The sequence below is a fragment of the Neobacillus novalis NBRC 102450 genome (assembly GCF_001591805.1).
Classification (GTDB): domain Bacteria; phylum Bacillota; class Bacilli; order Bacillales; family Cytobacillaceae; genus Neobacillus; species Neobacillus novalis.
The window spans coordinates 56,582-114,252 of record NZ_BCVP01000012.1; the positions used below are offsets into that span (position 1 = coordinate 56,582).

At 40.6% G+C, this 57,671-nt stretch carries 63 protein-coding genes (2 of these 63 running past the window's edge); 6 read left to right on the plus strand and 57 right to left on the minus strand.

Annotation, left to right across the window (positions count from 1 at the left end; genetic code table 11):
• The 7 genes from kamA to BANVL01_RS10565 form a co-directional block, all read right to left on the minus strand.
• On the minus strand, positions 1-138 hold the 5' end (the start) of the coding sequence (gene kamA / locus BANVL01_RS10535; RefSeq protein WP_066088912.1) for a lysine 2,3-aminomutase. Its footprint begins 1,302 nt before the window's first position; 138 of the gene's 1,440 nt are visible here — the first part of the coding sequence; its start codon is at positions 136-138; the stop codon falls past the left edge of the window.
• A 143-nt stretch (positions 139-281) separates the two neighbouring features.
• Positions 282-1,676 (minus strand): sigma-54 interaction domain-containing protein, encoded by a 1,395-nt coding sequence (locus BANVL01_RS10540; protein WP_066088915.1) that lies wholly within the window; start codon positions 1,674-1,676, stop codon positions 282-284.
• A gap of 67 nt (positions 1,677-1,743) precedes the next feature.
• Positions 1,744-2,598: a putative beta-lysine N-acetyltransferase gene (gene ablB / locus BANVL01_RS10545; protein ID WP_066088918.1), complete on the minus strand. Its 855-nt coding sequence runs from the start codon at positions 2,596-2,598 to the stop codon at positions 1,744-1,746.
• A gap of 42 nt (positions 2,599-2,640) precedes the next feature.
• Positions 2,641-3,927 (minus strand): peptidase, encoded by a 1,287-nt coding sequence (locus BANVL01_RS10550; RefSeq protein WP_066088921.1) that lies wholly within the window; start codon positions 3,925-3,927, stop codon positions 2,641-2,643.
• A gap of 30 nt (positions 3,928-3,957) precedes the next feature.
• Positions 3,958-4,623, minus strand: coding sequence for a 3-oxoacid CoA-transferase subunit B (locus BANVL01_RS10555; protein WP_066088924.1), 666 nt, complete (start codon positions 4,621-4,623; stop codon positions 3,958-3,960).
• Positions 4,608-5,300, minus strand: coding sequence for a CoA transferase subunit A (locus tag BANVL01_RS10560; protein WP_066088926.1), 693 nt, complete (start codon positions 5,298-5,300; stop codon positions 4,608-4,610). The genes BANVL01_RS10555 and BANVL01_RS10560 overlap by 16 nt, the downstream gene beginning before the upstream one ends.
• Complete coding sequence (locus tag BANVL01_RS10565) at positions 5,301-6,656, minus strand: aspartate aminotransferase family protein (protein WP_066088929.1); 1,356 nt, start codon at positions 6,654-6,656, stop codon at positions 5,301-5,303.
• Between the two features lie 193 nt (positions 6,657-6,849).
• Here BANVL01_RS10565 and BANVL01_RS10570 point away from each other — a divergent pair, with 193 nt between their 5' ends.
• Positions 6,850-8,202, plus strand: coding sequence for a TrkH family potassium uptake protein (locus BANVL01_RS10570; RefSeq protein ID WP_066096691.1), 1,353 nt, complete (start codon positions 6,850-6,852; stop codon positions 8,200-8,202).
• Between the two features lie 56 nt (positions 8,203-8,258).
• On the opposite strand, the gene BANVL01_RS28865 is transcribed toward BANVL01_RS10570, so the two are convergent.
• The 5 genes from BANVL01_RS28865 to rsgA form a co-directional block, all read right to left on the minus strand.
• The gene (locus tag BANVL01_RS28865) at positions 8,259-8,423 is read right to left on the minus strand and encodes a YjcZ family sporulation protein (protein WP_066088932.1); all 165 of its coding nucleotides are present in this window, start codon (positions 8,421-8,423) and stop codon (positions 8,259-8,261) included.
• A 141-nt stretch (positions 8,424-8,564) separates the two neighbouring features.
• Complete coding sequence (msrB, locus tag BANVL01_RS10580; protein WP_066088935.1) at positions 8,565-8,996, minus strand: peptide-methionine (R)-S-oxide reductase MsrB; 432 nt, start codon at positions 8,994-8,996, stop codon at positions 8,565-8,567.
• The gene (msrA, locus tag BANVL01_RS10585) at positions 8,986-9,528 is read right to left on the minus strand and encodes a peptide-methionine (S)-S-oxide reductase MsrA (protein ID WP_172800870.1); all 543 of its coding nucleotides are present in this window, start codon (positions 9,526-9,528) and stop codon (positions 8,986-8,988) included. The genes msrB and msrA overlap by 11 nt, the downstream gene beginning before the upstream one ends.
• Positions 9,529-10,051: 523 nt before the next feature.
• Entirely contained in the window at positions 10,052-11,029 is a 978-nt protein-coding gene (locus BANVL01_RS10595; RefSeq protein ID WP_066088941.1) for a nuclease-related domain-containing protein, read from the minus strand.
• Positions 11,030-11,464: 435 nt separating this feature from the next.
• A complete protein-coding gene (gene rsgA / locus BANVL01_RS10600) occupies positions 11,465-12,532 on the minus strand; it encodes a ribosome small subunit-dependent GTPase A (protein ID WP_066088942.1) in 1,068 nt (355 codons plus the stop codon).
• 336 nt (positions 12,533-12,868) lie between these two features.
• Between rsgA and BANVL01_RS10605 the strand changes: the two genes are divergently transcribed.
• The gene (locus BANVL01_RS10605; RefSeq protein ID WP_066088945.1) at positions 12,869-13,621 is read left to right on the plus strand and encodes a DUF4397 domain-containing protein; all 753 of its coding nucleotides are present in this window, start codon (positions 12,869-12,871) and stop codon (positions 13,619-13,621) included.
• Positions 13,622-13,681: 60 nt separating this feature from the next.
• Here BANVL01_RS10605 and BANVL01_RS10610 read toward each other — a convergent pair whose 3' ends face one another.
• The 12 genes from BANVL01_RS10610 to BANVL01_RS10665 form a co-directional block, all read right to left on the minus strand.
• Positions 13,682-14,260, minus strand: a complete 579-nt coding sequence (locus BANVL01_RS10610; protein ID WP_066088947.1) for a YpmS family protein — start codon at positions 14,258-14,260, stop codon at positions 13,682-13,684.
• Positions 14,261-14,265: 5 nt separating this feature from the next.
• Positions 14,266-15,090: an SGNH/GDSL hydrolase family protein gene (locus BANVL01_RS10615; protein ID WP_066088950.1), complete on the minus strand. Its 825-nt coding sequence runs from the start codon at positions 15,088-15,090 to the stop codon at positions 14,266-14,268.
• 112 nt (positions 15,091-15,202) lie between these two features.
• Entirely contained in the window at positions 15,203-15,781 is a 579-nt protein-coding gene (locus tag BANVL01_RS10620) for an SCO family protein (RefSeq protein ID WP_066096693.1), read from the minus strand.
• Positions 15,782-15,859: 78 nt separating this feature from the next.
• Positions 15,860-17,017 carry a Ger(x)C family spore germination protein gene (locus tag BANVL01_RS10625; RefSeq protein WP_066088953.1) on the minus strand — a complete coding sequence of 386 codons (1,158 nt, stop codon included), beginning with the start codon at positions 17,015-17,017 and terminating at the stop codon, positions 15,860-15,862.
• Positions 17,001-18,122, minus strand: a complete 1,122-nt coding sequence (locus BANVL01_RS10630; RefSeq protein WP_066088956.1) for a GerAB/ArcD/ProY family transporter — start codon at positions 18,120-18,122, stop codon at positions 17,001-17,003. The genes BANVL01_RS10625 and BANVL01_RS10630 overlap by 17 nt, the downstream gene beginning before the upstream one ends.
• Positions 18,123-18,133: 11 nt before the next feature.
• The gene (locus tag BANVL01_RS10635; RefSeq protein WP_082804951.1) at positions 18,134-19,648 is read right to left on the minus strand and encodes a spore germination protein; all 1,515 of its coding nucleotides are present in this window, start codon (positions 19,646-19,648) and stop codon (positions 18,134-18,136) included.
• A gap of 104 nt (positions 19,649-19,752) precedes the next feature.
• Entirely contained in the window at positions 19,753-20,595 is an 843-nt protein-coding gene (locus BANVL01_RS10640) for a DegV family protein (RefSeq protein ID WP_066088959.1), read from the minus strand.
• Between the two features lie 142 nt (positions 20,596-20,737).
• Positions 20,738-20,989: a DUF2535 family protein gene (locus BANVL01_RS10645; protein WP_066096699.1), complete on the minus strand. Its 252-nt coding sequence runs from the start codon at positions 20,987-20,989 to the stop codon at positions 20,738-20,740.
• Positions 20,990-21,471: 482 nt separating this feature from the next.
• Positions 21,472-22,086 carry an LPXTG cell wall anchor domain-containing protein gene (locus BANVL01_RS10650; RefSeq protein WP_066088962.1) on the minus strand — a complete coding sequence of 205 codons (615 nt, stop codon included), beginning with the start codon at positions 22,084-22,086 and terminating at the stop codon, positions 21,472-21,474.
• A gap of 227 nt (positions 22,087-22,313) precedes the next feature.
• Positions 22,314-22,901 (minus strand): TasA family protein, encoded by a 588-nt coding sequence (locus BANVL01_RS10655; protein WP_066088965.1) that lies wholly within the window; start codon positions 22,899-22,901, stop codon positions 22,314-22,316.
• 83 nt (positions 22,902-22,984) lie between these two features.
• Positions 22,985-23,551: a signal peptidase I SipW gene (gene sipW, locus BANVL01_RS10660; protein WP_066088968.1), complete on the minus strand. Its 567-nt coding sequence runs from the start codon at positions 23,549-23,551 to the stop codon at positions 22,985-22,987.
• A 20-nt stretch (positions 23,552-23,571) separates the two neighbouring features.
• Positions 23,572-24,360, minus strand: coding sequence for a fibronectin type III domain-containing protein (locus tag BANVL01_RS10665; RefSeq protein WP_066088971.1), 789 nt, complete (start codon positions 24,358-24,360; stop codon positions 23,572-23,574).
• 240 nt (positions 24,361-24,600) lie between these two features.
• Here BANVL01_RS10665 and BANVL01_RS10670 point away from each other — a divergent pair, with 240 nt between their 5' ends.
• Positions 24,601-24,936, plus strand: a complete 336-nt coding sequence (locus tag BANVL01_RS10670; RefSeq protein WP_066088974.1) for a helix-turn-helix domain-containing protein — start codon at positions 24,601-24,603, stop codon at positions 24,934-24,936.
• Between the two features lie 42 nt (positions 24,937-24,978).
• Here the strand turns inward: BANVL01_RS10670 and hypE are convergent, their stop codons facing one another.
• From hypE to tatA, 13 genes are all read right to left on the minus strand, one after another.
• A complete protein-coding gene (gene hypE, locus BANVL01_RS10675; RefSeq protein ID WP_066088977.1) occupies positions 24,979-25,980 on the minus strand; it encodes a hydrogenase expression/formation protein HypE in 1,002 nt (333 codons plus the stop codon).
• Positions 25,980-27,092, minus strand: a complete 1,113-nt coding sequence (gene hypD / locus BANVL01_RS10680; RefSeq protein WP_066088979.1) for a hydrogenase formation protein HypD — start codon at positions 27,090-27,092, stop codon at positions 25,980-25,982. Before hypD ends, hypE begins: the two co-directional genes overlap by 1 nt.
• Positions 27,064-27,300, minus strand: coding sequence for a HypC/HybG/HupF family hydrogenase formation chaperone (locus tag BANVL01_RS10685; protein WP_066088982.1), 237 nt, complete (start codon positions 27,298-27,300; stop codon positions 27,064-27,066). Before BANVL01_RS10685 ends, hypD begins: the two co-directional genes overlap by 29 nt.
• Positions 27,267-29,582, minus strand: coding sequence for a carbamoyltransferase HypF (gene hypF / locus BANVL01_RS10690; RefSeq protein WP_066088985.1), 2,316 nt, complete (start codon positions 29,580-29,582; stop codon positions 27,267-27,269). Before hypF ends, BANVL01_RS10685 begins: the two co-directional genes overlap by 34 nt.
• Positions 29,567-30,226: a hydrogenase nickel incorporation protein HypB gene (gene hypB, locus BANVL01_RS10695; protein ID WP_066088988.1), complete on the minus strand. Its 660-nt coding sequence runs from the start codon at positions 30,224-30,226 to the stop codon at positions 29,567-29,569. Before hypB ends, hypF begins: the two co-directional genes overlap by 16 nt.
• Positions 30,223-30,582: a hydrogenase maturation nickel metallochaperone HypA/HybF gene (locus BANVL01_RS10700; protein ID WP_066088991.1), complete on the minus strand. Its 360-nt coding sequence runs from the start codon at positions 30,580-30,582 to the stop codon at positions 30,223-30,225. Before BANVL01_RS10700 ends, hypB begins: the two co-directional genes overlap by 4 nt.
• Positions 30,575-31,018, minus strand: a complete 444-nt coding sequence (locus BANVL01_RS10705) for a hypothetical protein (protein ID WP_066088994.1) — start codon at positions 31,016-31,018, stop codon at positions 30,575-30,577. Before BANVL01_RS10705 ends, BANVL01_RS10700 begins: the two co-directional genes overlap by 8 nt.
• A complete protein-coding gene (locus tag BANVL01_RS10710; RefSeq protein WP_066088997.1) occupies positions 31,015-31,503 on the minus strand; it encodes a HyaD/HybD family hydrogenase maturation endopeptidase in 489 nt (162 codons plus the stop codon). Before BANVL01_RS10710 ends, BANVL01_RS10705 begins: the two co-directional genes overlap by 4 nt.
• Entirely contained in the window at positions 31,493-32,176 is a 684-nt protein-coding gene (gene cybH / locus BANVL01_RS10715; RefSeq protein ID WP_156482264.1) for a Ni/Fe-hydrogenase, b-type cytochrome subunit, read from the minus strand. The genes BANVL01_RS10710 and cybH overlap by 11 nt, the downstream gene beginning before the upstream one ends.
• Positions 32,177-32,295: 119 nt before the next feature.
• Positions 32,296-34,017 carry a nickel-dependent hydrogenase large subunit gene (locus tag BANVL01_RS10720; protein WP_066089002.1) on the minus strand — a complete coding sequence of 574 codons (1,722 nt, stop codon included), beginning with the start codon at positions 34,015-34,017 and terminating at the stop codon, positions 32,296-32,298.
• A complete protein-coding gene (locus tag BANVL01_RS10725; protein WP_066089005.1) occupies positions 34,010-35,089 on the minus strand; it encodes a hydrogenase small subunit in 1,080 nt (359 codons plus the stop codon). Before BANVL01_RS10725 ends, BANVL01_RS10720 begins: the two co-directional genes overlap by 8 nt.
• A gap of 210 nt (positions 35,090-35,299) precedes the next feature.
• Positions 35,300-36,037 (minus strand): twin-arginine translocase subunit TatC, encoded by a 738-nt coding sequence (tatC, locus tag BANVL01_RS10735; RefSeq protein ID WP_066089011.1) that lies wholly within the window; start codon positions 36,035-36,037, stop codon positions 35,300-35,302.
• Between the two features lie 103 nt (positions 36,038-36,140).
• Positions 36,141-36,335: a twin-arginine translocase TatA/TatE family subunit gene (tatA, locus tag BANVL01_RS10740; RefSeq protein ID WP_024028694.1), complete on the minus strand. Its 195-nt coding sequence runs from the start codon at positions 36,333-36,335 to the stop codon at positions 36,141-36,143.
• Positions 36,336-36,663: 328 nt separating this feature from the next.
• On the opposite strand from tatA, the gene BANVL01_RS10745 reads away from it, so the two are divergent.
• Positions 36,664-36,903, plus strand: coding sequence for a hypothetical protein (locus tag BANVL01_RS10745; protein WP_066089014.1), 240 nt, complete (start codon positions 36,664-36,666; stop codon positions 36,901-36,903).
• A gap of 46 nt (positions 36,904-36,949) precedes the next feature.
• On the opposite strand, the gene BANVL01_RS10750 is transcribed toward BANVL01_RS10745, so the two are convergent.
• The 6 genes from BANVL01_RS10750 to BANVL01_RS10775 all read right to left on the minus strand — a co-directional run bounded on the left by BANVL01_RS10750 (position 36,950) and on the right by BANVL01_RS10775 (position 42,364).
• A complete protein-coding gene (locus BANVL01_RS10750; protein WP_066089018.1) occupies positions 36,950-37,441 on the minus strand; it encodes a dihydrofolate reductase in 492 nt (163 codons plus the stop codon).
• Positions 37,438-38,232 (minus strand): thymidylate synthase, encoded by a 795-nt coding sequence (locus tag BANVL01_RS10755; RefSeq protein WP_066089021.1) that lies wholly within the window; start codon positions 38,230-38,232, stop codon positions 37,438-37,440. Before BANVL01_RS10755 ends, BANVL01_RS10750 begins: the two co-directional genes overlap by 4 nt.
• Before the next feature lie 124 nt (positions 38,233-38,356).
• Positions 38,357-38,935, minus strand: a complete 579-nt coding sequence (locus BANVL01_RS10760) for a TerD family protein (protein ID WP_066089024.1) — start codon at positions 38,933-38,935, stop codon at positions 38,357-38,359.
• Between the two features lie 33 nt (positions 38,936-38,968).
• Entirely contained in the window at positions 38,969-39,580 is a 612-nt protein-coding gene (locus tag BANVL01_RS10765; protein WP_066089027.1) for a TerD family protein, read from the minus strand.
• 33 nt (positions 39,581-39,613) lie between these two features.
• Positions 39,614-40,717 carry a toxic anion resistance protein gene (locus BANVL01_RS10770; RefSeq protein ID WP_066089030.1) on the minus strand — a complete coding sequence of 368 codons (1,104 nt, stop codon included), beginning with the start codon at positions 40,715-40,717 and terminating at the stop codon, positions 39,614-39,616.
• Positions 40,718-40,720: 3 nt separating this feature from the next.
• Complete coding sequence (locus BANVL01_RS10775; protein ID WP_066089033.1) at positions 40,721-42,364, minus strand: YceG family protein; 1,644 nt, start codon at positions 42,362-42,364, stop codon at positions 40,721-40,723.
• A gap of 221 nt (positions 42,365-42,585) precedes the next feature.
• Between BANVL01_RS10775 and BANVL01_RS10780 the strand changes: the two genes are divergently transcribed.
• Complete coding sequence (locus BANVL01_RS10780) at positions 42,586-42,831, plus strand: hypothetical protein (RefSeq protein ID WP_066089036.1); 246 nt, start codon at positions 42,586-42,588, stop codon at positions 42,829-42,831.
• Here the strand turns inward: BANVL01_RS10780 and BANVL01_RS10785 are convergent.
• The 14 genes from BANVL01_RS10785 to BANVL01_RS10850 all read right to left on the minus strand — a co-directional run bounded on the left by BANVL01_RS10785 (position 42,818) and on the right by BANVL01_RS10850 (position 57,172).
• Positions 42,818-43,630: a hypothetical protein gene (locus BANVL01_RS10785; protein WP_066089039.1), complete on the minus strand. Its 813-nt coding sequence runs from the start codon at positions 43,628-43,630 to the stop codon at positions 42,818-42,820. The genes BANVL01_RS10780 and BANVL01_RS10785 overlap by 14 nt on opposite strands.
• Positions 43,627-44,748: a cysteine protease StiP family protein gene (locus BANVL01_RS10790; RefSeq protein ID WP_066089042.1), complete on the minus strand. Its 1,122-nt coding sequence runs from the start codon at positions 44,746-44,748 to the stop codon at positions 43,627-43,629. Before BANVL01_RS10790 ends, BANVL01_RS10785 begins: the two co-directional genes overlap by 4 nt.
• Before the next feature lies 1 nt (position 44,749).
• Positions 44,750-46,105 carry a phosphoribosyltransferase family protein gene (locus BANVL01_RS10795; protein WP_066089045.1) on the minus strand — a complete coding sequence of 452 codons (1,356 nt, stop codon included), beginning with the start codon at positions 46,103-46,105 and terminating at the stop codon, positions 44,750-44,752.
• Entirely contained in the window at positions 46,056-47,243 is a 1,188-nt protein-coding gene (locus tag BANVL01_RS10800; protein ID WP_066089048.1) for an HpcH/HpaI aldolase/citrate lyase family protein, read from the minus strand. The genes BANVL01_RS10795 and BANVL01_RS10800 overlap by 50 nt, the downstream gene beginning before the upstream one ends.
• Positions 47,244-47,320: 77 nt before the next feature.
• Positions 47,321-48,106: a TerC family protein gene (locus BANVL01_RS10805; RefSeq protein WP_066089051.1), complete on the minus strand. Its 786-nt coding sequence runs from the start codon at positions 48,104-48,106 to the stop codon at positions 47,321-47,323.
• 81 nt (positions 48,107-48,187) lie between these two features.
• The gene (locus BANVL01_RS10810; RefSeq protein ID WP_066089054.1) at positions 48,188-48,769 is read right to left on the minus strand and encodes a TerD family protein; all 582 of its coding nucleotides are present in this window, start codon (positions 48,767-48,769) and stop codon (positions 48,188-48,190) included.
• A 102-nt stretch (positions 48,770-48,871) separates the two neighbouring features.
• Positions 48,872-49,465 carry a YpjP family protein gene (locus BANVL01_RS10815; protein WP_066089057.1) on the minus strand — a complete coding sequence of 198 codons (594 nt, stop codon included), beginning with the start codon at positions 49,463-49,465 and terminating at the stop codon, positions 48,872-48,874.
• A gap of 169 nt (positions 49,466-49,634) precedes the next feature.
• Positions 49,635-50,069, minus strand: a complete 435-nt coding sequence (locus tag BANVL01_RS10820) for a BrxA/BrxB family bacilliredoxin (RefSeq protein WP_066089060.1) — start codon at positions 50,067-50,069, stop codon at positions 49,635-49,637.
• Between the two features lie 57 nt (positions 50,070-50,126).
• Positions 50,127-51,263 carry a conserved virulence factor C family protein gene (locus BANVL01_RS10825; protein WP_066089063.1) on the minus strand — a complete coding sequence of 379 codons (1,137 nt, stop codon included), beginning with the start codon at positions 51,261-51,263 and terminating at the stop codon, positions 50,127-50,129.
• Positions 51,264-51,356: 93 nt separating this feature from the next.
• Positions 51,357-53,246 (minus strand): ABC-F family ATP-binding cassette domain-containing protein, encoded by a 1,890-nt coding sequence (locus tag BANVL01_RS10830; protein WP_066089065.1) that lies wholly within the window; start codon positions 53,244-53,246, stop codon positions 51,357-51,359.
• Complete coding sequence (locus BANVL01_RS10835; RefSeq protein ID WP_082804952.1) at positions 53,243-53,893, minus strand: HD domain-containing protein; 651 nt, start codon at positions 53,891-53,893, stop codon at positions 53,243-53,245. Before BANVL01_RS10835 ends, BANVL01_RS10830 begins: the two co-directional genes overlap by 4 nt.
• Before the next feature lie 90 nt (positions 53,894-53,983).
• The gene (locus BANVL01_RS10840) at positions 53,984-54,829 is read right to left on the minus strand and encodes a DegV family protein (RefSeq protein ID WP_066089072.1); all 846 of its coding nucleotides are present in this window, start codon (positions 54,827-54,829) and stop codon (positions 53,984-53,986) included.
• 118 nt (positions 54,830-54,947) lie between these two features.
• Positions 54,948-55,475, minus strand: a complete 528-nt coding sequence (locus tag BANVL01_RS10845) for a hypothetical protein (RefSeq protein ID WP_066089075.1) — start codon at positions 55,473-55,475, stop codon at positions 54,948-54,950.
• Between the two features lie 14 nt (positions 55,476-55,489).
• Positions 55,490-57,172: a formate--tetrahydrofolate ligase gene (locus BANVL01_RS10850; RefSeq protein WP_425311865.1), complete on the minus strand. Its 1,683-nt coding sequence runs from the start codon at positions 57,170-57,172 to the stop codon at positions 55,490-55,492.
• Positions 57,173-57,409: 237 nt separating this feature from the next.
• On the opposite strand from BANVL01_RS10850, the gene metA reads away from it, so the two are divergent.
• Positions 57,410-57,671, plus strand: partial view of a homoserine O-acetyltransferase MetA gene (gene metA, locus BANVL01_RS10855; RefSeq protein WP_066089081.1) — the 5' end (the start) only. Its footprint extends 653 nt past the window's final position; only the first 262 of its 915 coding nucleotides appear in the window; its start codon is at positions 57,410-57,412; its stop codon lies off the right edge, out of view.

The window sequence follows — 57,671 nt, forward strand, 5'->3', positions numbered from 1 at the left end:
CACCTTTTTTAAATCATCTAATGTCCGGATTGTATTCGTTAATTGCCAAAGCCAATCGTTCCACTGCTCTTCGGTAACATCTTTCCAAAGCTCGATATCTTGCCAATGCCTGTTTGGTTTAAATAAAAATTGCTTCATTATGAATTCCCCCTTAGCCTGCTTTACTTAATACTATGCAAGAAGCGTGCCAACTCCATGAAATGCTTTTGGATGTGCATTTGATTGAAAATTCGTATTCTTCAGCCTTTAATCAATGAAAAAACTGCCGAAAAATCGGCAGCTTAGGGGGTCATTTTTTTCATTTTATATTGCAAGGTTTGTCTGGGGATCTCTAAAAGCTTCGCCGCTTGATTAACATTCCCATCACATAAATCAAGGGCATTACGGATAAGACTTTTTTCTAATGCTTCAATATTTTTTCTTAATGATAGACTTTCAGCTGGAACGCTTTTACTTTTTGGAGGGTCGGGATGATGTTTTAACATGTGAGGCAAATCCTCAAACTTCAGGAACTTGTCCTCACATACGTTCATCATATATTCGATGGTGTGTTTTAATTCGCGCACATTCCCGGGCCAATGATAGCCGGTAAAGAATAACTCCAGCTTCTTCTCCATGCCATGAATGTCTTTCGCCAATTTCCGATTAAATTCCTTAATAAAGTAATCAGTTAAGAATAAGATGTCATCTTTGCGATCCCGTAACGGGAGCAGCGAAAAGGTAAACACATTTAAGCGGTAAAAAAGGTCGGAGCGGAGCACCTGATTTTGGAGGGCAATGCTTGGATGCACATTCATCGCTGCGATGACTCTCACATCGACCGATATGTTTTGCGAACCGCCAACCTTTCTAACCATCCCATCCTCTAAAACTCTTAATAGCTTTGCCTGCAGTTCAATCGGCATAGTATGTAGTTCATCAAGGAAAAGGGTTCCGCCATCAGCAAGTTCAAATAACCCTTTCCGATCAACAGCTCCTGTATAGCTGCCTTTTGCTGTTCCAAAAAGAATACTTTCTAACAACGTTTCAGGAATCGCCGCACAATTTTGCGCAATAAACGCACCACTCGAGCGGTGTGATTCGTGATGAATTCCTTGAACGAATAATTCTTTTCCCGTTCCCGATTCGCCGTAAACGAGAATGGGGGAATCTGATTTTGCGAGTTTCCTTGCCTCGTCCTTCATGCTAATAAAGGCGGGATTAACAGATACTAAATCACCGAAGGTATAATTCACTTGCTTTAATACCTTTTTCCGACTGCCTTTGTTTAAGCCCTTTTGTAAATCTAATAGACTTTCGGCAAGAAGCTTCATCCTTGAGTAGTCCTTAGCTATTTCAACAGCACCGATAATTTCTTCGCCAAGAAGGATAGGCAGGGTTGTATTAATCGTATCAATTCTCGTCCCATGGATATTTAAGTACACTTGTGTCTGATTGAAAATAGGCTTCCCCGTTTTAATCACCTTTAACAAGGTACTTGACTCTTTTGTCAGCGAGGGAAATGCGTCAATTAAGTACTTTCCCTGCACTTCCTTCACATCCATGCCATCATGCTTCGCCGCGACTTCATTATAAAAAATCGTCTTTCCATCTGTATTGACAACATGAATCCCTTCATCAATACTTTTTAGAATTGCACTAAGAACTTCTTGCGTCAATGCAGTTAATTGAACCATTTATGTCACCTGCCCTTCTGAACGAGCTGCAAAGGTGCCGAAAAGCTGTCACCTCTAAGCCCGATTTTTAGCAGTTTGCCAGATTTTTAACCCACATATTCATATTTTCAAGCTTGTCATAAATATAGCAATTATTCATCAACCTTCCACGGTACGAATATCCGAGCTGATATAACACGGCATTCATGCCAAAGGATAACGACCTAGCAATCGAATAAGCACAAAAGATTCCTTGGCCTTTCAACTCAGCTTCCAGTTCTTGAAGAATAATCTTCATTAGGCCGTATTTTCTGTGTTCCGTTAATGTTGCGCAATCTGTTAATTCAGCATTCTTATAAAAAGCATTTATTTCTGCAGAAGCAGCACTGACAATTTTTCCTTGATAGAAAAAGACATAATAGACCGTTCCCTCCTGCATCGCCTTTTTTACATATTCCGGATGATGCAACGGGGTTGGATAGATTTGAAATACTTGCCGGTACAGCGCCGCAAGCTCCGCCGCACAGCTTTCGTCAGCCTTCCTTAATTCATATTCCTTTGGCGGATACGCTTTTTGGATGGAGGTATCTAATTGATAAATACTGCGAATCATTCCATCCTCTGTTATCCAATGATCATTTCGCTTGCGCTCCTGTGTGTAAAACTTTGAATAGAAATGGGCATCCGAACCAAGAAAATAGCGATCGACAACCGCTTCAGGCTGAAGGCCATATTCAAAAAACAGCAGACAATCTTCGCTGCGGCCTTTGATAATTAACTTTTCAGCCTGATGTTGTTCAACGAGCTCTTCGGCTTTTTCTAACAGTAATTTTGTATTTCCACGATAATTATCGACACGGATACGTTTATTAAAAGGATCTAGATAAACCTCGAGGAAATAACTGCTTCCCTCCAGGTAAATGGTGGATGCCGTTTGGTTCATCCATTTCACCCCTGAATCTATAATAATCTACGAAAACCCCGCTTACTTATTATTTTCTGAAACGTCATTGACACCACACCAACGCAGTAATGTTAGGGCAATGATCTCACTTGCAGCGAACATATCTTCAAGGTCAATATGCTCATTGGCATCGTGAGCGGTTTCAGTTATCCCTGGTCCGAAGACGACCACTGGAGTATTGCCAACAGTAGATAGTATCCCTCCATCCGTACCCCAGGGACTTGCTTCGATGATAGGGCTGACCCCCTGGACTTCGCTAAAACTACTTGTAAGTGCATTCATTAATGGATGATCACTTTCAAGATTACCCGGAAGCCATCTCCCGCCAAACCACTCAATTTGCAGCGGATTTTCGCGGAACCATTCATCCTGTTGATTCCATTCCCGCAAAGCATTCTCCATTTCCATTTGTGCCGCTTCGATCGTTTCTTCCGGAGATACACCCATTCTCCCCTCGATAATAGCGGTGTCAGGCACTGAAGATGGCCATTCTCCGCTTGCTATTTTTCCAATATTAATTGGGATGGGAATGGGAATTTTATCAAAGAGAGGGTCTGTAATCCTGGCATTTCGATCTTTCTCTAATTGTTGTAATCCTTGAATGACTACCACTGATTTCTCAATTGCACTTACCCCTTCGTATCTCGTTCCGCCATGTGCTGCCCTGCCTCTTACCGTAATTCGGAACCACATCGAGCCCTGCTGTTTCGGGAAGATTTTCATATTGGTCGGCTCTGGAATAATCGCCCCATCAGCTTGATACCCACGCAGTACGGCAGCAAGTGTACCGGCTCCGCCGCTTTCTTCCTCAATCACACTTTGAAAGATGACATCCCCTTTAAGCTTTATTCCATTAGCAATTAACGCTTCAATCGCCATTAACAGAGATACATTCCCGCCCTTCATATCTGTTGCACCCCTGCCGTATAGCTTTCCACATTCAATCGTCCCGCTAAACGGGTCATGCCTCCAGCTAGACTCGTCTCCAACCGGAACGACATCGATATGCCCGTTTAGAATAACCGATTTGCCGCCGCCTGTGCCTTTTAATACGGCAACTAAGTTAGGGTTTCCGTCGAAGCTTTTGCGGTCACAGAAATAGGCAGGGTGGCCCTTAAGTTCATCACCGCCAAGTTCCCAAATATCAAGTGTTAAACCAAGCTGCCGGCATCTTTCAATGATAATCGCCTGTGTGCTGCTTTCCTTCCCCCTTGTGCTATTTTCCTGAACAAGTATTTGTAAAAGCCTTGCCCCTCTAGCTCGATTCTCCTTTAACCACTGTTTAATGCGGATTTCATGTTTCTTCAAATGATTCACTCCTCATCGCCAGTTTTATGCTTAGTACGGGATGCTGCGAACATTTTGACTTATTTTAAATTCACACCCTGTTTTATTGATCACATCCTCCACGTTAAAGGGGGCAAACAACTCTGTTAAAAGAAGGCCTTCTCCGGTTACTTGAAAAACAGCTAAATCTGTCACGATAAGATTGACACATGATGATGAGGTTAATGGCAGTGAGCAGGAGGTAACTATTTTTGGGTTTCCATGTTTGTCACAATGATTCATGACCACAATCACTTTTTTCGCTTTTTGAGCGAGTTCCATCGCTCCGCCCATGCCTGGAACCTTTTTCCCCGGCACAATCCAGTTGGCAAGGTCGCCATTCTGACTAACCTGAAGTGAACCCAGAATGGTAATATCGACTCTCCCTTTGCGAATCATCCCAAAAGCAATCGAACTGTCACAATAGGAACCGCCGCTATTCAGCGTGACGGGAAATCCGCCTGCATTGCATAAGTTTTCATCTTCTTCTCCTTTAGCTGGACTCGGTCCCATTCCGGTAATGCCGTTTTCGGCGTGAAACATTACCATTGTCTCTGCCGATAAATGATTGGGAACAAGAGAAGGGATGCCAATCCCAAGGTTAACAACCATTCCACTTTGAATTTCCTCAGCAGCCCTTTTGGCCATTTGGCTGCGGCTGTCTACTCCCATGCCCATTTCCAGTTCACCCCCTTCGATGGAATCAGATAATCAACAAACACACCCGGGGTAATGATTTCTTCCGGATTAAGACTTCCGAGTGGAACAATTTCTTCAACCTCTGCAATGGTAATTGCCCCTGCCATTGCAACAATAGGATTTGTATTACGGGCACTTTTATCGTAGATTAAATTTCCATACTCATCGGCCTTTTTCGCATACACAATCGCCACCTCTGCCGTTAAGGCGGTTTCAATCAAATAGTCTTTCCCATCAAGCTGGAAGCGGGGTTTATCCTTGGAGACCAGCTCGTTGTCCATCCCGATATCAGATAAAAAAGCAGCTAACCCCACACCCCCGGCACGAATTCTTTCGGCTAAAATACCCTGCGGCGAAAACTCGACCTCAAGCTTTCCGTCATGCATCAGCTGACCGGCAATTGGGTTTGAACCAATATGTGAGGCAATTACTTTTACAGCTCTTTCCCGGCTGACTAATTTACCGATGCCGATATCCGGAAAACCGGTATCATTTCCAATCAAGGTCAGCTCGCGAACACCTTTTTCAAGTATTCCATCGATGAGTGCCGGCGGCGACCCGACCCCGCCAAATCCGCCAAACATCAAGGTCATCCCCTCATGAAATAATTCTAAGACACGCTCCAAGGTTGTGATTTTTCCAAACGGATTCTCCATCTAATTGTCACCAGCCATTTTTAAGTTTATTTGGTTTGAAAAGGCTTCAAATGTTTCGGCTAATAATAATACAAGTTCTTCCATTTCCTTTATAGCGATTGTTAATGGCGGAGAAATAATGATCGAGTCCCCATTCACACCGTCAATTCCGGCACCGGCAGGATAGACGATGAGGCCTTTTTCTTTTGCGAGCGCTACCATCCGTTGTGTGACCAAAGCTTTTCTTGGGAACGGTGTTTTCGTAAAACGGTCCTCGACGAATTCGATCCCGAGTAACAACCCTTTGCCGCGGACATCGCCAACAAATGGGTATCGGCCTTTTAACTTTTCAAGCTCGTTTCTTAAGTACACTCCCTTATTTTCTACTTCTTTCATAATCTCGTTTTTTTCTAAGTATTCAAGAACAGCTAACGACACTGCACATGATTGCGGGTTGGCACTTAATGTATGGCCGCTCATTACTGACTTTGACCCGGCCAAAATGGGCTCCATGATCTTTTCACTGGCGACAGCTGCCGCAATTGGTGCATAGCCGGCCCCCAGCCCTTTCCCTAAGGCAACAATATCAGGAATAATGTCCCAATGTTCACAAGCAAGCATCGTTCCCGTCCTGCCAGAGCCTGTCATCACTTCATCAGCAATAAACAGGATGTCATGAGCCTCGCAAATCTCTTTGATTGTTTTAAAATAATCCTTCGGTGGTGCAATGGCTCCGCCTGCTGCCCCAATAACCGGTTCAGCGATGAAGGCAGCGATTTTCTCCGCCCCAATTCGCTCAATCGCTTGATTCAACTCTCTGGCACATAAATAATTGCACGCAGGTACCGTCAGATTATAGGGGCAGCGGTAGCAATATGGCGGATTGATTACCGGAAAATCCTCCAACAGCGGAACAAACCGCGCCCTTCTGCCCGTATGTCCCGACATTGAGAGCGCTCCCAATGTAATCCCATGATAACTCACCCATCTTGATAACACCTTCGTTTTCGTATGAATCCCCTTTTCCTGCCAATATTGAATCGCCATTTTCATCGCTGTCTCCGTTGCTTCCGATCCACTGTTCACAAAAAAACTCCAATTTAGCTCTCCCGGTAATAAGGCAGCGATTTTTTCGGCCAGCTTCTCAGCCGCTCCACTTGTAAATTGCGAACGATAGACAAACGAGACCTTTTTTGCCTGTTCCTGCATGGCTTCCATAATTTCGGCAACGCCATGACCAATATTAGCGGTAACAGCACCTGAAGCAGCATCTAAATATTTCTTGCCTTCCATATCAAATAAATAGACCCCTTTACCGTAATCAATAACAGGGTAGTCTTCATCAAGCATTGGTTTTATTAAAAAGGACTTTTCCACAAATGACACCACTTTTCTCAAGGTCTTATAGAAATTGTATGATTCATTTTTTTGTTTCTTTCATCAAATTTATTGAGGTTATCTGTCATAATTAAGCAGGAAGAAGCATGGGGATTTAACCTTTCTTTTACTTTTTATGTTGGTTATTATAGAATACTGATAGATTACTTAAGGAATGAAGCCTATGAATCCAATAAAACAAATCCAAAAAAAGTCCAAAGAGATATCAACGATACAATTAATTGTTATCTTTTACCTATCTGCTTTAATAGTTTCTACACTATTATTAAAAATCCCTTTCGCTCTTCGGCCAAATGTCCATTTAAGTTTTATTGATGCGCTGTTTACAGCTGCCAGTGCTGTCAGCGTAACCGGCTTGAGTGTGGTATCGCTAAAAGATACATTTAACAACCTGGGAATTTTTCTTCTTTGCTTAATACTCCAATTAGGCGGATTAGGGGTTATGTCTTTAAGTACTTTCCTATGGGTCATGTTAGGGAAAAAAGTAGGATTAAAAGAGCGGCAGCTGATCATGATTGACCAAAACCAATCGAACCTCTCCGGCTTGGTTCAGCTTGCTAAACGAATCTTCATTACGATTATTTCTTTTGAAATTATTGGCGGAATTATTTTAGGCATTCGATTTCTGTCGTATTACGACAGCCCGTTAACAGCTTTTAAACACGGATTTTTTGCCTCCATTAGTGCGATAACGAACGCAGGTTTTGATATTACCGGGGAGTCACTTATTCCGTTTAGCAGCGACTACTTTGTTCAATCCATTGTTATTTTATTAATTGTCATTGGGGCAATTGGTTTTCCCGTGATTGTCGAAACCATGGAATTCATTTTATCGTTTAAACGGAAAAAGAAGTTCCATTTCAGCTTATTTACAAAATTAACGACGATCACTTTCGTCATTCTTACCGCAGTCGGATCACTATTCCTGTTTTTATTAGAAAGCCGCAAATTTTTCGTCAATAAACCGTGGCATGAATCTTTTTATTTCTCATTATTCCATTCCGTTACAACCAAGAGTGCTGGTTTAGCGACGGTTGATTTAAATGAGTTTACTCCCAGCAGTCAGATGTTTATGTCGATATTAATGTTCATAGGCGGATCACCAAGCAGTGCGAGCGGCGGTATTCGGACAACTACGTTTGCAATCGTTTTTTTAGCGATTGTCTTTTATGCTCAAGGAAAAAGCTCGATAAAGATATTTAGAAGAGAACTGCAAAGCGAAGATATTTTAAAATCATTTATTGTTATCACTACCGGAGCATTTCTCTGTTTAGTTTCGATTTTAATTTTATCGATTACCGAACACGGGCCAGTAATGGAGGTAATTGTTGAAGTTTCATCTGCCTTTGGCACCAATGGCTTATCGCTCGGTTTAACCCCGAATTTATCAACATTTGGTAAATTCATGATTATCATGCTAATGTTTGTCGGAAGGCTTGGGATTGTTACTTGTTTGCTGATGCTTAGAGGAAAGGGAAGCAAGGAAAAATTCCATTATCCGAAAGAAAAAGTAATCATTGGATAAAAAATAGAAAAAGGCTGACTTTAGAATTCTTCTAAAGTCAGCCTTGGTATTCTTCATTAATAAACCCAGCTTGCTCCAATGATAATCAAGAGGATAAACAGGACGACAATTAACGCAAATCCTCCAAAACCGAATCCTGCGCCACCATAGCCATATCCTCCTGCGGGATATCCGCCGCCGCAGCAGCCATCAAAACCACCATATCCACCATATCCATACATTTAGCCTTCACTCCTCACAAAAATTGTGTCTTTTCATTCCTACATTATGAAGGAGATACTTGACCTGTATGTGCATTCGCCTATTTCGAGCAAGACAATGATAATTTTTCGGGTGATTCGCCTGAATATAGTTTTGGAGAATTATTTCACTTCAAACAGTTTCGTAAACTCCGGATACCCTTCTTCTTCTAGGTTTTCTTTCGCGATAAACCGTAAGGCAGCAGAATTGATGCAATAGCGCAAACCCGTTGGTTCAGGTCCATCATTAAACACATGACCTAAATGGGAATCTGCCGATTTACTTCTTACTTCTGTGCGAATCATAAAGTGGCTCGTATCGGTTTTTTCAAGCACTTCTTCCGTTTGAATTGGTTTAGTAAAGCTTGGCCAGCCACAGCCGGCATCAAATTTATCCAGTGAGCTAAATAACGGTTTTCCGGAAATAATGTCGACATAAATTCCTTCCTTTGTTTCATTCCAGTACTCATTTCGAAACGGCGGCTCCGTTCCGTTATTTTGCGTTACCTCATATTGGATTGGCGTTAATTCTTTTTTCAAATCTTTATTTTGCATTTTCTTCCCCCCAGTGCCTCTCTATAAAGCCCGCACGACCTGACCCAACGTGATAGGACTCATAATGGGCTTTATTTTTCTTATAGTAGCCTTGATGATAGTCTTCAGCAGGATAAAAGGTTTGAGCCGGAAGAATCGGTGTAACAATCGGCTTATTAAACCGCCCGCTTTCCTGTAATGCTTGTTTTGATTCTTCAGCAAGCCTTTTTTGTGTTTCATTATGGTAAAATATAGTCGTTCGATATGATTGACCACGGTCATAAAATTGTCCCCCAGGGTCGGTTGGATCAATCTGCTGCCAAAATAATTCCAACAGCTTTTCATAAGGAAAAAGTGCTGGATCATAATTTATTTGGACGGCTTCATAATGCCCGGTTGTATCTGAGCAAACCTGCTGGTATGTCGGGTTTTCAACCGTGCCCCCTGTATAGCCGGAAATAACACTGTTAATCCCCGGCTGTTCATCAAACGGCTTCACCATACACCAAAAACAGCCGCCGGCAAACGTTGCTACTTGATGATTCTTTTCCACGTTCCCACCCCTTTTCATCTTATCTAAGAGTATATCGAAAGTTTCTGCAAAAATAAAATCTGCTGTTTGAAACCAGAAAAGCGCTAGCGCCCTGGTCAGCGGCGTATGACCTGGAGTGCTCCAACTGAGATATAGGAAACACGGAGAGCGCATGCGTTCAGATGTATACGGCAGATCGCGAAGGCATCTCGCCGCTAGGGCGCTGGAGCTAGACATTTCTCAAAGCCAAAAATTTATGCCTTCATTTAAAATATCGCAAATTGCTTTAAATATAGTTACTTTAGGAAAAAAACAGCTGGTGTGGGGGAGATTATACAATTTAGACGTCGAATTGGCGTAAAAAAGCAATTAGAAGAGACTTGCCCGTCTGAAAAACATGTTTTTCCCACAAGAAAAGCAGTCAATTATACTCCCTCAATTTTTTATTAGCGAATTTCGAGAGTTTATTAGCGATTCTTACAAATTTATTAGCGAATCTGCCATGTTTATTAGCGGATTTAAGAATTTATTAGCGTATTGAAATTTACCATGGAAAAACCTTCGGAAAATATACCCTTCCCTTTTTTATACCCGAATAATTTACCTTTCCAGAAAGCATCAGCAGTCTTTTAGCAGTATGAATCGAATCCAAATGGCAAAACTCCCGAAACTGCCGATTAGTAATTTTCATATCGAACAATAGAAAGTAATCCATCAACGCAGCTATATGGGCATCAACAAAATATTTGTCACAGCGGGGACAATACCATTTTTGTTTTTTACGGATAAGGGGCAGATAATTGCAGCATGGGTCAAGAACACCCGTTAATAGATCAGACTGTTTTATTCCGAATTTTTCAAGAAGGAATTTTGTCGGTGGAGTATTCATTTTCACAAGAAGGCGACAAATTTTCCGAAGCTCTTTCGGATTGAGGAGTGAAGTAGAATACAGGTTTTCAAAAAATTGAATTTTTCTTAGAAAAGCGTCCCCCTTGCAAACACGTGGCTTTACATTGCGGGCGTTGGGGCCGGAAACCACATATGTAGTGTACGGGTTGCTGATGACAACCATGTAATCAATTGGGATCGGGGGAAAACCATTCGCAGCGAGCCATTTTCTAATAAAAGCTTTATGCCTTTCAGCCTGGGCAATCGGATCTGGATACCCTTTTTCTTTGTCATTATTTATTTGAATAAATTGCTCATTTTCAGTATCAAAAATTAACTTACCAGCCATATTTTTGACATCAATAATGATTCCAAATTCAGGTGTTAGAAGAAAAGTGTCGATTTGGCAGTTGTAACCGCCATCAGGGAGGTTTAAATCGTGAAGTATCAGATATTTTTCCTGTGGAAGAGAACGGAGATAGTAATCTAGTGATACCTCACCTTGATATCCGGCCTCTCGTCTTTTGAATTCCCCTAAAATGGCTTGATATTTTTGGTGACTTAACGGGAGTCGCCTTATTATTGCCGCCAAAATGAGAAGTTTTAATGGAATAGTCCTTGCTTTTACGATCAAACAAATCACTCCCTTACATTTTGATGATAAAATTCTACAAAGCGGGAGAAAACCCTTCCGAATATTAGCGAAAATTGTTAAGAATTTATGTCTGATTTCTTTATTAGCGAATTTCGGGGGTTTATTAGCGAATCTAGATGGTTTATTAGCGTATCTGGTACACTTATTAGCGAATATTTCAATTTATTAGCGAATCGGATTTTATTAGAAAGACGCAAGCGCCCTGATCAGCTCACGATAGGCCTGGAGTGCTCCAACTGAGATATAGGTAACACGGAGAGCGGAGCGCATCCGTGCTTGACTTACGTTGGGCGGAGCGCGAAGGCGTCTCGCCGCTAGGGCGCTGGAACTAGACAATTCTCAAAGTTCAATGAAAGAAATTTTGATATAATAAAAAGCCGAGACAGTTCTACACTGCCTCGGCATGAATAATCATTAACGGCTTTTCCGTTGTTTCATTTGTTTGTTAATGGTCTTCGATTGTTTTTTCACTTCTGCTTTGGCACGTTTATTGGCTTTCCTTTCGATAAATGCCAGCTCCTTTTGCAGCTTAATGTAACTGGCCAGCCTTTCAGCCGCAAGCTGTCCGTCATTAATGGCAGTCACCACGGCGCAGCCTGGCTCATCCGTATGCTGACAATCACGGAATCGGCAATTTTCCGCTAAGACCTCTATCTCAGAAAAGGTTTCCGCTAAACCGTCTGCACTTTCCCAAAGCTGCAATTCCCGCATCCCCGGTGTATCAATCAAGACGCATCCATTCGGCAGGAGAATAAGCTCCCGATGGGTGGTCGTGTGTCTTCCCTTATCATCTTCCTCACGAATCGCTTGGACCAATTGCTTCTCTGCCCCTAATAATCTGTTCGTTAAGGTTGATTTCCCGACACCAGAGGACCCGAGCAATGCGATTGTTTTTCCCGGCTGTAAAAATGGTTCAAGCGCTTCCAGACCGATAAGCGTTTCTACGCTAATCGGAATGACAGGAACTCCGCCAAATGTAATGGCCTCCACTGCTGCTATTTTCTCTTCAATATTTTGACAAAGGTCAGCTTTACTTAAGACAATAACAGGGTTTGCACCACTTTCCCATGTCAGTAATAAATAGCGCTCAATTCTTCGTAAATTTAAGTCTTCATTTAAAGAGTTAACAAGAAAAACAGTATCCACGTTAGCCGCAACAATTTGCTCTTCGGCCGTCGCCCCTGCTGATTTTCTTGAAAACTTACTTTTTCGCGGTAATACGGAAATAATCGTTCCCTTTCCTTCCTCAGGACGAGGCTTTACTGCGACCCAATCACCAACTGCCGGGAAATCCTCCCGGGATTTTGCCTGAAAGCTGAACTTCCCCGTTACTTCAGATAATAATTCTCCAACTTCCGTCCATACACGGTACATCCGCTTATGCTCTAGTGCCACCCTGCCAAGGATTAAATCCTCATCTCTGTTGATTTGAGCAAATTCTTTTGTTTCTATCTCAGTTAAACCGATTGATTGTAAATTCATTCTTATTCCTCCAGCGAAAATTTTTAAAAAAAATAAAAAACCATAGGCACACACAGCCCATGGTTTTATTCGCATACGGGAATAAGGGTAATTAATTCTCCCAAATAGAGAATTTATGGGCTGTGCAAACAATATTCAAATAATGAATTTTCTTCTTATTTTCAATTAACATTGCACGTCACCCACTTTCAGACTTATTTGTAATCATTATATGTGTAATTTATCCATTTGTAAATCATAAATGAATATTTTTCTAATTCGTGTAAGGAAAATAGACACCCACCTAATAAAACATGAATAACTTATGATGTAAACGATTTGATAGGAGTTGCTCGTATGTCTGAAAAAAGAAACCATGCGGATTATCTTCAAAAAGCAGCCATGTATGATTTATTAGCACAATTCTATAAATATTCCAACCCTGGCCTACACACGCATTTCTATTTAAAACACTATAAGAACATGAATAAAGCGATGAATATGATGCGTACTTATTCTCAAATCTACCAAGAAGAAGCAAAGGTTCGTTTCCTTCATACCTCTCATGATTCCCCCAATGTCGATATATATATCAATGGGAAACGGATGATAAGAGACCTGCCATTCAAAAATGTTAGTACGGATCTTTCATTACAAGCTGGTAAATACCATATCGATATTTACCCGGCAGGGAACATGGTGGATAGTGTTTTAAATAAAAAAATTACCGTGGAGCCAGGTAAATCCTTTACACTGGCAACCATTGACCATGTCAAAAAGATGCGCCTTTTGATGTTTCAAAATCTCCCTCAGGTGCCAGCGAATGAAGCAAAGGTCCGTTTCATCCACCTATCACCAGACACTCAGCTGCTTGATATCGCCGTAAAGGACAGGGACATCGTTTTTCCAAATCTTTCCTATAAACAAGCAACAGAATATTTAGCATTAACACCGATGACCGTAGACCTCGAAGTAAGGGAAGCGGGCACCAGGACCGTTATCCTGCCCATCCCTCAGCTTCATTTCAAGGCCAATGAAAGCTGTACAATCGTATTTTTAGGCTTAACGAAAGAAAAACCAGAATTTCAATTTATCAGCATTAGGGATTAATTTACGATTAAAGCTTCTTAAAGTAATTGAAAAAACAGGTGCCTCCAATGAACGAGGCACCTATTTAACAGGCACTAATAAGGTAAATGATATGTCATCTTTTTTCAGATCAAATTTGTTCGCTTTAATTTTAATATCACTCTTCACCTTTAATTGCTGCATGTTCACGTAGATAAGTTTTTCATTTGGTTTAATATGCACTCCTTTTGGGAGCTTATAATTGTCACTAATTATATTTAGAACGTACGAAATTGGCAGGTTTAGGCTGCCAATCGACATCGTTTTTTGCTTTAGGATCAAGTCGCCATTTTTTAAGGCTTCTGGTTCAAATGTTAATTTCATATTTAATTGTTCACTAAAAAACGGCAAGGTTCCGTATAATTCCACTTCGTCCCCCAATAATACCCGATAAGCAATAGGAGAATCGGCAGCTTCTTGTTTGAGATAATGATTAATAAGCTTATTTAAATCGGCTTTATTAGACTTCACATGAAAGGAAACATGATCGCCCACTGGAGCCTTCCATTTGCTTATTTCTTTATCTGCAGATGGATACATAATCAATGATATGATAATAATTGCGGATAAAAGGTTGATTGCCAACAAGACAAGAAATCCTATTTTCCATTTATTTTTCATAAAAACTAATTCTCCTCTGTCGTCACCAGATATGCTTTCTTCGCTAAATCAGGAATTACCCGTGCTTCCATTGTCTCGTTCAATCTCTCGGCAATCAGTTCATATCCTTTGTCATTCGGATGGAAATTATCAGTAAACAAAAGATTTTCATCTGTATTTAAAAACAAATCTTCAATCGGTACAAAATAGGCATTAGGATAATTAGCAATAACGGATTGACCGGCTTGATTCCAATCGGAAACAATCTCATCCATTTCTTTAACATTAGAAAACCATTTCGAAAACGGATTGTACAGCCCGACTAATACAATTGATGTGTGTGGGTTTTCCTGAACAATCGCCTCGAAAATTTGTATTAAATGTTGGCGGTAGGTTTCTTTTTCTTTTGTAAAAACAGGAAGCTGCAGATTGGAAAAGTTATCCTTTACTACCTTCATGATGTCATTTCCGCCAATTGTAATTATAACCATGTCCGCCTTTTGTAAAGCAGCCTTCATTTCAGGTGTCTTTAACCTTTTTAAGAGCTGTGTCGTCCGATTTCCGGTTACCCCATAATTATAGAAATCCACCTGCTGAATGCCTTTTTCTTTTTCAAGCATTGTTTTTAAATAGGGCAAGTAACCGCCTTGACCCGTACTATCACCCACACCCTGAGTTAAGGAGTCGCCAGCAGACAGCACGGTGAAATTCCGCGGAACGAAATCAGCAGGAATCGGGTTAAAAACTTGAGCTGCTGCCTTCTTCTCTTGATGTAGTGCCAATTGATCTGACTGACTGCAGGATGATAAGAATAATGTCGAGAGAATTAGAAGAGTGAAAAACCTTTTCATTTTTTATTCACCTGCCTTCTAAACTAATTTTATTATAACACGACACCAATCATTCAAAACAAAAATGTACTATATCATATTCCTGGCAAAAAAAATAGACCCTTTTATTGGTCTATTGTAATGCTTTAATATCATTCATTATTTCATCAAAAGGGACATTTTGGTAGCCGTTATATGTTTTTTTAATATTCCCATCCTTGTCGACTAAATAAAGATAGACTTGATGAATGACTTGATTGCCCTCTTCAGGTTTTTTGACAATCGTTTTGAAGTTTTTCCCCGCGTATTCTTCAATAAACTCTTGTGAATAGCCTGTTAAGAAAGTCCAATTCTTGAAATCGACCCCAAATTGCTTGCCATACTTGGTCAATACTTCAGGAGAATCGACAGTTGGGTCGACACTAAAGGAAACAAATTCCACATCCTTTAAGCCTTCCGCTTTCACTTTTTTTTGTATTTTTGCCATATTTGACGTCATCGGTGGGCAAACATCTGCACAGCTTGTAAAGATAAAAGCTGTAATCGATACTTTCCCCTTTAAATCTTTTAATCCATACGGCTTATTATCTTGTGTGGTCGCAGAAAAATCCTTAATCGGCCAAGTAACCTCATTTTCGATTTTCTTTTGCCCACATGCCGACACTAACAGGGTACAAATAAACAATATTAACAACAAAAACCGAATTTTCATCCTATCACCTGCATACTTTTCTTTTCTATTACGTGAATAGTCTAACAAACTTTTTGAAAAGAAGAAAGTATTCAAGCTTTAATCAATTACTCCTGATTTTACTATCGTGTTTTGGACATGAACATCAAATTTAACATCCTTGTATTTATCTCTCCATTCCTTTTTAGTAAGCATTTTTCCGCGATTATGTGCTATATATTCATTTCCGATCCCGATTGGATCGACTTTATTCTTTTGGAAATAGATGAGTAACTTTTTTATTTCCTTTTCCATTTCCTTACCTACCACTTTTTCTATATACTCAATATTCGCCGGTTTAGCTAAATCTAATGGCTCTGTAGCTTCTAACAACCTAGATTGGATTTTTATTGCTACCTTAAAACGGAGATTCTTTTTATCAACCAATTTGATTTTTGTATGACTGCGAATATTATCAATATTTAGATATAGTTTTTTGTAAACGGTCCTAAAGGCATTTCCTTCTTGATTCATGATAAGCTTTTTAAATTTGGACCGGTCAAAACCCATTTCATGTGTCCCAGATTTAAATTTATCTGATAGGATTTTCAAATAAAAAATATTGTCCCCTTTTAATTCTGCCACAGCACGATCATCCTGAAAAAGAGCGACTCCTGAAAGAATAACATTCCCGTTTTTAAGCTTAAGTATCGGTAAGACTGGATCCTTTCCATGGTCATTGTAGCGATGATTAAATTCAAATAGTGTCGGCAAAATAAGCTGCTCACTCTCGACATTTTGTTTAATTAAATTATATAGATAGGTCCCAAGATCAATTTTTTGATTCTCTTTGTCCATATTCATAATCGTAGAAGCCTTACCATCCGTCACTGTTAAATAAACGGTATTCCCTATAGTAGGATCACGATCTAGGGCATCAACCAGTTGGACAATTCCTCGTTCCGCTAATTCCTTACTGTAAATGACACAGCGAAGCTGGCCAGATACAAGCTTTTGGTCCGTTTCAAGATTTTGCTTTTGCCTTAGAGTCTTACTCGTATTGGCTTCAACAGTAATAATCTCGGTCAAATTTTTAGCCAAAGGATCGAACTTATGGATAACCACTGTACCTCTAATATGATTTTCTTTTTCCAAATCGTATCCCACTGCCGTACTTAATCCCAACTTTTCTAATTGTTTTTTCTCCACACACCCTGAAATCAACATGACACATGAAAAAAGCACTGAGAGCATTTTCCATTTAAGTCGATTTGACATGTGATTTTTTCCTCCTTAACAACCACTTCTTCAAGTAGACAATAATGGAAAGAACGACAGGGTAACAAAATGCGGCATAAAAGCCAGCTTTTGCAATTAGATCTGTCACAATATTCATTTGATATCTGGCCTTAATGAAGAAGGATGCTCCAAAAGCCACAATTGCAATAATCCAAATCCCCATTTTTTGCGTCCTTTTTATGATTCTAGAAAATCCCTTTGATGATGCCCATAAGTAGAGACACAAATTAGGTAAAATAACGAGCATCCAAAAGGAGACGGCTATAAATTCAAATCTTTCAAGATTGGGAAGACGGACAATTTTTAACATCGATATCACTGGCCAAATGACCTTCCTAAGTCCATCTTCTGCAAAAAAGACTATGGATATAAAAGTGACTAGTGTATAGGTAAACGTTGTGAAGAGATTCCCAATTTGGACATAAAGAAGAGTGCGGTGTTTCTCCTTAACAAATGGATAAACAAACATGATTAATTCAAAACCCATAATCGAAAGCGATGTCCTCTGAATACCTTTTAACATGTGTTTAATGTCCACATTCATAATTGGAAAAATATGCGTGAAGTCTGCATAACGCAACGGGACAAATAAAACCAGGATGATCCATAAAGTCCCCATAACGGAGAGAAAAGAAACACCAACAATGACTCGAATGCCACCATGAACAGCATAAACGGCTAACAAGATTAGGATGAATGCTAGCTGCCAGGTTGGTAAATTAGGAAAAATCCAAACCTGGACAATTTCGGTATAATTCATAAATATCACGAAGAAGCAAGCTGTCAAATAGATCATATAACCAAAACTAAGAAGATTTCCTAACCATTTTCCAAACACATCAACATGAATTCCATATAAATCAGCACTGTCATACTGCCTTAACATCATGATGATAAACCACAAGATAACAGAGGTGAGAACTCCCGCAAAGAACACGGCAATCCAGGCATCATGTTTCGCCTCTAAAAAGACAATTTTCGGCAGTCCCACAACCCCCACCCCTACTTGGACGGAGTGGATAATAAATATAAGTTGAAAAGCGTTAAAAAGTAAACTTTCCTTCGGATGTAAATTGACTTTCATGTTATTCGCTCCTAATCATCTACATCCTTTTTTTTCGCTTTTTGGGCTGAAAATCGTTGCACATCCATTGGGTGGTTCGTTATTGGTCGTTTCGAAAGATATTGCGTTGGCACCCGGAAGAAACTATAGCCTAAGTCCTTCCATCTTAACGGATAGACAGGTGAGAGATAAGACCCACCCATCGTGTCCAATTTTAAGAGGTGAATGATGAAAAAACAAAAAGCAATCATGATACCGATTCCACCCCAAATTCCTGCTAAAAGAATGATCGGAAAACGAACCATCCTTATTGCCGTACCCATTAAATAACTAGGAGTGGTAAAAGAGCCAAGCGCGCTAAGGGCAATAATAATAATTAAAATATTACTCGTGAACCCAGCGTCAACTGCCGCTTGTCCGATGACAATACCACCAACGATACCCATAGTTTGACCGACTTTGGTTGGAAGCCTAGCTCCTGCCTCTCGTAGGAGCTCAATAAAAAATTCAAGTAGAAGTGCCTCAAACACAGGTGGAAATGGTACATTTGCCCGAGAACGTCCCAATGAAACAAGTAATGCGGATGGAATCACCTCGTAATGGAAGGTCAAAACTGCTACATATGCTGGTGTGAGCAGTACAGATAAAAAAGCGGCCTGTAACCGTAAAAATCGTAGAGCAAGTCCCATATTCCAGCGCATATAAACATCTTCAGTGGACTCGAAAAAGGTAAAAAAAGGTGTTGGTCCATATAAGGCATCTGGACTCCTATCCATTAGAACAACTACTTTTCCTCTCATTAAGGCAATCGTGACCCTGTCGGGAAGTTCTGTTGTCACTAATTGCGGGAAAACGGTCCAACTATTATTTTCAATTAATTGCCCAAGGACTGTTGCGCCAGCAACATGGTCAATCTCAAGTTGATTAATTTTATCTCGAAATCCATTCACGTGTTCTTCGGCTGCGATGTCTTTAATATAAATTAGCTTCACCTTGGATTTCGATCTAGTTCCAACCGTCAAATCTTCCATGCATAGGTTAAGATCATTTAGGTTGTGTCTTATAATATTTATATTTCCAATAAGTGATTCTGTAAAAGCAATTTTAGGGCCATAAACAAGTGATTCCGTCTCAGCTTTTTCAATGCCCCTTTCAACCGTCTTACTTACATCAGCTTGTAATCCGTATGGATGTCCTTCAACATAAATGTAAACCTTACCTTCGATAATTCCTGTGACGACCTCATTTAATTGATTAACTGCTGACAAATCTGAAATAGGCAGTAATTGAGCAATTGCTTCGCAGGTCCATTCCATTTGTGTATTCTTTTGAATCGGAGCGATAATAAAATCATCTAGACTAGGTTTATTAACTAAGCTATCCATAAAACAAAAAACTAGCTCTTGTTTATCTTTTTTTAAGGTTCTAAAGGTAAGGTCAGAACCAGCCTTTAGTTCGCTTTTTATTTGTTCCTTAAGTTCATCAATAATGAAACTATGAGCTTTTGAAGGTTCTTGCGATTTTTTTCCTAGCAACCATTTAATCATTGGCAACACCTTTGAATATTGATTTCTTTTAGGATTACCAAAAATTTTATTTTTACCCAAATAAAAGACTGGATGGTGTCAGGCACCATCCAGTCTTGAGATTCTTATTCAAAATAATACATTAAGGCAAGTGCACCCGGTCCTGTATGGGTGCTGACAATTGGGCCGGTGTAGTCGATTTCAATATCCTGAAACCCAGTTAATTCATTTATTGCTTCTTTTATCTTTTTAGATAACCCATATGCTTCAGCGTGAGCAATTCCGACACCGCGAATGGTTTTTCCTTTAACATCTTCGGCAAACTGCTTGGCCAAGAATTTAACAACCTGTGAATGACTGCGCACCTTCGTAACCGGTGTATATTCTGCATCTTCAAGCGATGCTATCGGTTTGATGTTTAATAGCGAGCCGATAAACGCCTTTCCTTTACCGATACGCCCGCCCTTTACAAGATTCTCTAATGTGTCAACCATTATGTATAATTTTGTAGACTGGCGGATTGTCTCGATATGGTCGAGAATTTCCGCCATGCTCTTCCCTTGTTTTGCAAGCACAGCAGCTTCCTTCACCTGAAAGGAAAGGGCTTTCGAAATAAACTTGGAATCAACCACCGATACGTTGGTTTCGGTCATTTGCGCAGCACTTTCAGCTGAGCGCACCGTTCCGCTCAGCTTGCCAGTCATATGGATGGATAGGACTTCATAGCCCTCTTTCCCAAGGCGGTCATAGACTTCAAGAAAGGCGCCGGTTGAAGGCTGTGAGCTTTTCGGCAGTTCTTTAGAGCTGCTCATATTTTCAATAAATTCAGCCGGTTCTAAGTCAACCCGGTCTAAATAGGTTTCTCCATTTATCGTTATTGCTAAAGGCACAACAATAATGCCCAGCTTTTCAGCTGCTTCTTTTGAAATATCCAATGTTGAATCGGTGACAATTTTTATTTTGCTCATACATTCACATCCCTACGAATACTGCTTAGTATTATACAGGTTTAACCTACTGAATGAAACACAATCTATCGGCACCTTTAATAGTTAAACTATTCAAAATGGTAAAACAAAAAGAGCATCGGAACCCGATACTCGAATGGAATTATGCGTTATTCTTTAGTTCTCCAACCTTAAATAATTGCTCATACTCTGGCCACTTCATGACCTTTTTCATATAATCTTTAAAGGAGTAGCATCTTTTCGGGAATTTCTCCCGGCAAATCGACGTTAGAAACGTCTGTAAACGGACTTGGATCATAAATTTATACGTGCTATCTTCCTCCAATACAGGAATCTCCATGACTTTAACCTTCTGTCCAACATCAGTTTTGAACTCTAGGCTTTTCAATAACAAAATATCAATCCTCTTTTTCACCCGTTTGACTATATTATACACCCAATCCACCACGAAATGTGTCTAATTATGATTGGTTTACTAAATTTTTGTGAATTTTTTACATCAAAAAACAGACCACAGTCCTTGGTCTGTCTTAGTCAAATGATTTGAATAAATAAGGGCTCACCTGTGGCTCGGATTTCTGGTTAGGTTGGGCAGAGCGTTTTTTGATTAAATACAATTGTGGCTTTATTCGTCTGCGGGTTTCAGCGTCGTGGGGTCTTTCATGGGTGAGGTCATTGCTGCAAGTTGGGCAGAGCCATCGGTCTGAAATACTGCTGCTGAAGGATGGTTGATGGCATTTTGGGCAGAGTTTAGAATACATTTAAACAACTCCAATGCTATATTTTTTTGGACTTTTCATTTGTTTTTATAAAGGTTATGTATTCATAAATATAAAATAGACCCTGATTTAGCAAATTTCAAAAACCAAGGCCCTCTTATACTCGTTTCACTATTTTTCTACGTTTCTTAATTATGAATTGAAGTATAGAACCTGTTAAAACTAATACTGCTCCAGCTACCAGAATATTAAACATATTGGTTCCGGTTTCGGGAAGTTTAGGTCCATTAACTGGAAGTGTACCACCCAATGTTCCTTCTACATAGAACTTAAACTGAAACTCGCAGCTCAATCTTTGAAAATCATTTCCGAGATCACTAGGAAAATAGATACTAAAAGTAAGGTCTTCATTAGTACTACTTTTTAATATTCTAGAATCTAGTTTTTTATAGTCATTTAATTTACCCTTATAAAGTTCACCAGACTTATCAGTTACTGTTAAAACCAATTCATTATAAATCTTTTCAGATCCTGTTAAAAAACGATGTGTAAAAAGATACTTAAAGTCTTTTGTTCCATTATTTTGGACTTTTATTACTTTCATATATGTGTCTCCTGGTTTAGCATTGCTTATATCAAAAAAGACCTTATTTGGGCTTGTTGAAATATCAATTTCTTTTTCAACTCCTTTAGCATTCGCATATTTTATGGGAGAAGAAAAGAAAATGAAAAAAGCTACTAGTAAAAGCAAAAACATTATTTTCTTTTGCATAACTGTATCTCCTCGAATCCCCATTTACTTAGAAAAAGGTGGGTTTAATCGCTTTCTTTTCGGCACATACACTTTTCTCTCCTAAAAAAATAAAAATGAATTAACTGGCTATAATAATAAATCTTATCTACTTTGCAAATATCACTTTAATATTTATGGAAAATATCTCACAATGTTAGAATTACCAAAAGGCAGGAATCAGTCCCCACCTTTTGGTAAAAACGCTATTATTTAGCTACTCCGGCACCTTGCTTAGCATTGAATGTCCATTCTAGACTTAGCCAATCTCCTTGAAAAGCACTTTGATCCTCCCCATTATCAAGGAACCTAAACTCCACCATAAATCTATGAGATTCACCTTTTTTAAGATCCGCTGTTGGAACGTGCCCAGCTAACGTTTCATGAAGTATTTCAGGGCTCATATTTTTTAACTCAGAAAGTGTTGATAGGTAAATTGGCGTACTATTTGCTGGTGCTCCATGATATAGGGTATAAACTTGGATGTAGTCTCCTAAATTTTTTCCAAATCGATCTACTGCTCCACTTGTTGAGTACTTTGTAGCTAAATTAATAGTATGAATATCAAGACTGCCATCATTATTAAGGTTAAAATCACGTCGCATAGTATCACCTGGTTTAATATCTTTAATATTTATGATTTCAGTTGGATGTGCTGAAAGCTTTAGCGTTCCTGCTTGAAATGCTGCTGTAGCTTGCGTGGTAGCACTAAAATACGCAAACGTACCTCCACCCACTAAAGATAATCCTAATACTGCTGAGGCGATTCCTAAACCTAATTTCTTTTTAATACCCATTCTTTCTCCTCCTAGTTATCCCTCTTTTTAGAGATATGTAGTATTTATTGAACCCTTATGCTTTTACATAAGGAATGCAACCGTTAAACAGTTCCTTGAGCGTCATTTCCTTTCCCCTTATCCAGCTCTTTGATAGCTTTAAAAATTGTTATACCTGAATAGGCAAGTAGGAGTAATCCTGGAAGGATAAGCAATAAAGCCATTCCATTTTTTGACTTAGCATAATCTAATAAATAACCAACATATGGGATTGTAAAGCCGGAATATTTAGCAACTACATTTTGGGCTATTACTGGATTACTATCTTTAGCATTGTTGTTGTCACCTTTTGTTACATACATGGTTTGATCCCCAGTTTTATTAACATCAATAATTCTATGTGTAATCAGTTTGTCTTCAGATTCTTTAAAGGTAATAATGTCATCTTTTTTCAAATTAACTGCATTTTCAACTGGCTTAACTGCAATTATTGAACCTGTCATAAAGGTTGGTTCCATCGAACCGGAAAGTACTGTTTTAAGTTGGTAACCCATGAAATTAGGTTCACCACCGGAAGCTTTTGACGATATTACGACAAAGATCATAAATATCAGGGTAATTGATAGAATTGCTGTTATTAAAATACTAAAAATCTTTTTTATTTTTTTCATACTTACACCACCATTGTTATTTAAATTTCGCTGTTATCATTTGTTTGACTTTTTTCAGTCGTCTCATCAAATGGTCTAGTATTTTCGGAGGAATTTTTCTTATCTATTCCAATTTCATTTGTAGTAACTTCTATTGTTGTGCCTTTTGACTCTTTTCCTGATTTGTCAACCGTTGTTATTTTGTAGCTATACTTTGTAGCGGCCGCTAAGTTTTTATCCTCAAATTGACCATTTTTTATATTATTTCCGACTGGTGTCTTGTCCCCATTCTTATAAATCTTTACTTGGCTAAAGTTTCTATTTCCTTGGTTGGGATTCTCCCAGGTTAAACTAATTGAATTGCTCGTGTGTGTTTCTTTAATTTTTTTTACCTCTGAACAAGGTGCATTGGTCTGGTCATCACAGCCACCTTTGTTTTGTCCTGGATTGTCATCGGTTCCCTCACCAGTATCTTTATCAAGGGCGTCTGGTCCATTTCCGATTCCAGCATTACCTTTACAGTATTTGTGCCAGAAGTCTGATCCATTTTTTACATCAACACAAAAATCTTCAGCAACACTTATTGTTCCGCTAACATTCTTAACATCATTAAAGTAAGCACCTGTATCGGATGTAAGATACAAACCGGTTACTATCAGGAGATACCAGACAGCTACAAGTTGAGCTGCAATTACCACCTTTTTACTTTTCTTTTTAAACTTTTTCAAACGTGTGCGTCGAATGACAACCCCTCCCTCATTCGTTCTAAATAATGTATGAAACTTCTTTCGCAGTTTATTAAGAACGAAATTGGTGGTCTTTTTAATCATATTCATCAACTTCCTTGTGTTTGTTCTCATTAACGAACCTATAAGTTGAGTATATGCCAAAGGAACCAACTTGAAAAACCCCAAATATAGGCAATTTTTCTTAATTAAGAACATTTTCAGGGCTTTATCTCTAGTTTTCTCTTATTTTCTTACTATTTTGTATTTTATAATGAATATATTGTACTTTATAATGAATGATATGGTGTGAATTTTTTGCATTAATAGTAGGAGATGAGGGTGATGATTGGATATCGGATCAAACAGCTGCGGGAAAATAAGGGGTTTTCACTTACAGAACTTGCCAAGCAAGCAAATGTTTCAAAGTCTTATTTGAGCCAATTAGAACGGGGTTTGCAATCAAATCCATCGATGCAGTTTTTAAAAAAGGTGGCAATCCCCTTAGAGGTCAGTATCGATTACTTGTTAGACGATGAATCTGTAAACTATGAACTGGACAAGGAGTGGAAGGCTTTAATTCAGTCTGCGATTGAGAATGGTTTGAAAAAAGAAGCTTTCAGAGAATACCTTAATTACGTAAAATTCCAAGCATGGCTGGATGAAAGGAATAAAACATAATTAAAAGCCCCCATTCCAACGAATTGAAATGGGGACTATTTTTTAGCAGATTCTTGGAAACATCGTGCCCGATAACCTAGTTAGTAATCTCTTAGAGCCAAGCGGTGTTTCTAATAGCAATTGTCCTTTATCTTTTCCAATGATGGATCCAATCACGACGGCGTCTTTTCCTTCAGGGAATTCCCGCAATAGATCGATTACCTTATCTTTTTCATTGGCAGCAACGACGATAATTGCCTTGCCCTCGTTAGCAATGTAAAGCGGGTCGAACCCTAATAGGTCACAAACGCCGTGTACCTCTTTTTTTACAGGTAAATCAAGTTCGTTGATTTTCATCGTCAGATTAAAATCCTCGGCAATTTCTACTAGTGTTGTTGCGAGCCCTCCTCTGGTCGGGTCGCGCATGATTCGTACACCTTCTGTATGCTGCAAGACCATTTCTAACATTCTATTTAACGAGGCACAGTCACTAGTAATCGGGACAGTAATGCCGAGTTCGCCTCGTGCAGCGAGGACAGCGATTCCATGATCACCGATGGTGCCTGAGACGATGATGGCATCACCTTCTTCAAATTCAAGGCTGCAGCCGATGTTAGCTTCATAGACTCCGATTCCAGTTGTGTTGATGTACACCCCATCCGCACAGCCGCGTTCGACTACCTTTGTGTCGCCAGCGACGATTTTCACACCTGTTTTTCTCGCTTCATTCGCCATATCTGTGACAATTCGTCGTAAATCCGCAATCGGGAAGCCTTCTTCAATGACAAAGCCACAGGTTAAATAAACGGGTTTAGCACCGCTGACTGCGAGGTCATTGACGGTGCCTGCTACCGCTAGTTTGCCGATAGAACCTTCCGGAAAGAATATCGGTTTAATCACAAACGAGTCGGTGGTCACGGCAATTTTGCTAGCTGAAATCGCGACGGAGGCAGCATCAAACATGGCAGCATTCCCATCGCCAAATGCCTCGATAAATACATCGCGGATGAGTCGATGACTTAATTCACCGCCATCACCGTGTGCTAAGCTAATATATTTTTCCATCAAAAGCTCTCCCTCATGTATTGATAATAAGCAGCACAGCTTCCTTCGGCCGATACCATGCACGGGCCGACTGGGTTTATCGGGTGGCAGGCTTTACCGAACAGCGGACATTCATTCGGCGCTATTAGGCCGCGGATGACTTCACCGCAGCGGCATTTCGTTTTCCTCGGCTCGCCGACATCAACCGTAAACCTTTTCTTTGCATTAAATTGGTCATATTCCGGTTTTAGATCCAGACCGCTGTTTGGAATGACACCAATCCCGCGCCATGCCTCATCACAGTTGGTTAAATACTTATCCAGCCACTGATGAATAACTTGATTCCCGGTTTTGCTGACAATCGCTGGATGATTATTACTAATTGCGGCCTGCCCTGATAAGGCTAACTCGATGGATTTGTAAATCCCTGACAGCAATTCCGCTGTTTCAAATCCGGTAATTACGCCGGAAATCTGATATTCATCGACTAAATATTGATAGGACTCTTCCCCTAATACAATTGAAACGTGACCTGGAAGTAGAAATCCGTCTAAATTGACTTCCCCCGCATCCAATAAAAAGCGAAGAACCGGTTCAACCAGCTTTGTCGTCATCCAGATTGAAAAATTCCCAATCATGCGCTTTTCTGCCTCACCAATCATTAACGTTAAGATGGGAATCGTGGTTTCAAAACCAACCCCAAGGAAGATGACTTCTTTGTCAGGATTCTCTTCGGCAACCCTTACGGCATCAACTGGCGAGTACAATACGCGGATATCCTTACCGGCAATCTTCGAATCTAGCAAGGTTTTGGCAGAACCCGGTACGCGCATCATATCACCAAACGTGCAAATAATTCGATTTTCTCCTTCTGCAAGGGCAATCATCGCATCTATCGATCGTTGGTCGGTCACACAAACAGGGCAGCCGGGGCCAGAAATTAAATTTACTTCATTCTTTAAGACTTGCTTCACACCGGTTCGCGCCAGTGACATTGTATGCGAGCCGCATACCTCCATGAATGCCGGCTTCCGTCCGAATTTCCGGTTAAATTCCAGTGCTATCTCGATTACGGCCTCAGCAAGCGGCCGGCATATTTCGGGATTACTTGACTGCTTCAGAATTTCGAGCATCGATAAGCCTCCTCCATTCTTCCACACTCTGCCGCGCATAGCTTTCATCAACGATGCTCATCGCTTGACCGGCATGGACAATCACAAAATCGCCCAATTCTACCTCTGGAACAAAAATGATTCCGACCGTCGTTTGTGAACCCATGACATCCACAACAGCACTATATTCCTTTTTTAAAATAACTTTTGCTGGTACTCCAACACACATTGGCTTGCACTCCTTTTTGCTGCGGCAACAACCAATTGCCCATATGATAATCCGCCGTCATTACAAGGGATATTTTCAGGGACAAATACCTTAAAGTTCCTTTTTGTTAATTCAGCGGTGATTCTTTTCCGTAAATAACGGTTATGAAGGCTTCCACCCGATAATACAATCGTCTTTTCAGCATTCGGATTTTTCCCTGATAATTTCTCCATTGCAGACGTAATTGCTTGAACGACCGTTTCATGAAATCTTCCACTTATTTTAGAAATATCTTTTCCTGCCAAAACATCCAAAGCGATTCCCTGCAGCATCGCCCGAAAATCCAGCGTTAAAAGCTCTTTTTCTAGTAAGGCAAATGGATATGGTTCGAAGCTGATGGCTTCGTCTGCCAATTCGGCTAACTGGATTGCGGCTTCCCCATCATAGCTTGACACCTTGGTCACTCCGCAGATCGCACTAACGGCATCGAACAGCCTGCCGCACGTACCGGCATGGACAGTGTTCAAATTTCTTTCCATCATCTTTGTTAATAGATCAATCTCCGAAACTCTATCGGTAAAAATTGCTTTAGCAAGCTCTAAGCCTCGTTCACCGTGAAGTGAAATCAACATCGCAGCTGCATTCCGCCACGGTTCGCGGATACACTTTTCACCCCCGGGAAGGGGAGTATAGTGTAAATGAGCCAGCCGTTCAAAGCCCGCAGCATCGCCATGGAAGATTTCAAAGCCCCAGATATTGCCGTCAAGACCATAACCCGTTCCATCAAGGATTATTCCAAAGGCCGGGCCGGAAATCTGATGTTCGTCGATACAGGCGGCCATATGGGCATGATGATGCTGGACTTCCATAACTTCAGAAAAATTATATTCCTGCACCAATTTTTGCACATGATAGCCGGGGTGGACATCAAGGACAGCCAGGCCCTTCGGTGTATCAATCCATTTTAAAAGATGCGCTAATTCATGCTGATAATGGTCGATTGTTTCGATATTTTCCAAGTCGCCAATATGGGGGCCGACAAAAATTTGCTCATTTCGGCCAATCGTAAATGTTGTTTTTTGATGGCCGCCGAAAGCGACGATCCCTGTCACATCTTTACTTGTCGTAAATGGATCTGGGACATAGCCCCTTGACCTGCGCAAAAAATCAAGCTTTCCGTCGTTGATTTGGACAACGGAATCATCAAGCGGATGGAGAATTTCCCGGTTATGGACGAGATAGTAATCGGCAATTCCCTTTAAATAATGACATGCCTCCTCATCCTTATACAAGATCGGCATCCCAGATGGATTCGCGCTTGTCATCACAAGGCTGGATAATTCGGGATCGGCAAAAAGTAAATGATGCAGCGGTGTATAGGGAAGCATGACACCGATTGTGTTCATTCCTGGAGCGATACTTTCTGCTAATGGATAGTGGTTATTTTTTTTCAGAATAACAATCGGTGATTCAGGACTTTTCAAAAGCTCACGTTCATCGTTCGTTAATTCCGTCAGCTGTTCTATCGTTGAAAGGGAAGCAGCCATGATAGCCAGCGGCCGAAATGGGCGTTTTTTTCTCTTTCTTAAAGCCGTTACAGCTAGTTCATTAGCGGCATCACAGCAAAGGTGATAGCCGCCAAGCCCTTTGATGGCTACAATCTTGCCTTGTTTTAAAAGCTTAATCGTGTCCATTATCGGAATCCTAGAATGGATTTCATGGCCGTCGTCATCAAATAACTGGACTTTTGGTCCGCATTTTGGACAGGCAATCGGCTGGGCATGATGTCTTCTATTGGTTGGATCTTCATATTCCTTGCGGCAATCCTCGCACATTGGAAAACTCTTCAGCGAAGTATACGGCCGGTCATAGGGCAATTCTTCAATGATTGTGTAGCGCGGGCCGCATTGGGTGCAATTGATAAATGGGTATTGATAGCGAAAATCAGTCGGTTCATTCATTTCTGCTAGGCATTCCTCGCAAACGGCAGAGTCAATTGGAATGACGAGCATGGAGGTGCCGCTGCGCTCGCTCGCAATGATCGTGAACTCGGCTTTATTTTCGGGCTCAGCCTCTTCTACCAAAATCTCATTAATTTTCGAAAGTCTTGGAGCCTTATTTTTCAAGTCCGATAGAAAGGAATGAACGGCTTCACGAGCTCCCTCAACATGAATCTTGACACCGTCCATATTATTTTGAACAGTACCAGTTAGCTGATAGTTTGCGGCAAGCTGAAAGACGAACGGCCGGAAGCCGACGCCCTGCACCCTGCCGCGGACGGCAATCCTTACTGCTGTACACATTTCAGGTAGGCTCCTTCAATCCAGGCAAACCATTCATACAGACCTTCCTGTGTTCGTGCGGATACCGGAATTAACATCGACTGCGGATTAATTTCAGTCAAGTCCTTTTTAGCCTCTCCCACATTAAAATCGAGATAGGGCAATAAATCGATTTTATTTAACAGCACAAGCTCGGTTCTCATAAACATTTGCGGATATTTGGGAATTTTATCATTTCCTTCCGGCACGCTTAGAACAGCAACTTTATGGTGCTGGCCAAGATCATAGCCGGATGGACAAACGAGGTTGCCAACATTTTCGATAAACAGAAGATCGATTTCATCCAGATCAAACTCGGCTAATGCGGCCGCAACCATACGGGCATCAAGGTGACAGCCGCCATGGGTATTGATTTGGACGGCCTTGGCGCCCATTGCTCGGATCCGGTCTGCGTCTCTTTCCGTCGCTAAATCGCCTTCAATCACCGCAATCCGGTAGTTCCCCGAAAGTTCCCTTACGGTTTCCTCCAGGAGAGTTGTCTTTCCTGCACCAGGAGAACTCATCAGATTAATCACCAAGGTTTTTGAGTTCTGGAATAGCTCCCGATTGAAATCTGCCGCCTTATTGTTGTTCGTTAAGACATCTGTTCTTAATGTTACTTTCATTGCCGATTACTCCCTTCGTATGATAAAACCTGAAATGTTTCCCCTGTGATGACTTTTCCAGATGGTATTTGACAGCTTGGGCATAAAGCAATCTTTTGATCAGGTTTATATTGGCGCCCGCACAGGACACATTCAGCCTTTGCTTCTTCGAGATGAATGACAAGTTCAGCCGCTTCAGAAAACAAATCTGGATTTTGCTCACGAAAAATAGCAAACGCCATCCTAAGGGCATCCGGCATGGCATTGGAAATTTCACCAACAATGATTTCAACCTTTTCAATTCTTCCAATCCCTTTTGCGGCTGCATCCTCATGAACCAATTGAAGAATATCGCCCATCAAAGACATCTCATGCATGATGACCACCCAGTTCCTTATGCTTATAAAAACCGATATAATACATATCGTCTTTACGTTTTATTTGGTAGCTTTCAAGCTGTAAATCACCAGATTGTGTCTTAAAATTGTATTCTTTTTGACAATTCAAACATTTGCCACTTGAAAATAGTGTTGTAATGATAATAAGATGCGAACAGCCAGGACATACTCCATCAATTGCCTGAATGTTCGTTCCATTTCGTGTGACTATTACTGGTTTCCCGTTAATAAATTTCAGTTCAAGGTCGCTAAAAAGCTCGGTTTCTTTCATTAACGGCAGCCAGGTGATCCCTAATGCCCGGTCTGCCGCGACTTCTACCTTCTCCAGGTCTTCTCTTAAAAACGGCTCATAAACAGATTTAACCGTTTGAAACAGGCTGCCGGTCATTTCCTTTAAGAAATCCCCCCGCCTCATGACACATGTCTCCACCGGTTTACCTGATCAATCACCACTTCGGCAAGTTCCCCCAGCTTTCTTTGATTGGTCTCGGTAAGCTCAACACCTAATTGAAGCGATGTCGGCTGCATCCCAAACATGACAATTTGTTTTGGGTAGCGTTCCCGCATCTGTGCGGCAAATAAAACTTCTTGAAAGCCTAACTGGTGGACAGACATTTTAATGCCAAAATACGCTGGAATTTCTTCTCCAACTAAAGTTATGATCGTTCCGCCTTCTTTGCCGGCATTAATTGCATCAATGATGATTAGGTATTCCGCATCTTCCACCGGTCCTAGTAATTTCATCCCGTCCGTTAAACCTTCAATAATTTCAATATTTTTATCATCCTTTAGTGCTTCCTCTAATATAGGTAAAAGGTGGACGCCAACACCCTCATCAGAGAAGAGGGTGTTGCCAATTCCTAAAATGGTTATCCTTTGTTTTTGTTCTTTATTTATCATGTTTTTCACCAACTGCTTTTTTCGGTTCTGTTTTATAACCTGTAAACAAAGATGAAATGGAACCACAGCGTTCAAGGTAATCATCACGGAAAGCTAAATAGACATGGAGGACAATAAAGAGCATGAACGCCCAAGCCGTCAGGTGATGCCAAGAACGCATTGTGAAGCTGTTCCCGAAGATATAGGGAACCCATGCAAACATCTTTGCCCAAATGGTTTCTTTCTGCGGTTCAAAATACATAAAGAAACCAGTAAGAATCACAATCACGGAACCGAGATAATTAAAGATCCAATAGCTTAACAGTGCAAGCGGATTATGGCCGACAAAGTGTGGCTTTTTATTTTTTAAAAACAGATAGAACTTAATCGTATGGAATGTATCCTTCCAAAACACCCAGCGAAATGGATTAAATTTGGCAAACTTATTTCCAACAAAGCACCAATACATCCGATAGAGAAAAGCTGCCGTAAACACGAATGCAGTAAAGAAGTGGATGTATCTTGCCCAGCCCATCAGGTTGGAATAATAGGCTTCTTCAGGAATTCCTGCTCCGGCAAATGGTTTTCCAATATAGATTCCTGTCACCATCAAAAGGATAATGGCTGCAGCATTAATCCAATGGTAAAGTCTCACTGGCAATTCCCAGACATACACCTTTACATCGTTTTCCATCGTTGTATAAATGATTGGCTCATCCTTATGATACGAGTTCTCGCTGTTTATTGCCGGAATTTCAGGGAACGGGCCAGGTGTTTGAATCGGTAATTTTGGCGCACCCATTTTCTCAACTCCTAACCTAAACGAATTTCAGTCGTTTTATTGGTTTCCAAATCGGTTAAGTGAACAGCACAAGCAAGGCATGGATCAAAGGAATGGATAATCCGCATGATTTCAAGCGGTTCTTCTTTGTTTAACATCGGTGTACCTTTTAGGGCTGCCTCATAGGCCCCGATTGTATTTTTGTGGTCACGCGGTGAGGCATTCCATGTCGTTGGGACAACTGCCTGATAGTTTTTCGTTTTCCCCTTCTCGATATCAATCCAATGTCCAAGCGCTCCACGTGGTGCTTCCATCCAGCCGACACCTTTGGCACGTTCCGGCCAGGTGCTTGGTTCCCACTTTGTCCTGTCAAATGTTGATTGATTTCCGCTCTTAATATTCTTCAAAAGCGCATCCATATCATTACGTAACCAGCCGGAAATTAACACCGTTTCAAGACCGCGGGCCACGGTTCTTCCAAGTGCTGATTGGAGTGCAGCGATTGGCAAGTCTAACTTTTTCAAGGTGTCATCGACAATATTGACAATCTCTTCTTTTCCAGATGCATATCCGACAATCATCCGTGCTAACGGACCCGTCTCCATTGGATGCTCTTTAAAGCGTGGTGCCTTCAGCCAGCTGTACTGCTTGTTAGTATCCAATGTCTTAAACGGCGCCTTTGGTCCGGTATAATTGAGTGTCGTCTCCCCTTCAAATGGGTGCTTTCCTTTACCGCCATCTTCGCCATCATAGGTGTACCAAGAGTGATCAATATATTCCTGAATATGTTTAGGGTCTTTAAGGTCAATGTCCAGCACTTCATTAAGATTACCGTTCAAGACAATCCCTCTCGGCATCCGGTAGAGCTTTGTATCATAAATATCACCAGTAGAAAAATCACCATAGCAAAGGTAATTATTTAATCCGCCGCCATAGGTCCAATCCTTATAAAACGATCCGATTGCTAGTAAATCTGGAATATACACTTGATTAACAAACTCTCTAGCTTGGTCGATTAATTGGGAAACATGCATCAATCTTTCGGCATGGACACCGTTATCACTATTAATATCAAGCGGTGTCGCCATCCCGCCTACAACGTAATGGGGATGAGGGTTTTTACCGCCAAAAATGGTATGGATCTTAACAATTTCCTTTTGCCAATCCAATGCTTCAAGGTAGTGTGCCACAGCAAGCAAGTTGACTTCAGGTGGGAGCTTATAGGCTTTATGACCCCAATAGCCATTGGCAAAAAGTCCGAGCTGCCCGCTTTCAATCAATTTTTTCACTTTATTTTGAACATCGGTGAAATAGCCTGGCGATGATTTGAGCCAGCTGGAGATTGACTGGGCAATTTTAGATGTTTCTGCAGGATCTGCCTTCGTTGCACTGACAACATCGACCCAATCTAATGCATGCAAATGATAAAAATGCACCACATGATCATGAACAAATTGGGCTTCATTCATAATGTCACGAATTAAATGGGCGTTTCTAGGAATCTTTATTTTTAAGGCATCCTCAACAGCACGAATAGATGTAAGCGCATGGACGGTTGTACATACACCGCAAATTCTCTGGACATATGCCCAGACATCCCTTGGATCACGGTCTTTCACGATCAACTCTAGTCCGCGGACAGAGGTTCCAGAGCTGTAGGCTTCTTTAATGACACCTTTCTCATCTATATCTACTTCAACACGAAGATGACCTTCAATTCTCGTTATTGGATCTACTACAATACGTTCACTCATGTTCTTCACCTCGTTTGTCATCTAACTTTTTCTTGATTACCGTCCCTGCAGCATGTACGGTAACACCCGCTGCAGCTAAGCCAACAACGGCTAATCCTACATTATCAGGGTTAATCGTTGTTTGCGTTCCAGGAATTTTTGCTCTCCTTGTATAGAATGGACCATTATCCCAGAAGTCCTTTTCTGAACAGCCAAAGCATGGATTGCCGGATTGAATAGGATAGCTTACGCCGCCATTCCAGCGCATTTCTGCACAGGAGTTGTAGGTTGTCGGGCCTTTACAGCCGACTTTATAGAGGCAATAGCCTTGTTTTGCTCCCTCATCATCAAAATTCTCAACAAATAAACCGGCGTCAAAATAGGCGCGGCGATTACATTTATCATGAATACGGTGCCGATAAAAAGCTTTCGGGCGGCCAAACTGGTCTAATTCCGGCAGTTTTCCAAATGTAATGATGTGGGCAATTACGCCTGTCATGACTTCGGCTATCGGCGGGCAGCCAGGAACAAGGATGGTTGGCGTGTCTTTCACAAAACTGGTGACTGGCTTAGCGCCTGTAGGGTTTGGATGGGCAGCGGCAATTCCCCCCCATGATGAGCAGGAGCCATAGGCTACAATTGCTTTTGCGCCTGCGGCCATTTCAAGGAAGGTTGCTTTTGCAGATTGGCCTCCGACAGTTAGGAAGGCATCATCATCCGGGATACTGCCTTCAACGGCTAGAATATATTCTCCCTTGTAATTCTTTAATACTTGTTTCATGGAAGTCTCTGCCTGATGTCCCGATGGTGCCGATAGCACCTCAGAATATTCTAGTGAAATCATTTCTAGTAAAACGCTTTCAGTCTTTGGTTGTGATGATCGAATAAATGATTCGGAGCAGCCTGTGCAATCCTGAAATTGCAGCCAAACAACCGGTACTCTTGTTTTTGTTTCCATGGCTTTCACCACTTGTTCAGACTGTGTGAACTCAAGCCCAAGTGCAGCAGCAAGTGCCGTACACATTTTCAGGAAGTCGCGCCGGCTAAATCCATGGTCGATTGCGGCTTCATATACTGTTTTCTGTCTCTTCATCCGCTTTCCCCTCCACTAATCATAAAAATAAGTAAAAACTTAATTTCAAGGCAATTGTAGTATAATGCTGGGCAATACGTCCTGAATTTTCCAAAAAATACACAAAGATTCCTTAACTGCATTTTAAGCATATTTTTATTATTTAAGGTGGAAATCCAACTTGAAAGAAAGCAAAAAAAGACCTTATGAGATTTACATCTCGTAAGGTCTTTAGGCTTCGATAATTTCATCCTCTTCCTGCTCCAACTTTTTCAACCGTTTCCGGTAAACAAATTTCGATAAGTTAATACTAATCTCATATAGAAGCAGGAGCGGCAAGGTCACAACAAAATCAGACATAAAGTCCGGTGGTGTAATAACAACAGCAATAATGATAAGAACAAAATAGGCATATTTACGAACTTTTCCTAAAACAAAGGGATTAATAATCCCTAGTGAAGTTAAAAACATTACCACTACTGGAAGTTCGAACAGCACCCCGAATGGGAGTGTCATATTCATGATAAAGCTAAAGTATCTCTCAGCTGTGAAGTTTGTAACGAACATATCTTGACCCATTTTCACCAAGAAGTCGAGAACCATCGGAAAAATAGCAAAATACCCGAAGGCAAGACCCAGTAGAAATAAGAAAAATAATGCCGGAACATAGGAGAGAGTTATTTTTCTCTCAATCGGTCTTAAAGCCGGCTTAACGAACATCCAAATTTGTAACGCTAATACTGGTATCGTCCCTGCTACGGCAATAACGGTTGCCAGCATGAAATAAATCCACATAATATCACTAGGGCCGAGAACCATAAGTTTCATATCACCAACAAACCATCGATAGATATCATCGACATAAATAAAACCTGCAATAAAGAAAACAACAAATGCCAGTGCCGATATGATAATCCGTTTGCGTAATTCCTCTAAATGGTCAACTAAATTTAATTCTTTATCTTCCATGTACTTCCCCTGCCAATTTCATAGGTTGAAGATTAACACGTATTCACGCGTTTTATAGTTACAAATCTCGAGAAAAAAAGGTGTAAGACGGAAATCTTACACCTTATTTAGTCACATCTTTCTTTACTTCATCGATATCTTTCATTACATCGTCCGTAAGTTCACGGGTAGACTTTTTAAATTCCTTTAAAGTTTGTCCAAAGGCTTTTCCGATTTCCGGAAGTTTCTTCGGTCCAAAAATAATCAGTGCAAGCGTTAAAATTAAAATTAATCCGGGTACTCCGATATTAGAAAACATGGATTAACATCCCCTTCAAGTTTGTGTATTTCTACTATGATTATAGTATTGAAACTTCATTTTGGGTTAATTATCGGGAATAATTCATAGTAATTTCACAATATCCGTTAAAATTAACCTAGCTGTGATGTTTAGCATTTCTCTTATAGAGCTCACATATATAACTCTATAGACAAATTTAACAATAACCACCGTTTAAGTCAATGTCCATTTGTTTAATATAATTTTTTTAAATATTTTGACAACTGATTAAATTTTGCATATAATTTGAACAATAGTATCATATACTAATGAAAATTTATAACCCTATAGAATGGATGTGATGAGGATGGAATTTTCACTAAGCAGTTATGATGGAGCCCTCCCTGTTGAGGTAACAATTGATGATGACAATGGAAGATACACCATTCGTAAAAGTGACCGAAGCGGCGAATACTTTAATAGCCCGATTGAATTAATTGCTTGGGTTAAAGCGCACTTCCACGAGGAAGAGTTTTGCCATCCCCATGAATTCAGAGGTATGCTTGCAAAATTAGCGGATTACGAATTAAATGGGACATATTTATGATATTGAAAAAAAAGCATCAGCATAATCGCTGATGCTTTCTTTTCGTTTACTGTGCTTTTCGTTGATAGATCCTGAATTCATAATCATAAGGATTTTTTTCATTCTTTGTCCCTTTTTCAGAGGATTTGAGCTCCCAGTTATCTACATCATATTCCGGAAAGAAAGTGTCCCCTGCAAACTCTTCATGAATAAGCGTAATGTAAAGACAATCTGCAAAGGCAAATGTTTCTTTGAAAATTTCCGCCCCGCCGATGACGAAAATTTCTTCCTTCTGCTCACGGCTATATTTGATGAACTCCTCCACAGAGTAAAAGACCTTACATTCCTCGGATTGATAACCCGGCTGGCGGGTAATCACAATATTCTCCCTGCCCGGGAGCGCGCGGCCAATCGACTCATGCGTTTTTCTCCCCATTGCAATCGGATGTCCCATTGTCACCCTCTTAAAAAACTTTAAATCCTCAGGCAGATGCCACGGGAGCTGATTATCCTTGCCGATAACTCTATTTTCATCCATAGCAACAATAAAGGAAATCATACACTGACCACTCCTTTTATATGTGGATGTGGCTCATATCCATCTAGGCTAAAATCTTCAAATTCAAAAGAGTAAATGTCCTTAACATTCGGATTGATTGTTAGAATTGGCAGTGCCCGCGGTTCTCTTTTCAATTGCTCGTTTATTTGCTCAAGATGGTTTTGATAAATATGAACATCGCCAAAGGTATGTATAAATTCTCCCGGCTTTAAATCGCACACTTGAGCAATCATTAACGTTAATAGTGCATATGAAGCGATGTTAAAGGGGACACCGAGAAATACATCCGCTGAGCGCTGGTAGAGCTGACAAGACAATTTCCCATCTGCCACATAAAATTGGAACAGACAATGACACGGCGGCAGCGCCATATTATCAATTTCAGCAACGTTCCAGGCATTGACAAGCAGTCTTCTTGAATTTGGATTTGTCTTGATTTGCTCAATTAATTCACTAATTTGATCTACCGTTTTCCCATCTGCCCCTGTCCAGGAACGCCATTGATGGCCATAGACCGGCCCTAATTCACCATTTTCATCAGCCCATTCATTCCAAATACGGACGCCATTTTCCTGCAGGTAGCGAACGTTCGTATCGCCTTTTAAAAACCAAAGCAATTCATAAATAATCGATTTTAAATGAAGCTTCTTAGTAGTAATTAGCGGAAAACCATCTTCCAAGTTAAATCTCATTTGATAACCGAAGGTGCTGATTGTTCCAGTACCAGTTCGATCGCCCTTCACGGTACCCGTTTTTAACACATGCTCACATAATTGTAAATATTGCTTCACATCTGACACTCCCTTATCTGGCGTTCATATCTATTAATTTTAGTGGAGTGGAGCAGTTTATTCAATTGATTAAGTGGCCAATCAATAGAAAAAGCTGCCAAAGTGGCAGCTTTCCCTAAGCAAATTAAACTTCCAATCCAAAGTTCCGGCAAAGTGATGCTAGTCCACCTGCGAAACCGCTGCCAATCGCATTGAATTTCCAATCGCCGTTATGGCGGTAGAGCTCGCAGATCACTACTGCGGTTTCAACTGAAAAGTCCTCGCCAAGATCATATCTTAGAACTTCGCTGCCTGTATCCTCATCGACTAAACGAACGAAGGCATTTGAGACTTGGCCAAAATTCTGGCTTCTTGCTTCGGCATCATGAATCGTAACGGTAATCGCAATCCGATGAACATGGGACGGAACCTTACTGAAATTAATCTTGATTTGTTCATCGTCCCCTTCACCTTCGCCCGTCCGGTTATCCCCTGTATGTTCGACCGATCCTGAAGAATGAATTAAGTTATTGTAAAAAATGAAGTCCAAATCGTTAATCACTCTGTTGTTTGCATCTGTTAAAAATGCGGATGCATCTAAATCAAAGTCATGTCCGCCGCTATAGCGGTTGGTATCCCATCCAAGGCCGATAATTGCCTTTGTTAACCCAGGATTCGTTTTGGTTAAATCCACTCTTTGTCCTTTTGCTAAATTAATTCCCATATTAATCACCCCATCAAGAACTTTTATATTTTTTTAGCTGTAACTGCGAACAATTTCACTAAGGCTGCCAGCTGTCGTGCCGGTGCCTACGGCAGCGAACTTCCACTCATTGCCGTGGCGGTATATTTCACCGGCAACCAGGCAAGTTAACCCGCCATAATTATCTGACAAATTATAGTGGATAAGCTCTTGGTTGTTGTTAGGATTAACGACTCTGATAAACGCATTTTGAATCATGCCGAAATGTTGTTTTCTTTTTACACAATCATAGATATTAACAATGAAAACAAGCTTTTGAATTCTTGAAGGGACTTTACTTAGTTCGACAATTATTTGCTCGTCATCCCCGTCTCCATCCCCCGTCAAATTATCTCCAGTGTGCTGAACACTGCCGTCATTGCTTTTTAAATTAGCAAAATAAATCACATCTTTATTGTTTTGGAGCTTATCATTTGCTCCTAACATGATAACAGAGGCATCACAGTCAATATTCGGAGCACTTCCGCCGCCAAACAGCGAGCCAAAGAAACCGCCGCCGCCCCCGCTCTGAACCGGGTCCCAGCCTAATCCTACCAAGATTTTGGATAATCCCGGATTACTTTTCGTTAAATCCACTCGTTGACCTTTTTGTAAATTAATAGCCAAACCATTCACCCCAACTAAGAAATTTTATAGTAACTATGATTGTTTCATGTTTTTAAAGTTATCCTGCAGCTGTTCTAAACGTTTAGTGCCTTCAATCCGCATCCGTTTATTCTCTTCTTCAATTGCTCGTGTTTCCTGCATCCCTTTGATGATAATATTCCAAGACTCCTCGATCGTCTCTATTTTAATGCTTGGACCGCCGGCAAGCCTTGCAATATCCGTACTTTGCTGCGAAATGTTTTGCGCATTTTTAAGGAGCATTTCATTTGTCCTGCGGTCAAGCTCACTCATCGAATCAGCGACAAGCTTCTGCCTTTTTGCTGCCACTGCTTGAATTAAGCCATTTTTAAAAATTGGAATCGTCGTAACAAACGCGGAATTAATTTTTCCGATTAGCTTTGTATTCCCTCTTTGCAGCAAACGGATTTGTGGTGCCGTCTGTAAGGAAACCATTTTCGCCATTTCTAAATCATAAATCCGCTGCTCTAATAGCTCTACCGCATTCTTCAATGAATCCAATTGCATATTTGCCAGCTGGTCACCTGATGCAACACGTGCCTCAAGCTGTGGAAGCTGAATATTTTTTAGCTCCTCGACCTTTATCTCACCAGCAACAATGTACTTTTCCAGTGTTAAATAGTATTGATAGTTTTGTTCATACATTTGCTCAAGCATGGTTGTTGAATCGACCATTTCGTGCTGGTATTTAGAAATTTCAACATATACCTTGTCAATTTCCTGGCCCATCGTTTGGTATTTTCCAAACAGCTTTTCTATCATTTTTTCGCCTTTATTAAAGAGCTTGCCGAAGATGCCGCCAGAGGTTTTTTGGAAGTCCTTCGCATCAAATTTATCCATGATCCGGCCAAGATGTTTAAGAAGTTCACCAGAATCTTCTACTTTTGTCGTCCGCATATTGCTTAAAATCTGATCGGAAAAACGCGATATTTGTACGGCCGGTTCTTTCCCAAACTCTAGCACTTGAATCTGATCCCGCTCATCAATCGTGCGGGCCAAATTTTGAATTTCCGGCTCCTTGCGAAGGGCAAGTTTAATGTCAGAAGCTTTTGTCTCTGTTAATTTGTCGTCCACGGCTGCAGGAGTTAAGCCGTTTGATGGATTTGGCGATAGATTCACTTGTTAATCTCCCCTTAAATTTTTTAAGATTCCTTGAAAAAGCCCTTTTTTGAAAAGAGATGGCTCTTTATATTCCATTTCAAATACAATGTCATCAAGCCAATGTTTATCAAATAATTGGTCATCGAGGTAATTTTCGATATCATTATGGCCTGGCGGATTGTATAGAACGATATCAATACCGAATTGATTTAACAGCAGTAGCAGTGCCGCATCTGATCTCGACAGCATCCCGGTTAATTCATTATTGTAAATAATCAATTTAGGGACATGCTGGGAGTAATCAAATCGTTCCAGTAATTGAATAATATTTTTTTGCATGAACATTGCCTGGGTAAACAGGTACATTTTCACATCTTCTAAACTTTCATTCGGTAAAGGCTTTAATCCAGGTTTTTCGCAGATGCTTCTAACAGCATTGGCGATTCCTTTTTGTAAGCCTGCCGCTAAAAAAGAATAGGGCCAGTAGTGCGACCGCATCATATTTTCAGGGACAATTAAACCATCCCTGCCCAGTGCATTTCGATAATGGAAACGGAAATCGCTGGTGCTTGCGATTGTCATAGGCAGTTTACGAATCAGTAAACTATGCTCCAATTGGCTGAGCGCTTGCAGCCGTTCCCAGTATTCTTTTCGATTCCTGCTTACCCCTTGTACTTTTGCGAAAATCGTAGGAATTTTAACTTCCCCATTCCTCACTTCGAAATCAGGGCGAATCATCGCTATTTCTTTACAAAGAATAAACAGCTCATCATAGGTTGTTTTTAATGTAATGGAAGAAGGCGTGTAATCCCTTAATTGCCATGGTTTGTAAAGGCCGGAACCTTCTTGGTTTAATATTGTCTCTATCTCTTTTGAGGCCCGGTAAGCAACCGTTGTTTTCCGGGTCCGTTTTTCCGTAGGAAACGGTTCCGCAGGCTGGTTATTTGGGAAACGATGCGTGAAAACGGGCTCATCCATTATTCCGGCTAAGATATCCTTACCTTCAGGATGAAAAATAACAATATCACAGCCAAGCTTGCTTAAATAAAATAAAAAATATTGATGGCTCTTCTTAAAGTCACCGTACCATAAAAATTTCGGCATTGCTTTTTGTGGGTCGGCCGTCTCCAATAATGGTTGCAAATGATTGATAGACCACTTTACGAGATCAACGAGAACTCGTCTCAGCTCGTGGTTTTTCAAGCCCTCCGGTTCGAGTTTTGTGTACAATTCAAGCGTTGCAATCATCGATTCTCGTAATTTCCGATGGATGACAGGTACATTCGACTTTAACAAAAGCTGCTCCCCGTCAAGAAAAGCAGTAAAACGGTTAACCGACAGCTTCTGTTCCTGATTAATGTTAAATACTTTTTGAATCGCTTGAAAGTGAGCATTATTGATCGCTTTATCAAGTGACTCCTCACTTAGCAAATGCAGATTCCATTCTGCCGTATTATTAACATAATCAAAAAGCTGGTTATAATAGTCGTCCGTATCAATCGGTATTCCCAAAAACTTCCCCAGTACTTGCCCAATCTGAATGGTTCCATTTTCCAGTGAATAATTTGGCCGATCTGGCAATGGTTTTTTCAACATACCAGACCAGTTTTCATAGGAAAGGATCCCTACAGGACGGACGCTTAATTGATTTAATGGTGGATACATTCATAATCCCTTCCCTCTGAGAGCGAAAGCTTATTTTCAAGACTGTTAGTTAAATTATGTAAAGGTACCTTATCATCATATCACAGTTACCAAAAGTGTTCATTTGTTTATACGAAACTCGGCTAAAAATGTTTCGTTATTTTATGCTATTTCCTCATTGTTCACCTTTCTCCTTGTCCTTACATATTAATGGAGTACCCAAACTAAAGTAGGTGACTCGAATGAGATTTTTATATAAGCGCCCGAAGATGGGGCTCATTGATGAGGAAATAAATACCGTTATGGAAGTTTTGACCTCTGATGCGTTTATTTATCTTGATCTTTTGGTAATCAGTTTTGTGTTCACGCTGCTGCTCTCCCCTGTGATGCAATCAATACCCGTATCAATTCTATTCTTTTTGGTCAGCTTCGCAGCTTTTTCCAGCCTTTATTTTTTTGTGTTCAACCGGTTAGTTAAAAAGAACTAGAGCTAATGGGAATCAATGTTAAAAACTGGTGAAGAATTTCTTCACCTGCATCCACGCCCTTTTTCTGCGTATATGTAAGTCCATTAGTATTTTCCATATCCTTTAGCTCGCCATGTCTTGGCACAAAACGATATTGACAGTTCTGCAGGAAGTCCCAATCAAGGATGGAATCGCCCGCTCCCGCAATCGCTTTTGTCCGCTCTCGCTTACAAATAAATTCAAGGGCATCCCCTTTGCTGATTGCCCGCGGGATAAAGTACAGCTTTCTTCCTTGCAAGGAAATCCTCCAGCCATATTTTAACACCAACTCATTAAGCACTTTTCTATCAAACAGAGAAGGCAGACTATTTAAGATATAATAAAAAAATAGCTTCTCTGCCTGCTTTTTCTGGCCATCAAAATGAAATCCTTCCCTCTGTAAAATCGCTAGCAATTCAGCTTGTTGAACCGACTCCTTGTGCAACCGGGCAAAAATATGCTCCGTCCATTCTTCCATTGGCACACCTTGATTGAGAATAATAGCTCCATTTGAAGTAATGGCATATTTAATCGGAATGTCGTGAGCAAAAATCACGAATCGATTAAATTGCTCGGTGGTTCTAGTTGTAACCGGGACAAATAGACTTTGCCTGGACAGTTCTTTTAACGCGAGGAAGGAGGATTCTGTCATATAAGCGACCCAGTTTCCATCCTTCTTTTCAACTGGTTTAAGCGCTGCTAATTCTTTGGGTTCGCCAAGCTCTTCGATTGCCCGTTTCGAATACATCAAGGTGCGGTCAAGGTCAGATGCAAAAATCATTCTTGCTTCTCCTTCACCGATTTGATTAAGCCGCAGCACAAATAGTTCAAATTAGGGTAGGCTATTACTTCAACCCCTTTTTCTTGGGCCAGCATAAGGATGTGTTTGACAAAAGGGCTAGAAGGGTCACGCATTAATATCTTCCACGGAACCCGACGGAGAAGAACCCTAGTCGTCTCTCCGACGCCAGGCTTGATATAATGTGTGCTTTCAATCGCGAATTCAGCTTGGATTCTCTTTACATCTTCCATTCCTAAAAAACCTGTTTCGATTTTCTCTTGGCTCATTTGCGAAGCTATTTCCGCAGCCTCCTCAGCAATAAAGGTAAACTCACAAGAAATCATATCAATGAATTCATTGGAAACATCGTCTGGAAACAAATCGCGGTAAAATTTCGCTCCGTGAAAATCATCATTGCCGATGTATTTATCATTTAAAACTGTCCGGCTTACAAGCCCGGAGACAGTCGAGTTTAAACAAGCACTTGGGATTAAAAAGTCTTCCCTTGTTCCGTAAAGAGTCGTACAGTAGCCGGGGTCAGCAATGACAGCAAGCGTATCATCAAGCTTAATCCGATATTTTTGTGCAAAATCCCGGCAGGCTTTTGTTAACTCCATCGAAATTGCGCCTTTTCCTGTCCAGCCATCGACAAATTGAATCGTTCCATTTGGATGCTGGTCAATAATATAGTGAAGCGCGTTTTCGTCAATTCCCCTGTCCCGGATGATGGAAATACTATAATGCGGCAATGACACATTATAGCGCATTTTTAAGTATCTCTTAATCAAGATTCCTACAGGCGTCCCGGCCCGGGCAAGGGAGACAAGAATCGCATTTTTCCCTTTTAATTGATAGATTTGTTCAGCCACAATCCCTACACAAATTGCTACCTTTTGTTTGTATTCCATCAATGTTTTCCAAAATAAATCGACATACTCTTTTGGCGGCTGGTACTCAATCGGCAAGGATTCACTATAATGTCCGCCTGATTGGATTTGCAATTCTCGATTAACCGCGGAATCTTCGAGCTGAATATCACTTAAATCCTTAAGGAGAAAAAGCACGTCACTCTCTTGATATGAACCGATGTTAGCAGGTTTGCTGCTTAGTTGCTGCATTTCATTCACCTCTGAGTTCAGAAAAAAAGACAATCTTTATCGCCTTAATTTCTAGTTTTCTTAGCTTATTTAGTAAAGGTTGGAGTTTCTCGAATTCTACTTGTCTTTCGAAAAAGATGAATAATTCATCATAATGACCTGGGGGAATATTATAAACAAAATGTGAAACAGATTGATCTTCGGGATTTACAAAGTTAACCCCGAACCGAGCCCCATAACCTTCTTTGTTTTCAACATATATTGGGCTTCTAGTAGTTGATTGATAGTAAACGCCAATCCCCATTTGAGCGGCTAATCTCATTGGAAGGTACATGAATTCCCCTGTTCCAAGACACAGCGTTTTTCCACCCGTTCTGGTTTGTTTTAAAAAAGAAGCAGCGGCAGAAACTTTGCCATCAAGGGCGATATTTTCATGACTTCTAAGACCAAACCGTCCAGTCTCTTCGATAAAAGCCGACTTGTTTAACGAATTAATAGAAGCGTTCGGCGTGGCTGTAAAAAAATCAGCCAGCTGCAGCAATTCAACTGTTGGCTCCCCGCTCCCGTTCCATTCATTTCTTTTCGTTAGATTGTCAATTTCTTTCAGCTGCTTTACGCGCACCTGACCAGATAATAGACTTACGACATGTATTTCTATCCCAAGAGCTTCCTCGAGGCGGGAGAATTCAGCTTGATTTTCTTCGGAACGCCAATCCAAAATGCTTACTACCGTATAAACACGCCTTGGAAATTTGGCATGAATCGACTGGATAATATTTATCGCTGTTTTCCCTGTTGTCATTTCATCGTCAACAAGAATGATTTCTCGTTCATTATCAAGTATTTCCAATGGAATATAACAGCGATGCGAAGTCGCGTGGGAATGCTCTTCCTCAAAGGTAATGACAGGTTTTCCATCCAAGAGCTCTTCTCTAGTTGTATGAAAATACTCAGCGGCTTGAAAGCAATCAAAGAAGGCATGGCCAAGGGCGGTTGCCGTTTCAGCAAAACCAATGATGACAGGGTGGACATCTTTTGGAATAAAGGAACATCTCTGAAAGGATTCTCTGGTTGAAAATAATGACAGCAGCCTCTCCTTTTCCACACATTCCAAGCCCTTTACAGATTCTAAAAATCTAGCGGCCAATAATGCGGCTGTCAGTAGTCCTTTGTTAGGATTAATCGGCAAATGTTTGCCAAGCACTTTACTGACAAACAAAAATGAGCGCTTCTTATTGATGCGAGCCGCCATCGTAAACAGCTCTTCAATAGGCAGATGGTACGGATTTTCTCCTACCTCAAGTTCCGTTTTAAGCGAATCAAGGATATTATACGTAAACTTCTCTTTTGATAAGATCAATGTTTGTGAATTCTTCATGCAGCACCCCGTAAAGCTGTGATTTTAAGATCATTTTCTTGGCCCAATAATAATGCGGCTTGATTTCGTTCATTTTATTCGCAAAATCACTTTTCATAACGCCAATATTTCCATTTGCGGCATTGATTATATTACTGGCATCGATATATTCCTCATAGGAAACCACATTGAGGGCCTGAACAATTTTGATATGGGAGGGATGGATAATTGTTTTTCCAGTTAAACCGTTTGCAATATCCATAAGGATTTCCTGAATCAACCCATCCACGTTTTCATCTATCAATTTGGTTCTCCATTTCAATCCCTCAACCCCGTACCGTTCACGAAACGGTGTTTGCCGAAGCTGCGGCTTCAGCATTCTTTTTTTCGCTGAAAAGTATTCCCAAACAGGTCCGGAAACCACATATGGACTATCGAATCGTTGAAAGACATTAACAATGTCAGAAATGCAATCTCTTAATACCGAAATATCATAAACCGTTGTATCCGCACTCCTGCGAATCCCATACAAACCACAAAAATCCGTGGCACCTATCCGCACATTTAAGATATTTTCCTTGTTTCGATCAAGAAGATGCTTAATATTCATTAATTCTTCCATTCTCGTTTCTTTTTGAATAACCCTAGCTGTTTCCAGGATTGGCATGGCATAAAAAGGATGTTGCTCCGAATGAAGCCTTAGTACCTCCCTCAGTATTTCTTCGCCATTTTTGGCAGTAAACTTAGGAAGCACCACCCCTGTAAGAAGTTTAGTCGCATCTCCTAATTGCTCGCTTACTCGTTTAAATTGCTCCAGGTTACGGATACGGACAAACATTAATGGCAAATCTTCAAAACTAATAAAGCCCTTATTTACTTCTCCTGATAATTTTAGCAATTCTGCAATCAGCAGCCCTTCGGCACCAAAAACTTCGTTATCGCCAACGGCATCTTCCAGGTCAATGACGAGTGAGGTCAAACCTTCATGTTTCTTTGAAAGAATATCCTGATGAATATTCGGGCGCGTCGCCGGCATATAAAGGGTTGCGCCCAACCCATAGGACAAAAGCTCACGGTTAGAAAATTTATTAAACCTTTGCGGCTTTTGATAGAAAAATTTATTTAATTCTTCTTCATAAAAGTATGTAAAAAACTCCATATTTTAGGCCTTCTCCTCTGTAAAGGGTAAAAAAGAAAGGAAACGGACTTTCGTCGGCTCCCCTCTTAGAACAATCTTTATAAATGATTTTCATTGCTGCTTTCTTTTTTCTTATTCATGAAGTGAACGATAAACGTTGCAGCAAATGTTACAAGTAAGATGATGAAGAAATGCAGCGATTCCAATTCAAAACCAATTGCAGGAAGGCTGAGTAACATCTTTGCAGCAATGATAAGGATTAAGATATAAGCCGTTGTTTCAAGTTCAGGAACTCTATCAATTAATGTAAGAAATACGCCTGCAACACCACGCATCATTAATACCCCGAGGACTCCACCAACAAATAAAACCCAGATTTGGTCGCTGACACCAAAAGCGGCAAGAACACTGTCAACTGAAAAGGCAATATCCATTAGCTCAACAGCAGCAATCGTTCCCCAGAAGGTACCAAATAAACGAATCAGTAACCCGCCTTGGTTCATACCCTTGGCATCTTCTTCCTCATCATCTGCACCCGCATTACGCTTATCGATGAAATATTTTATCGATAACCATGCCAAGTACGCTGCTCCAAGTGCTTTAATGAGCCAAAACTTGATGAGGTACACTCCGATTCCGATTGCGAGAAATCGGAAGAAATATGCACCCAGCAAACCATAGAAAAGGGCTTTTTTCCGCTTTTCAGGCGGCAAGTGCTTGACCATTACGGCTAATACCAGAGCATTATCAGCAGAAAGCAGCCCTTCTAAAATGATTAGAGTACCAATTAGTCCCCAACTGACTGGATCGGTTAATACCTGTGCCCAATGATCCCAATCGAAGAATAATGCATATGTGTCCAAAATATGATTCAAAACTGACATTAAAGAAATTCCTCCTAGATTAAAAAACGATAATTTTTGTTAAAAGACCCAAAAATGTGTGGATCTCTTCGATTCTGATTATTAACCTATTAATAGGCCAAAATCCGTTGCGAGCGCTGCTAATCCGCCTTGGTAGCCGCTGCCAATTGCACTGAATTTCCACTCACCATTGTGGCGATATAATTCACCGGCAATAACCGCCGTTTCAATTGAGAAATCCTCGCCTAAATCATATCGGATTAGTTCTTCACCATTAGACTCATTGTAAATTCGAGCATAGGCATTTGAGACCTGTCCAAAATTTTGGTTTCTGCTTTCAGCATCATGAATCGTAATGGTAAAAGCAATTCGCTGAACATTAGCAGGAACGGCTGAAAGATTTACCTTTACTGTTTCGTCATCACCATCGCCGGCACCTGTTCGATTGTCCCCAGTATGTACAACGGCTCCGTTAGCCCCTTGTGGATTATTGTAGAAAACAAAGTCTGTTTCATTGCTAACCTTTCCGTTTTCCCCTAAAAGGAATACAGAAGAATCAAGATCAAAATCATGTCCGCCATCGTATTTATTCGTATCCCAGCCAAGACCGACAACCACATTCGCCAACCCTGGATTTGTTTTTGTTAAATCAACTTTTTGACCTTTTGATAAACTTACTGCCATTTCCTTCATTCCTCCAAATTAGGTAATAGTCTATTTACGAGTCTCTGATAAAAAGGTTTCATTCTATAATAATTTTTTTCATATCACTTCGCAAATCTAACACTAACTCATCCATTTTGGCGGTGTATTTTTTGCCCAATAAATTGCCCCTAGCTCATGATGGCTTTGGTAATCATCATGATAGGTATGATAATGAAAATTAAACCAGTATCCGGCTTTAGGTGGATTATCTCGTCTAACATGGAATCGTAAAATATCTTTTCCTGTTTCACCATTTTTTATATTAAAAATTTTTTCAGAATGTCCGGAACCTGGCTGCTCGGTTATCGTTAGATTTTTTAAATCCTCCTCAGGGAATTGCGCTGCGGTTTCATCAACTGCTTTTTCGATATTTGGCAAAATAATTTCACGAAATTCATTTTCGATTACTGGCTTAATTTTTGTACCAAACTTTTGATAGGATTGATTTTCCGCCTGTTTGATTAATTCCTCGATAAACTTTTCTCTATCAAACTTTGATTCTTCTAAAAATGCATTACCTGAAGATAGACTGCGGTCCGCAGCTGATGCTTCAAAGGCATCCCTGTCACTCAGTTTCTCTGCATTTACGTTATTCATTAGCTGTGTTGGTGTAACAAGACCAAAGGTTAAAGCGGAAACCATTACAAATAATGATTTACGGAGCCATTTGTTCATTTTTCATTCCCCTTTATTCTATAAGAACTTTATTGTGAAATTTGGGTTACTTAAAAATTATTATACTTCTTTTTTTGCAAAAATGGAAAAAAACAATTTGAAATATTTTTATAACTTTAACGAGGAATGGTTTTTGAGTATAAAAAAAAGGACGTCAAAGACATCCTTTTTAGCAGTTTGTTTCGAAGGCACCGATTAGATTTTGCATCACTGTTTCCATTGGCATTCCCTCGATATCATGGCGTGGGATAAAATGAACGACTTTTTTATCCTTTATCAAGGCCATTGAAGGCGATGATGGCTCAATACCTTCAAAATACTCGCGCATTTTTGCGGTTGCTTCTTTATCCTGGCCGGCGAAAACCGTCACAAGATGTTCCGGTTTTTTCGCACTGTTTAAAACAGCCTGCGTTGCTGCCGGCCGGGCTAATCCGGCGGCACAGCCGCACACGGAATTCACAACGACAAGTGTTGTCCCGTTTGTCTTTTCGATAAACTCCTCAACAGCTTCAGGCGTTGTCAGCTCAGCAAAACCCGCTCTTGTTAACTCTTCGCGCATAGGTAAAACCATTTGTTTCATATATTCTTCATAAGCATTAGACATATTTCCTCACTCCATTTCTTCCCTTTTAGAATACTAAATCATTTGTTATTTGACCACTTAATTGTCTGTTTTTCTTGCTTCTGTCATTTGCTTCCAGACTGAACCTTTGGCTTCCTCGCCGCCTTCAATTCGTTCAATAGCCATTTTTATTTGCAAACTCACTTCAAATTCAGGGTCATTTTCGGCAGCTTTTAAAGCTGCCAGCACCTTTTCATCCCCGACTTCATAGAGGAACATGGCCGCACGCCAACGAACTAATTTGCTGGGGTCCTTCAAGGCATTGACCATTTCACCAGCAGCTTCCGGAAAACCCAAATCGGATAAGCAATCGCCTGCCGTTCTTCGGACGGTCACCGTTTTATCTTTCAGCGCTTTATAGAGAAGCGGCAGAACCTCTTTTTCTTTAATCATTCCTAGGTATACAGTTGCTAGTCTGCGAATGGAAGGCTTCTCATCAGATAATGCTTTTTCAAGGACCGGTAAATCGTCAAGTTCCGGATCATCCATTTGCTCGAGGGCCTGGTAACGTACCCGCCAATCGGGATTAAGTAATTCTTCCATCGAAACCTTCATACGTGAACGTAAAGGTCTCTGCCCCGGAGAAGTCGCTTCGCCAGCTTGAGCTATTGCCACCAATTCTTCTAAGCGTGAAGTAGGATAGGCCGCGATTAATTCCTCGACAACCTCCTGCCCAATTTGCTCAAATTCACCATAGCGGACACCTTGATTCTGCCATTTCCGTAAAAGAATATAATTATCTTCCGGAAGTTGCGCCCGCTCCCTTGCTTTTAAAAAGTATTCCGGCATGCCAAACCGGCGCTCCGCCCCGCTGTCTGTCAGCTTCACTTGGAGTGGAATATCCTTAAACAATTGGATTTCCACTTTTATTTCACCATAATGTTCATCAACTTTTTCAACACTCTCAGCATCGGATGCTTTTTCACCAAAGGCATGGCGGACCTTTGGCAATAATTCCTTCCAGTCATATTTCGCGTTTCGTTCAACAGCGAGAAAATCTGCAACATGGTAGACACCTTTAATTCCCTCAACTTGTAAAATCGCTTGAATGATGGCTGGTGCATCAACCGCTGTTTCTTTTTTATAATTATGGCTTTTCCCCATTGGCAGTTCTTGATCTAAAATAATTTTCATCGTATTCGGACTTGGAGTCGGTTCGATTGCCTTAATTTTCAATCCCATCACCTAATTCTTTTGATTTCTCCCTCAAGTTTAACACAATGGTGTGCATACATTCATTGGGGATGCTCGGCGTCGAACTGTTACACTCTACTCATTTTCAGCTAGTTCAGCCAAATAAGACCATCGTTCAATTAAATGTTCGAGCGTTTCATTCAATTCCGATTCTTGTTTCATCAAATCTTGTGCTTTCGTGAAATCACTGCCCGTATTTCCTATTTCAATTGCGATTTCTTCAAGCCGGGCTTCTGTTTTTGCAATCTGCTCGTCAATTTCGCTCCACTCTTTTTTTTCTTTAAAGGTCATTTTTTTCTTCTTTTCTTTTTCTGGTGCTTTCGAAGGCTGACTAGAAACTGTTACTGGTTTTTGCCGTTCTTCAGCGATTTCTTTATCAAGAAATTCCGTGTAGTTTCCATAGAAAGAATTAATGACTCCTTCACCAAGTAGAACAAGGAGCTGTTCCGCTACCTTATCGAGGAAATAGCGGTCATGGGAAACCGTTATTACGACTCCGGGAAATTCTTCAAGATAATCCTCAAGAACGGTCAAGGTTTGTGTATCCAAATCATTGGTTGGCTCGTCTAGCAGGAGGACGTTAGGTGCCGTCATCAAAAGCTTTAACAGGTAGAGCCGGCGTTTTTCGCCGCCTGAAAGCTTACGAATGGGCGTGCCATGTGTAAACGATGGAAAGAGAAAGCGTTCAAGCATTTGTGCGGCCGAGATGGTTTTCCCATCGGAAGTTTCAACAATCTCTGCCGTTTCTTTAATGTATTCAATCATTCTCATGTTTTCATCCATGTCTTCGCTTTCCTGCGTATAATAGGCAATCTTGACCGTTTGTCCCATTATGTATTCACCGTCATCAAGTGAAATCTTTTTTGCAAGAATATTTAACAAGGTTGATTTCCCAGTTCCATTGCGGCCGATAATTCCCATCCGATCTCCTGGTTTAACGAGTAAATCAAAATGATGTAAGATGGTTTTCTCGCCGTACTGTTTCGAAGCATCTTTCAATTCAAAAACCTGCTTGCCGAGCCTGCTCCCATTTAATGAAATATCCAGTTTTTCATTAGACAGTTTCCCGCTTGAAAGATTTTCATCTAATTCATCGAAACGCTGAATCCGCGCCTTTTGCTTTGTTGTTCTCGCTTTGGCACCACGTCGCATCCATTCAAGTTCTCGTCTGAACAGATTTTTTCTTTTTTCAAAGGTGGCCGCCTCATTTTCCTCACGAATCGCTTTCGACTCAATAAATGCCGCATAATTTCCTTTGTAACTGTAAAGATTACCGCCATCTAATTCAAACATTCGATTAGCAACCCGATCCAAAAAGTAACGGTCATGGGTAACCAATAAAATCGACCCGTTATACCGGCTTAAGTAATCTTCGAGCCACTTAACGGAATCAAAGTCAAGATGGTTTGTCGGCTCGTCTAAGATGAGTAAATCAGGCTCGGCAATTAATACTTGCGCAAGGGCAACCCGCTTTTTTTGCCCGCCGGAAAGCTCGCCGATTTTTTTTGTAAAATCTTCAATTCCTAATTTCGTTAAAATCGATTGGGCATTTGTGCTAACATCCCAGCCATTAAGGGCATCCATTTGTTTTTGTAATTGAAAAAGTTCATCCTGAACCTTTGGCGAATTCGGATTCCTATTTAGCTCCAATAACGTTTTTTCATATTCACGCATCAGCTTTAAAATCGGCGCTTCACCATGATAAACTTGTTCAAGAACCGTTTTACCGGAATCCAACTCTGGCTGCTGATCCAAAAACGCGATGGAATAGTCCTTGGCAGCGGTAATTTTACCGTCATCAGGAGTGTCCAAGCCAGCAATGATTTTTAATAGCGAGGATTTTCCGGTGCCATTGATTCCGATTAAACCGACACGCTCTTTTTCGCTAATCGTAAAGGAAATATCGTTAAATAGCTGTTTCTCTCCGTACGTTTTCGAAACATTTTCCACTGTGAGCATTTTCATGATTCTTGTCCATCCCATTCTTGGTAAAATTGTTCTAAAAAGTCCAGCATCATCCGCTGGCGGCTCTCCGCCATTTTTTTGGCTGCTTCAGTATTCAGTAATTCTTTCAATTTTAGCAGTTTTTCATAGAAATGATGGATGCTTGTTGATTTACCCTTTCGATATTCTTCCATGTTCATTTCTTCTCTGACCTTGATATTCGGGTCGTAAATGAGCTGTCCTTTTTTTCCGCCATACGCAAATGCCCTGGCAATACCAATTGCCCCAATCGCATCTAAACGGTCAGCATCCTGAACAATCTTTGCCTCAACAGATTCAAGAGCAATTTTTCTACCGCCTTTATATGAAATCGATTCGATAATTTGTGTGATATGGTTTTTTGCCACGTCGGGCAGCGTGATTGTTTTGAAAAAGGAATCCAGTTTCTCTCTTCCTTGTTCAGCACTTTCATTCAATTTCTCATCAGGTATATCATGGAGAAGCGCAGCCATTTCAACGATAAATGGATCTCCTATCCTTTCTTCCCTGCAAATATATAAGGCATGACGCCGAACACGGTCAACATGGAACCAGTCATGACCCGTCGCATCTTCACCAAGTTCGTTTCGAACATATTCTTCTGTTTTTTCTATGAGTTGATTTTTCATTATCGTGCACCTACCTTCATCCCTGCTATTTTAGCATGAATAACAAACAAAAAATAACCCCGAATACTTGAGGTTACTTTTTGTTTGTTATTACAAGCCATTATGCCAGCTGATTCCAAGGGTGTTTTCTCCTGCGTGCACGCCAATGACCGCCCCTAATGGACAGCAAATCACTTTCAACTCTGGGAATTGTTCTTCGAGTTCAACTTTCCAGGCAGCGGCTGGTGCTACATGTAATCCGTACAGGATATATACTTCTTTTAATTGAGACTTTTCGTAGGATGTCCTGAAGTAATCAAGGATCTTTTCTTTAGCCTTTTTCTCGCTTCTCACCTTTTCTTTCACAGTCAGAGCTCCGTCGACAATGGATATAATAGGTTTTACGTTCAGCATGCTGCCTAGAAAGAATTGCAATCCTGACATTCTGCCGCCGCGATGAAGCTGCTCTAAGCTGCCAACAAGAACATAAGTCTCATTTGTGTCCCTAATTGTTTCAAGTTTTTTCATGATCGACTCTAAACTATGACCGGCCTCTTGTAATTCCAATCCTTTTTTTAGTAAAGCAGACATTGGATAGGTCAGGATTTTAGAATTAAACGTGGTGACTGGAATCTCGACAAGCTTTGCCGCTTGTTCGCTTGAGGATACCGTTCCACTTAATTTTTCTGATAAAAGGACAGCGACCACTTGGTCGTATTCTTTTGCAAGTTGATTATATAATGTTTGAAAGGCTCCTACAGATGGCTGCGAGGTTTTTGGCGGATTTTTTTGATGCTTTAATCGTTCAAATAACTGGGCGGGAGTTAGATCAATCCCATCGGAAAATTCCTCACCATCAAGTAAGATTGTTAATGGTATCGTATAAATATCAGGATGATTTCTTAATTCCTCGTCCAAAAATGCTGTACTATCCGTAACCCAAGCGGTTTTAACCACCGGCACTCTCCCCCTTTTCAATATTGGTACCTACTACTAATAGTAACCATAATTTTCAATATTGTAAATATATGACCTAAAAAAAGAGAGCCGATTTATTAGCCGGCTCTACACAAGGTTATTTCTCATAATAAAAATGTTCTAATTGCTGTAAGCTGGTAGTCATGACCTCTGTCATTACCACCAAATCATCCAATTGGTCTTCACTAATCAGTCGATCAAATTCCACTGTAATGACATTTGAAACCTTTTTTTCGCTTTCCAAGGGATCATATTGCACAGCCATTGTTATTTTTCTCGTTTCTCCCCACAGATTCAAGAGGATAGCTTCAAGTGCATGATAATCTAATTTCTTATCATGATGTTCAAGGAAAAATTGCAATTTCACATGGCATCCGGCAAGCTGTCCTGATTGAGAGTTTGGTATTAGCTCCGCTGCCAAATTAACAAGCATCGATTTCATCTCGATGACGGCTGTGATCGAACTGTTGGGTAATTGAAAGGATACATTAAACTGACGGGACATTTTCGCCATATTGATAAGATCGTTTCGATCGGTAATGACGATGGCACCGCTGCTATCCAGATCATAAAGGGCACCTTCAATAACCACCTTCATATTATCAAAGGCTGTTGGATCAAACATGTCATATTTCTCCTTTAGAAAAGTCCAACTGCATTACCATTTTCATCGACATCCATTTTTAAGGCTGCTGGCTTTTTAGGCAGGCCAGGCATTGTCATGACCTCGCCTGTTAATGCCACAATAAAGCCTGCTCCAATCGACGGTTTAAACTCTCTGACCGTCACGATGAAATCGGTTGGTCTGCCAAGCTTTGTTGGGTCATCGGACAAGGAATATTGTGATTTTGCCATACAGACAGCTAAATTGGACCAGCCGAACTTTTCAAAATCAAGTAGTTGTTTTTTCGCTTTCGCAGAAAACTCCACATCCTTGCCGCCGTATACCTTTTGAACAATCGTTCTAACCTTTTGTTCAATCGAATCAGATAAGTCGTATAACGGATGGAACTTGTTTTCTTCTTTTTCAATGACGGCTAATAGCTCTTCAGCAAGTTTAATGCCGCCTGCTCCGCCTTTTTCCCAAACTTCAGTTAAAGCAACCGCAACATTTTCTCTTTGACACCATTCCAATAATGTTTGAACTTCTAAATCTGTATCTGTAATAAACTTGTTAATCGCAACCACCACCGGAAGTCCAAAGCTTTTGATGGTTTCGATATGTTTTTGCAGGTTGGCAAATCCAAGTGTCAATGAGGCAATATTTTCTTTTGCCAATTCTGTTTTTGGAACGCCGCCATGCATTTTTAAAGCCCGAATGGTCGCAACGACGACAACTGCTTCCGGTTTAATCCCGGCGCTCCTAGCTTTAATATGTAAAAACTTCTCTGCCCCTAAATCGGCGCCAAAGCCGCCTTCAGTGATGACAAAGTCAGCTAGCTTAGCTGCTGCGGTTGTCGCAATCACACTGTTGCAGCCATGAGCAATATTGGCAAACGGACCGCCGTGAATAAGTGCCGGCGTATGCTCTATTGTTTGAACAAGGTTTGGTTTAACGGCGTCCTTTAACAATAGTGTTAATGCGCCTTCGACACCAAGATCACCGACTGTTACGGGTTGCTTGGTAGCATTATAGGCAACAACCATTCGTGATAATCGTAATTTCAAATCCTTTAAATCTGTGGCTAAACATAAGACCGCCATAATTTCCGATGCCACGGTGATATCAAAGCCATCTTCCCTTGGAACACCTTGAAGCGGGCCGCCAAGTCCGATAATTACTTTTCTTAAGGCACGATCATTTAAATCAACTGCCCGTTTCCAGACGATGCGCCGTTGATCGATGTTCAATTCATTTCCTTGCTGGAGATGATTATCAATTAAGGCTGCGAGCGCATTATTAGCAGTCGTAATTGCATGTAGATCCCCGGTAAAATGCAGGTTTATATCTTCCATTGGCAAGACCTGTGAATAGCCGCCACCAGTCGCTCCGCCTTTAATTCCCATTGTTGGGCCTAATGATGGCTCACGCATTGCAATCATGGCCTTTTTCCCGATACGAGTGAAGGCATCTGCTAGCCCCACTGTTACCGTCGATTTTCCCTCACCAGCAGGTGTGGGATTTATCGAGGTGACAAGAATGATTTTTCCACTTTCTTTCGTTTTGATTTTAGCTAGTGCTTCATTAGAAAGCTTTGCCTTATATTTTCCAAAAAGCTCGAGGTCATCCTCTACTAAACCAATTTTTTCGGCAATTTCTACAATTGGTTTCATCGTTGATTCTTGTGCAATTTCAATGTCTGATTTCACAGATGTTTTCATAGTCACATTAATCCCCCACATTCAACATTTTAAATTAAACTACCACTTCATTGTACCAAATAAGCGCTTCCAATCCGATAAATAAATATGAACAAATTATTATCTTTGCTGAATTAATAATAATGTTTATAATGTAAATATCGAATTTTTATAATATTCATTGACTTTTATCTGTATGGCATTGTATTAATGGATGTACCATTTTGAAATTACACATAAGAAGAGGGGGATGATCACTTGCCAATTAACATTCCAAAACTTTTACCGGCACGGGAGATTCTTGAGCAGGAAAATATTTTTATCATGGACGATGAACGAGCGGTTAGCCAGGACATTCGGCCTTTAAATATCCTTATTTTGAATTTAATGCCTGAAAAGGAAAAGGCAGAGACACAGCTATTAAGATTATTAGGAAATTCGCCCTTGCAGGTAAATATCAAGTTTTTGACAACCGATTCCTACGAATCTACCCATACTAGTAAACAGCATCTGGAGCAGT

Excerpts from the sequence above, each read along its gene's own strand:
- BANVL01_RS10620 (WP_066096693.1), bottom strand. The coding sequence starts at position 15,781 with ATGAAAATTCGGTTTTTGTTGTTAATATTGTTTATTTGTACCCTGTTA.
- BANVL01_RS10725 (WP_066089005.1), bottom strand. The coding sequence starts at position 35,089 with ATGAAGAGACAGAAAACAGTATATGAAGCCGCAATCGACCATGGATTT.
- BANVL01_RS10615 (WP_066088950.1), bottom strand. The coding sequence starts at position 15,090 with ATGAAAAGGTTTTTCACTCTTCTAATTCTCTCGACATTATTCTTATCA.
- BANVL01_RS10800 (WP_066089048.1), bottom strand. The coding sequence starts at position 47,243 with ATGGAGTTTTTTACATACTTTTATGAAGAAGAATTAAATAAATTTTTC.
- BANVL01_RS10665 (WP_066088971.1), bottom strand. The coding sequence starts at position 24,360 with ATGATTAAAAAGACCACCAATTTCGTTCTTAATAAACTGCGAAAGAAG.
- BANVL01_RS10605 (WP_066088945.1), top strand. The coding sequence starts at position 12,869 with ATGTCTGAAAAAAGAAACCATGCGGATTATCTTCAAAAAGCAGCCATG.
- hypB (WP_066088988.1), bottom strand. The coding sequence starts at position 30,226 with ATGAAAGTAACATTAAGAACAGATGTCTTAACGAACAACAATAAGGCG.
- tatA (WP_024028694.1), bottom strand. The coding sequence starts at position 36,335 with ATGTTTTCTAATATCGGAGTACCCGGATTAATTTTAATTTTAACGCTT.
- BANVL01_RS10700 (WP_066088991.1), bottom strand. The coding sequence starts at position 30,582 with ATGCATGAGATGTCTTTGATGGGCGATATTCTTCAATTGGTTCATGAG.
- rsgA (WP_066088942.1), bottom strand. The coding sequence starts at position 12,532 with ATGAATTTACAATCAATCGGTTTAACTGAGATAGAAACAAAAGAATTT.
- BANVL01_RS10845 (WP_066089075.1), bottom strand. The coding sequence starts at position 55,475 with ATGTTTGATCCAACAGCCTTTGATAATATGAAGGTGGTTATTGAAGGT.
- BANVL01_RS10795 (WP_066089045.1), bottom strand. The coding sequence starts at position 46,105 with ATGAAGAATTCACAAACATTGATCTTATCAAAAGAGAAGTTTACGTAT.
- BANVL01_RS10670 (WP_066088974.1), top strand. The coding sequence starts at position 24,601 with ATGATTGGATATCGGATCAAACAGCTGCGGGAAAATAAGGGGTTTTCA.
- BANVL01_RS10745 (WP_066089014.1), top strand. The coding sequence starts at position 36,664 with ATGGAATTTTCACTAAGCAGTTATGATGGAGCCCTCCCTGTTGAGGTA.
- hypD (WP_066088979.1), bottom strand. The coding sequence starts at position 27,092 with ATGCTCGAAATTCTGAAGCAGTCAAGTAATCCCGAAATATGCCGGCCG.
- BANVL01_RS10820 (WP_066089060.1), bottom strand. The coding sequence starts at position 50,069 with ATGTCTAATGCTTATGAAGAATATATGAAACAAATGGTTTTACCTATG.
- sipW (WP_066088968.1), bottom strand. The coding sequence starts at position 23,551 with ATGAAAAAAATAAAAAAGATTTTTAGTATTTTAATAACAGCAATTCTA.
- BANVL01_RS10785 (WP_066089039.1), bottom strand. The coding sequence starts at position 43,630 with ATGATTTTTGCATCTGACCTTGACCGCACCTTGATGTATTCGAAACGG.
- BANVL01_RS10815 (WP_066089057.1), bottom strand. The coding sequence starts at position 49,465 with ATGAACAAATGGCTCCGTAAATCATTATTTGTAATGGTTTCCGCTTTA.
- BANVL01_RS10610 (WP_066088947.1), bottom strand. The coding sequence starts at position 14,260 with ATGAAAAATAAATGGAAAATAGGATTTCTTGTCTTGTTGGCAATCAAC.
- BANVL01_RS10850 (WP_425311865.1), bottom strand. The coding sequence starts at position 57,172 with ATGAAAACATCTGTGAAATCAGACATTGAAATTGCACAAGAATCAACG.
- BANVL01_RS10685 (WP_066088982.1), bottom strand. The coding sequence starts at position 27,300 with ATGTGTGTTGGAGTACCAGCAAAAGTTATTTTAAAAAAGGAATATAGT.
- BANVL01_RS10790 (WP_066089042.1), bottom strand. The coding sequence starts at position 44,748 with ATGCAGCAACTAAGCAGCAAACCTGCTAACATCGGTTCATATCAAGAG.
- BANVL01_RS10640 (WP_066088959.1), bottom strand. The coding sequence starts at position 20,595 with ATGAGCAAAATAAAAATTGTCACCGATTCAACATTGGATATTTCAAAA.
- BANVL01_RS10720 (WP_066089002.1), bottom strand. The coding sequence starts at position 34,017 with ATGAGTGAACGTATTGTAGTAGATCCAATAACGAGAATTGAAGGTCAT.
- BANVL01_RS10635 (WP_082804951.1), bottom strand. The coding sequence starts at position 19,648 with ATGATTAAATGGTTGCTAGGAAAAAAATCGCAAGAACCTTCAAAAGCT.
- BANVL01_RS10630 (WP_066088956.1), bottom strand. The coding sequence starts at position 18,122 with ATGAAAGTCAATTTACATCCGAAGGAAAGTTTACTTTTTAACGCTTTT.
- BANVL01_RS10710 (WP_066088997.1), bottom strand. The coding sequence starts at position 31,503 with ATGATAAATAAAGAACAAAAACAAAGGATAACCATTTTAGGAATTGGC.
- BANVL01_RS10750 (WP_066089018.1), bottom strand. The coding sequence starts at position 37,441 with ATGATTTCCTTTATTGTTGCTATGGATGAAAATAGAGTTATCGGCAAG.
- BANVL01_RS10655 (WP_066088965.1), bottom strand. The coding sequence starts at position 22,901 with ATGGGTATTAAAAAGAAATTAGGTTTAGGAATCGCCTCAGCAGTATTA.
- ablB (WP_066088918.1), bottom strand. The coding sequence starts at position 2,598 with ATGAACCAAACGGCATCCACCATTTACCTGGAGGGAAGCAGTTATTTC.
- tatC (WP_066089011.1), bottom strand. The coding sequence starts at position 36,037 with ATGGAAGATAAAGAATTAAATTTAGTTGACCATTTAGAGGAATTACGC.
- BANVL01_RS10780 (WP_066089036.1), top strand. The coding sequence starts at position 42,586 with ATGAGATTTTTATATAAGCGCCCGAAGATGGGGCTCATTGATGAGGAA.
- msrB (WP_066088935.1), bottom strand. The coding sequence starts at position 8,996 with ATGCAAAATAAAGATTTGAAAAAAGAATTAACGCCAATCCAATATGAG.
- BANVL01_RS10830 (WP_066089065.1), bottom strand. The coding sequence starts at position 53,246 with ATGAAAATGCTCACAGTGGAAAATGTTTCGAAAACGTACGGAGAGAAA.
- BANVL01_RS10625 (WP_066088953.1), bottom strand. The coding sequence starts at position 17,017 with ATGTCAAATCGACTTAAATGGAAAATGCTCTCAGTGCTTTTTTCATGT.
- cybH (WP_156482264.1), bottom strand. The coding sequence starts at position 32,176 with ATGGAAAACGATGTAAAGGTGTATGTCTGGGAATTGCCAGTGAGACTT.
- BANVL01_RS10705 (WP_066088994.1), bottom strand. The coding sequence starts at position 31,018 with ATGAGGCGGGGGGATTTCTTAAAGGAAATGACCGGCAGCCTGTTTCAA.
- BANVL01_RS10775 (WP_066089033.1), bottom strand. The coding sequence starts at position 42,364 with ATGTATCCACCATTAAATCAATTAAGCGTCCGTCCTGTAGGGATCCTT.
- hypF (WP_066088985.1), bottom strand. The coding sequence starts at position 29,582 with ATGTGTACAGCAGTAAGGATTGCCGTCCGCGGCAGGGTGCAGGGCGTC.
- BANVL01_RS10810 (WP_066089054.1), bottom strand. The coding sequence starts at position 48,769 with ATGGCAGTAAGTTTATCAAAAGGTCAAAAAGTTGATTTAACAAAAACA.
- BANVL01_RS10560 (WP_066088926.1), bottom strand. The coding sequence starts at position 5,300 with ATGGAGAATCCGTTTGGAAAAATCACAACCTTGGAGCGTGTCTTAGAA.
- BANVL01_RS10760 (WP_066089024.1), bottom strand. The coding sequence starts at position 38,935 with ATGGGAATTAATTTAGCAAAAGGACAAAGAGTGGATTTAACCAAAACG.
- BANVL01_RS28865 (WP_066088932.1), bottom strand. The coding sequence starts at position 8,423 with ATGTATGGATATGGTGGATATGGTGGTTTTGATGGCTGCTGCGGCGGC.
- BANVL01_RS10835 (WP_082804952.1), bottom strand. The coding sequence starts at position 53,893 with ATGAAAAATCAACTCATAGAAAAAACAGAAGAATATGTTCGAAACGAA.
- BANVL01_RS10650 (WP_066088962.1), bottom strand. The coding sequence starts at position 22,086 with ATGCAAAAGAAAATAATGTTTTTGCTTTTACTAGTAGCTTTTTTCATT.
- hypE (WP_066088977.1), bottom strand. The coding sequence starts at position 25,980 with ATGGAAAAATATATTAGCTTAGCACACGGTGATGGCGGTGAATTAAGT.
- BANVL01_RS10540 (WP_066088915.1), bottom strand. The coding sequence starts at position 1,676 with ATGGTTCAATTAACTGCATTGACGCAAGAAGTTCTTAGTGCAATTCTA.
- BANVL01_RS10805 (WP_066089051.1), bottom strand. The coding sequence starts at position 48,106 with ATGTCAGTTTTGAATCATATTTTGGACACATATGCATTATTCTTCGAT.
- BANVL01_RS10555 (WP_066088924.1), bottom strand. The coding sequence starts at position 4,623 with ATGGGCATGGGAGTAGACAGCCGCAGCCAAATGGCCAAAAGGGCTGCT.